Genomic DNA, 57,671 nt, shown 5'->3' with positions numbered 1-57,671 from the left:
ATGAAAGAACTGGCGGAACGCGGTGTGGGTATCATCATGGTATCCAGTGATCTGCCTGAAATAATCGGGATCAGTGACCGGGTCATTGTTGTTCATGAAGGACACATTGCCGGCGAAGTAGAGAAAGAAGAGCTATCAGAAGAAAAAATTATGACCTTAGCGACAGGAGGATACAAATGAGTGCAGAAGTGAGTAATGTATCAAAGAAAAAAGAAAACAGAAGTGAAATGATACGGAAGTTAGGTCCGTTCTTCGCCCTGATCGTATTGATGATTTTTGTAACGATCATGAACCCGAATTTCATTCAAATCGGTAATATTTTGAATTTGTTGCGTCAGGTATCCATTAACGGGCTCATTGCTTTTGGGATGACTTTCGTTATTATTACAGGTGGGATCGACTTGTCGGTCGGTTCGACACTGGCACTCAGTGGGGCTTTGGGAGCCGGAATGATTGCCGGAGGATGGAGCCCGGTCATCGCCACGCTTGCGGCATTAGTTATCGGAGCAGTCTTAGGCGCAGTAAACGGAGTGGTCATTACAAAAGGTAAAACGGCTCCATTTATAGCCACACTGGCAACGATGACGATATATCGCGGCTTGACATTAGTGTATACAGACGGAAATCCAATAACTGGAATTGGAGACAGCTTTTTCTTCCAGTTCATTGGTAAAGGGTATCTCTTCGGTATTCCTTTCCCAGTCGTATTAATGGCTATCGCATTCGGAATCCTCTTTGTTGTCCTTCATAAGATGACATTTGGGCGTAAAACATTCGCCATCGGTGGGAATGAAACGGCTGCTTATATCGCAGGGATCAAAAGCGATCGAATCAAGATAGCCGTTTATGCTATATCCGGATTTATGGCTTCATTATCAGGGCTGATCCTGGCTTCTAGACTGAATTCTGCACAACCGACCGCCGGGACGTCTTATGAGTTGGACGCCATTGCTGCTGTCGTATTAGGTGGAACAAGTCTATCAGGCGGACGTGGCAGACTGTTTGGAACACTTGTCGGTGCGCTCATTATCGGGACATTGAATAATGGCCTGAACCTGATCGGTGTATCCAGTTTTTACCAGCAGGTCGTTAAAGGTATCGTCATCATCATCGCTGTATTATTAGATCGAAAAAATGATTAAAAATCATAAAAACTATTAGGAGGAAATAAAGATGAAAAAATTAGTCGCATTGTTCAGCGCATCAGCATTACTATTGGGAGCTTGCGGAACGACAGGATTAGAAGGAAGCAACACGGAAGATAATGGTGAAGAAGGCATTGAAAGTGTAGAACCTGACGAAATGGTTGTCGGTCTATCTGTCTCAACCCTGAATAACCCGTTCTTTGTCTCTTTGGAAGAAGGAGTCGTGAATACAGCTGAAGCAGAAGGCACAGAAGTCCGAACGGTAGATGCCCAGGACGATACAGCTAAACAGCTGAACGATATCAATGACCTTATCCAGCAGGAAGTCAATGTATTGCTTATTAATCCAGTCGATTCAGCAGCCATCGAACCAGCCATCGAATCTGCCAACAGTGCCGGAATTCCTGTTATCACAATCGACCGTTCAACTGAAGGCGGAGAAGTCGTTACACTAGTTGCTTCGGATAACGTTGAAGGTGGCGAAATGGCCGCACAGTATATTATTGATTTAGTAGGAGAAGGTGCAGTTACCGTTCAGTTGGAAGGAGTTCCTGGAGCATCCGCAACTCGTGAAAGAGGCGAAGGATTTATGAATGTTGCTGAAGAAGGACTGGATGTCGTTGACAGTCAGACTGCCAATTTCAACCGTTCAGAAGGTCTGACAGTTATGGAAAACATGCTGCAGAGCAACTCAGATGTCGAAGCTGTCTTTGCTCAGAATGATGAAATGGCACTAGGGGCTTTAGAAGCTATCGAAGCCGCAGGTCTTGCAGATGATATCATCGTAGTTGGATTCGACGGTAACGATGATGCGTTAGAAGCCATCGAAGCAGGTCGTATGGATGCCACCATCGCCCAGCAGCCAGTAGAAATGGGTCGTATCGCAATGGAAACGGCCTTTGAGTACTTTGACGGAGAAGATATAGAAGAGTATATAGCTGCTCCGTTAGAACTTATTACAAATGAATAGGAAACAGTCAGTTATCTAATCAAATCGTAACGTTTAATAGATCTCAGGAAAAATCCTGAGATCTATTTTTGCGAATCAAGGTTTAACCAGATGATCATCGAACCTGAACTGAATCACTCTTGACCTAAGTCGTATTTCATGACGTGCTTCTCATCATTTGCTATCCTATATGTGTAATCAGCAGCAGTGAAAGGTGGAGAGCGTATGCTGCCTAAAAAACCGATCAAACCAGAAAAACCACAAGTAGAAAAGAAAGAGCATAAACTGGATCCTGGAAAAGATGAGGATATTGTTGTAAAAGCGGGAGGGTATCGTGTATATTTTCAGAATTACTATACGATCGTGTCGCTGGCCAACGATCTGCTAACGGGCGGACTGTATTTAGCAGGGAGTCTCGTTCAGACCTTTACAGAGATGAGTCGTCTGGGTATGTATTTATATATTTTTGCCAGTTTCTTTCTCTTGATGCGACCGATCCTGAAAATAATCCAGTATGTTTATCTGTATGATAAAAATGAATACGAAGAAAAAGTTCTAGGCGGTCCTGAGGAGAAATTTGAGCCGAGAAAAGAACTGACCAGTTTGTATAAGGACTCAAATGACGGAGAGAAAAAAGAAAAGACCGATACGAAAGTGGAAGCGTATAGTGATGACGATGATAGCAAAGAAAAAAAGGAGTAGATAATCTACTCCTTTTTTCTATGCGGAATCTTCGATAGCTAATTGACGATGAATTTCAGCCAGTTCGATTTCTCTTACTTTGCGTGGAAGGAAGCAGCGGATCTCTTCCTCGTTATAGCCGATCTGAAGTCGTCTGTCATCCATAATGATGGGACGGCGGATCAGGCTAGGCTGCTCAGTGAATAATTCCAGCAGTTCGTTCATTGACAGATCTTCTATGTCTAGCGTCAGTGACATATAAGCCTGCGAGCGATAAGAGATGAGTTCGCTTGTCCCTTCTTCAGTTAGACTAAGTATCTGCTTGATCTCCTGTTTTGTTAAGGGTTCGTGGAATATATTCTTTTCATTGAAGGGTAACTCCTGTTCCTCTAACCAGGCCTTTGCCTTTCGACACGATGTACAGCTCGGAGAGACGTATAATGTGATCATTGGTTATGACTCCTTTCAAAAGTCCAAGTGTGAGTATATGTACTCGATTTAAGATTTCAGAAAAGTGTGAACATTTTGTTACAATTTCTATTTTAGAGTATTTGAAAATAAATGCAATACTATTTGACACTTTTCTGTCACAAATAAGCTAATTTAATATAAGTAACCGTTTTGACACATTTCTGTCACATTATTTTTTTAGATTAATTTAACTGATTTGTGTAAGTTTAGCAATTGACTTATAAAGAGAGTACAATGTAAGTATCATATATATGGAGGGTTCAATGTGAAAAAAATCAAGTTAGGCAAATCGGATCTAGATGTTTCTGAAATCGCTTTAGGCTGCATGCGAATGGATAAACTGGATCCAGATAATGCCGCAGAAGTTATCGAGACAGCTTATGAAGAAGGCATCAATTTTTATGACCATGCAGATATATATGGCAAAGGAGAATCTGAACAGAGGTTCTCAGAGGCCTTGAAGAAAACATCCATCAAACGAGAGGATATCCTTCTCCAGTCAAAAGCAGGCATCCGTTCAGGATTCTTTGACTTTTCTAAGGAACATATCGTTTCTACGGTAGAAGGCTCACTAAAGCGTCTTGACACAGATTACTTAGATGTGCTGCTGCTTCATCGCCCGGATGCACTTGTAGAACCGGAAGAAGTTGCGGAAGCATTCAATGCCTTGCATTCTTCAGGGAAAGTGAAACATTTCGGTGTGAGCAACCATAGCCCGCTGCAGATCGAACTGCTGAAAAAATATATCGACCAGGAACTGATTACTAATCAGCTGCAGTTCAGTGTCATGCATACAGGCATGGTCGATGCCGGGATCCATGTCAATACAAAAAATGAGAACTCGATCGATCACGACCGTGCTATTCTGGATTATAGTCGAGTCAATGATATGACTGTCCAGCCATGGTCACCGGTTCATGCTGAAAAAGGCGTATTCTTGAATAATCCTGAATACAAAGAAGTGAATGACAAACTATCAGAAATCGGCAAGATTTATGACCTGGATAATGAAGCAATGGCTATTGCCTGGATATTAAGACTCCCGGCTAAGATGCAGGTCATCCTTGGAACGATGACACCTGAGCGCATAAGAAACTACGCTAAAGCATCGGGCGTTAAGATGACTCGGGAAGAATGGTACAGCATTTATCGCGCTGCTGGAAATATTGTCCCATAATTTCACCTGAGCGCCTCAGTTATTATCTGACATAAGAATAAATGAATGTTATAATGAATATGTAAATCATGGAAAGGGGTTATTTTATGTTGGAAGATATTAAAAAAGCATTATTGATCGGCGTTGGATCTACTGCCATTGCAGCCGAAAAAGCAGTGGAACAGGTAGATAAGTTAGTCAGTCGTGGTAAATTGACCGTATCTGAAGGTAAAAAGCTGACAGAAGAATTGCTGCAGAAGAAAAACAATACTCTCACTTCGGAAGATAAAGAGACTCTGGAAGCTGTACTGCTTGAAATGAATGTGGCACAGAGACAGGATATCGATGATTTGGAAGAAAAAGTTAAAGAACTGGAAAGAAAGCTGGATAATAAATCTACTGATGCATAAGGTGGGTGGTGTTGATCATTTCCTTGGTCAGCACCTCTTTTCAGCTTAAAGAAAGGAGGCAGACACTTGAAGAGCAACCGCGAACGTTTAAGAGAAATTGCCAGTGTTCTGGCATCGTATGGCTTCGGGCATATCTACCGGACCCGACTGAGGACCAAGCATAAGGAACAGGATGCTAGAAACCTCCGTTTGGCTTTTGAGGAGCTGGGACCGAGTTTTATTAAGATCGGTCAAATCATATCGACACGACAGGATCTGCTGCCTCCAAGTTACATAAACGAAATGTCCAAGCTGAGAGATGACGCACCGCCGTTTCCTTACTCGGATATCAAGCGAATATTTCGCGAGGAATTCAAAGAGTCGCTCGATGATGTGTTCGAGTGGGTCGATGAAAAGCCGATCGCCAGCGCATCCGTTGCGCAGGTACACCGGGCAAGATTTGTAACGGGCGAAGAAGTCGTTGTAAAAGTACAGCGTCCTGAAATCGAAGAAAATCTTTTAAGGGATATCAAACTGTTCTCTCGTATCGTATCTATGGCGCCGGAGACAGTGAAAGAAATGCTGGTCGATGTGGAAGCGGCATTCAAGGAAATCGAAGAAACGACCCGGAGAGAGCTTGATTTCAGAAATGAGGGTCAGGCACTGATAAAATTCAAGCATTTGAATAAAGACAACGATGCAGTGACCGTGCCCACACCGTATCTCCCTTATACATCCAAGCGTGTCCTGGTCGAGGATTACGTCAGCGGGATCAGGAGCCTGAATCTTCAGCAGATCAGAGAAGAGGGCTATGTCAAAAAAGACATTGCTGAAAAACTTGTCTTTTCGATCCTGTCACAGGTATTTAAAGACGGTTACTTCCATGGTGATCCGCATCCCGGCAACATCATCTTAAGCAATAACAAAATTGTTTTCATTGACTTTGGTATCGTCGGCGAGCTGTCGGAAGCAGTGAAAAAAGACTTGATCAAAATGATGCGGGCAATCGTGTTCGAAGATATCGATCAGCTGATGAACCTGCTCTTACAGATGGCGATTACAAAAGAAAAGGTTGACCGGTTCGAATTTTCAGAAGATCTGGATGATTTCTATCAAACGTATATTTCAAAAAGTTTTGGTCAGATCAACTTGAGTACATTCTTCTCAGATGTCCTTCATGTCACACGTAAATATAAAATGGTCATGCCCAATGACTTTATTCTGCTGGCGAAGACTTTGACTATCGTAGAGGGTGTCGTTACGGATCTTCACCCTGATATCAATATAATGGAGATCGCATCAGACTATATCAAAACGAGTGACGATATTGAAATATTTGAAGCCTTCTCTGCTTCAAAAGTGAAAATGGGGGCCTATAAGCTGGCGGCGGACTCGCTTAAGTTTCCGTCTGCACTGAAACGGGCTCTGGATACAGTAAATAATGGGCGGCTGATGGTGCATATCGACCTTGTGCATTTTGAAGAGAAATGGCGTGAGGTCAATAAAATGGTCAACCGTTTGGTCTTTGCGGTCATTATCGCAGCTTTGATACTTGCTTCAGCTATAATTTTCGTAATGGCAGAAGCAGCCGGCGTGTCGATTTTTGCTATCATCATCTTTATCGGTGCGGGCATTATGGGACTTTGGCTGTTGATATCGATCATCAAATCGGGAACGTTATGACCCAGGTCACGCCGAATCATAAGCGTGATCTGAACTGCTGAGGGAGGACGAACTGGATGACCATTAAGCTCAAAACGATAAAAATAGTCCTCGCTACGCTGATATCGATAGTGATCGCTCAACTGCTCAGTCTAGAGTATCCGCTGGCAGCAGGGATCATTGCGATACTTAGTGTTCTGGACACAAAAAAAGAATCGATCACTACGGCATTCCAACGACTGGCGTCAACTTTAGTCGCTTTTTTTATTGCCTCTGTTATTTTTTATCTGTTTGGCTTCTCTGTGCTGACATTCAGCCTCTATTTGTTATTCTATGTCCCCGTTGCATACAGGTACAATCTGCAGTCGGGAATCGCACCTTGTTCCGTTTTAGTCACGCATTTCGTTACGGCAGGAAGTATCGCTGTCTACTGGCAGATAAACGGATTGCTTCTGATGGGTATCGGAGCAGCTGTTGCGATCCTTTTCAATTTGTGGATGCCTTCTTACGAAGAAGATTTGAATCAGAAGGTCGAACTGATCGAGGAGGAACTGCGTCAGTTCTTAAGTCTGTTCTACAGTTATCTCCTGGGCGAAGCCGCCCATCGTGCTCTCAATAATAAAGCGCGTAGTCTAGCGAGTCTTATTGACGAAACAGAAACGATCGCTTTGATGGATTTTGAAAATCAGCTGGTTAACAATAGTGATTACTATATCAAATACGTTCAGATGAGGGAGAGACAGCTGGACCTATTGAAAGTTATGATCGAGAATATAACAGCCGTCCGGCTTGAAACGGATCAGAATACCGCGCTGGCTGAACTTTTCGACGAGATCTCCAAGCAGCTGCACGAAAAGAACACGGGACTGTCTCTGCTGGAACGCATCTCAGTGCTTTATCGTCATTTCAGACAGTCAAAACTGCCTGAAACGCGAGAAGAATTTGAAAGTCGGGCAATCCTTTTTCAAATACTTAGAGACATCGAACGTTTTATTGAAATCAAGAGAGATTTTTTTATCGCTCATTCAGATGAATAAAAAAGCTTCAAACGAGAAAAGACTGAAAAATGTCTTTTCTGTTTGAAGCTTTTATTTGTTTTGCTTAATCGTCACGCATCGATACGGGTTTGTCTAATATTTCTTTATAGACGATCGCTTCCTTAAGCCTGTCTCGATTGAAAGAGGTGGATACTTTCTTCTCTTTCGTTCGGTAAGGGTCTTTTATAGTCACGACGTCTTTGATCATAGGTTTATGGGTCTCTCGTACCGTGTCTCTGGCTCTTGGTGTTCGTGTGTATTTTTCTTCCCGAACTGGACGATTGCTTTTTTGCTTCGTCCTTTTTTCATTTCGTCGGGGGGGTTCAGCCGAATCAATAGGCGCTTTTACTTCACCTTGATAATCAGTGCGCTTCTGATTCGAAGCATTTTTAGTGAGCCTAGTGAAGAAACCAGCGACTGATGAAACGATAGCGAAAAAGATGAGCAGCTGGATGATCCATGCAAATACGAAAGGCATATCGATCACTCTTCTTCTTCAGATGACTGTCCGGATATAGCTGTTCTCATTTCAGTATCAGCATTCACATTTTTCATTTTATAGTAATCCATCACACCAAGATTTCCGCTGCGCAAGGCTTCAGACATTGCAAGAGGGACTTCAGCTTCTGCTTCAACCACTTTGGCACGCATTTTCTGAGTTTCTGCACGCATTTCCTGTTCTTGTGCGATAGCCATCGAGCGGCGTTCTTCAGCTTTAGCCTGCGCGATATTCTTGTCAGCTTCTGCCTGTTCGGTCTGAAGTTTTGCACCGATATTTCGACCGACGTCCACATCTGCGATATCAATGGACAGGATCTCGAAAGCTGTACCGGCATCCAGGCCTTTGCCCAAGACTGTCTGTGAGATCATATCCGGATTTTCCAATACATCAGAGTGCTTTTCGGCGGAACCAACGGTCGTAACGACACCTTCACCCACACGGGCGATGATCGTGTCTTCACCCGCACCACCGACCAAGCGTTCGATGTTTGCGCGTACGGTGACTTTAGCTTTTGCAATGATTTCGATCCCGTCTTTAGCTACTGCAGCGATATCCGGAGTCACGATGACTTTTGGATTGACTGAGACTTGAACAGCTTCAAAAACGTTACGTCCTGCTAAGTCGATCGCAGCGGCTTTTTCGAATTCCAGATCGATTTCAGCTCGGTGAGAAGCAATCAAAGCATCGATCACTGCGTTGACATTCCCTCCGGCCAGATAATGAGCTTCCAGTTCGTCTGTTGACAAATTAAGCCCTGCTTTAGTGGCTTTGATCAGAGGGCGAATGATCGAATGAGGGCTGACTTGACGAAGCCTCATCCCGACCAAAGTGCCGATTCCTACTTTTACTCCTGAGAAGTACGCAGTGACCCATAAGCCGACTGGGACAAAACGAAGGAAAATACTGATCAGCACTAATATGATTACTGCGGTTATGATGATACCAATGTACCCGTTACCTAATAAATCCATAGTCATTTCTCCTATCTATTTTTTTCTGACGGTTATCTTTGTTCCTTTGACTTTATCTACGATTACTGCTGTTCCTTTTGATATGTGTCCCTCAGTGCTTAATACATCATATAGAGTGGGGTCGTCACCAAAAGTTACTTTACCAGACGGGCGGAGCGGCGTTACAGCAACACCTTCGTCTTCAACATGAACCTTTGCTTTTTCGGCTGCATTGTTATTATTTGAACTTTGCATGTTGGTCTGCAGCACAAGTTTATTGACGTTCGACAATGAGTAACCATTTTTAATGAGATAGATGATGACTCCGGCGGTTATGACTACGGATAAACTCAAATCCCTTATCGTCTGACCCAAATCTCCAATGGTCAAATAGAGGCCTGAGATCAGAAGTATGATCCCGATGATACCAGCTGCGCCGAATTCCGGCACGAAAATCTCAAAGACAATGAGCAGAAGTCCTGCTGTAAACAGCACGAGCGGCAGCCATGTCTCGGTTCCGATAAAGTAAAAATAAGCAGAAATGCTTATAAGTGCGAGGCCGGCACCGCTTTTGAAGAATGGCGTGAGGATGGCGACAGCGACTCCTATAAACCCTAAACCTAGTAGTAATCCTTCCATTAGTTTGAATCCTCCTTCCTTCATTTTCGCTAACTATCTTACAACGTCATCATACCATTTTAAGAAAGGGTTGTCATCGGTCGGAAGGCCGATTAAAGATTCGTTAAAATCTTTCGATTGATAACTATTCACAAGATTAAAAGTTTGGTATAGTATAGGTGTTACGTTACAATGGTAATATAATAGGAATCGTCAAAGCCTTTCTTTTACACGGTTTAGGGGGATACTTTTCACAAAGGGGGATATTAATGAGTGAGGAAAAAGAAACATTAGAGTACGATAATAATGATCTGGCATCTTATTATCTATTTAATGAGGGGACACAGTTTGACAGCTATACCACTATGGGGTGTAAAAAAGTGGAGGATGGCTATGTTTTTACCGTCTGGGCACCGAATGCACAGGCAGTGTATCTCGTGGGAGACTTTAATCACTGGTCTGAATTAGATGAGATGCAGAAAGTCGAAGAAACTGGCATGTTCAGACTTAAGGATTCAAGACCTGAAAAGGGTCAATGCTATAAATACAAAGTCATCCAGGCAGATGGAACCGTCGCCTATAAGATAGATCCGTATGCCTATGAGTTTGAGGTCAGACCTAATGACGCATCTGTGGTTAGAGATTTGCCAGCCAAACAGTGGAAAGACGGCTTATGGATGGCTAATCGCAGAAGACTGGAAATCTACAACCGTCCTTTGAATATATATGAAGTTCATTTGAGTTCATGGAAACACCATAAAGATGGTTCATGGTATACGATCGAAGAATTGAAACAGGAATTGATCCCTTATGTAAAAAAACTGGGATATACACATATTGAGTTTATGCCATTGATGGAACACCCACTCGATGCAAGCTGGGGTTATCAGGCCACAGGGTTTTTCGGACTATCGTCCAAGTACGGTACGATCGAAGAGTTACAGGATTTTGTGGAGACGGCTCACCAGGAAAACATCGGTGTCATAATGGACTGGGTACCGGGTCATTTTAATAGAAATGATTATGGACTGGCTTATTTTGATGGGACGCCTCAGTTTGAGTATAGTGACCCGAACCAGGCGAACAACAACCGATGGGGAACACTGAATTTTGATTTAGGTAAAAGTCAGGTGCGCAGTTATTTGATATCGAATGCCTTATTCTGGCTGGAACAGTTCCATCTGGATGGGTTGCGCGTCGACGCGGTCAGCAATATGCTATACCTGGACTATGACCTGGGACCTTGGAAACCGAACGATGAAGGCACGAATGTCAATAAGGCAGGGGTCGCGTTCATTCAGACCTTAAACAAAAAAATATTTGAAAGACATCCGGATGTTCTGATGATGGCCGAAGAAAGTACAGCCTGGCCAAAGGTGACCCATCCCGTACATGAAGGCGGACTGGGCTTCAACTACAAGTGGAACATGGGATGGATGAATGATACGCTTCGCTTCTTTGAAATGGATCCCTTGTTCAGGAAAGATCATTTCAATCTGATCACTTTTTCATTTATGTATACATTCAACGAAAATTATGTCCTGCCGTTTTCGCACGATGAAGTGGTTCACGGCAAGAAATCGATGATGCACAAAATGTTCGGGGACCGCTACAATCAGTTTGCAGGACTGAGAACGATCGAATCTTACCGTATGATGCATCCCGGCAAGAAACTTCAGTTCATGGGAGCTGAATTCGGACAGTTCCTCGAGTGGCGCTTTCAAGAAGGTCTTGAGTGGAACAGTCTGGAAGACCCTATGAACAGGAAGCATTTAGCGTTCACAGAACAGCTCAATGCCTTTTACAAAGAGCATCGCGCGCTTTGGGAAGTGGATCATCAGCCTGACGGTACAGAGATCCTTGATGCAGACAATGCTGATGAGACGATGCTGTTCTTTATGCGTAAAGGCAAGAAGCCAAGAGATTTCCTTATTGTCCTATGCAACTTTGTTCCTGTAGAAAGACAGAGCGTTAAAGTCGGCGTACCTTTCAAGGGACAGTACGAAGAGGTCTGGAATACGGAATGGGAATCACTTGGAGGGACTTGGACGACGTCTCAAGGCGTTTTTAAAACGACTGAAGAAACCGTTCATAACAAAGACTATGCACTTGAAGTCGTACTGCCGGCGCTCAGCGTCGTGGTCCTGAAACCGAAACGTGTTTACGGTGTGCCGAAAAAATAAAAAATTCAGTTAAAGGAGGGAAGGAAGGTCATTTGACACTTCCGAAATAGAATGAAAACTGAAACAGTCGCAATGATATTAGCCGGAGGACAGGGGTCGCGATTAGGAAAATTGACAAAGCAGATCGCTAAACCTGCTGTTCCTTTTGGGGGGAACTATCGCATTATCGACTTTGCACTTTCAAATTGTGCAAATTCTGGAATCGACAATGTAGGGGTCGTTACGCAGTACCAGCCGCTGATCTTGAACAATCACGTAGGCAACGGGGCAAGCTGGGGGCTTAACCGACATAACGGAGAAGCGACGATTCTGCAGCCTTACTCAAGTATGGAAGGTGAGAAGTTCTTTAAAGGAACGGCTCACGCGGTATACCAGAATATTGACTTTATCGACAGGAAAGATCCGGAGTATGTGGTCATTCTTTCAGGCGATCATATTTACAAAATGGATTACCAGAAAATGCTGGACTATCATAAAGAACAGGAGGCTACACTGACAGTAGGAGTCATGCCTGTTCCCTGGGAAGATGCTTCACGGTTCGGCGTTATGAATACAGATAAGACGGATCGTATCATCGAATTCCAGGAAAAACCTGAGAATCCTAAATCGAACTTGGCGTCCATGGGGATCTATATATTTGACTGGCCGGTTCTTAAGAAATATCTCGTTGATAATCAGGCTAAAAACAGACAGCTCACAGACTTCGGTCATCATGTGATACCGGCTTACTTAAGAAACAACGAAGCGATCTATGCTTATTCCTTCGAAGGATACTGGAAAGACGTTGGAACCATTGAAAGTTTATGGAGCGCCAATATGGAGTTCCTTGATCCAAAACACGAACTTGACATCAGAGATAGAAGCTGGCGTGTCTATTCCAACAATCCCAATACAACGCCGCAGTTTCTGACAGAAAGGGCAAAAGCGACCGATTCGATGATCACTGACGGCTGTTATATCGCAGGAGAAGTGGAACATTCCATCCTTTCTCACAGCGTAAAGCTTGGTGAAAACTCACTTGTCAAAGATTCATTCGTTATGCCGAATGCAGTGATCGGCAAGAATGTCAAAATCGAAAAAGCGATCATCGGCGAAGGTGCGCATATCCATGATGGCACTGAAATAATCGGAACGGATGATAATATTGAAGTTGTGGGCTATGATGAAGAAGTGGGAGGCTATTCAGATGAGAACTAAAATCGCGCCAATATTAAATCTAGTGGAAAATAGTGAGAAACTCATGCCGCTGACTAAGAGAAGACCGCTGGCATCTTTGCCGTTCGGCTGCCGCTACCGTCTGATCGATTTCCCCTTTTCCAGTCTGTCGAGCATAGAAGCTTCTTCAGCCGCCCTTTTCATAGGAGGTTCGGGACACTCTCTGTACGACCATATCAGATCTGGAGCGACTTGGGGGCTTGAATCCTCTGTCGGAGGCGGTGTGTTCACGCATTCTCATATCAATCTGAAAGCAGAACTTGAGGATAATGATGGTTATATCGGTAATTATTACGAAGACCACTACCACTATGTCTCTCGTTCGAATGCAGAGTATGTGATCCTCATGGGGTCAAGTATGCTTTCAAACATTCGTCTGGATTCGCTTCTTCAGTTCCACGAAAAGAAAAAAAGCGACGTAACCGTGATTTATAAGAAAATCAAGCGCAGTGAAGTTCGGGAAGATTCGATCTATTCGTCGCTCATCATGAGTAAAAATGACGATGACTGTGTCGAAGGCTCACGTCCAGTGACAGAAATATCTGACCAGGACGCAGACCTTCTTATAAACATGGAAATGATGATCATGAGCAAAGACAAGTTCTTGACCTATCTGTTTGAAGCCAAGAATCAGCATGTGGATATCACGACAGACAATTTGATCAAATTCAGCAGAGAGGCCGATGACGAGATATACGGTTTCGAGTATACAGGTTATCTGAAAGTTATCGAAGACATCAGAAGCTACTACCAGGCAAATATGGATATGCTGAATGAAGACAACTTCAATGCTTTGTTCTATCGGGCCAATCCGGTACTTACCAAGCCTAAAAATTCAGCACCGACTTATTACGGAAAACAGTCGGAAATCAATAATGCACAGTTTGCCAATGACTGTGAGATCTACGGCAGCGTTAAAAATTCGATGATCTTCCGTAAAGTGTCGATTGCCGAAGGCGCGAATGTCGAGGACTCGATCATCATGCAGGACTGCTGCATCGAGGAAGATGTCCATTTGAAACATGTCATTCTTGATAAGCACGTTTATGTCAAGAAGGGTGCCAGACTGGAAGGAACAGCCGAAGAGCCGATAGTTGTATCTAAAGACAGTATCATTCATGCAGAAGGAGATATAGAGGAAGGTGAATAAAAAAATGAAACTATTATTTGCCGCCTCGGAGTGCGCGCCCTTTTTCAAAACAGGCGGCCTCGGTGATGTGATGGGAGCCTTACCCAAAGAGCTAGCAGAGAATGGACATGACGTCCGCGTCGTGCTGCCGTACTTTGTACAGAAATTGGATGAAGAAACCAAGGCTCAGCTGGAAGACGTCACCGATTTCACAGTAGAAGTTGGCTGGCGCCATCAGTACTGTGGGATAAAAAAACTGGAAAAAGATTCAGTAACCTATTATTTTATCGATAACCTCTTTTATTTCGACCGTTCAGGACTGTATGATTACGGTGACGACGGCGAGCGCTTTGCTTTCTTTCAGCAGGCTGCTATCGAAATGCTTGAGAAGATCGATTTTATTCCCGATGTTTTCCATGTCAATGACTGGCAGACCGCGATGATTCCTGTGCTGCTTAAAGATAAGTATGCCTGGATCAATGCACTGAAAGACATCAAGACAGTGATCACGATCCATAACATCCTCTATCAGGGAGTATATGATCAGTATATTCTGTCTGATCTCTACAATATCGGTTATGCTGCTTTCCATGAAGAAGGCTTGAAGTACGGGGATAAAGTCTGCTGGCTGAAAGGTGCCTTGTATTATTCTGACTTGGTCACGACAGTCAGTCCGACCTATGCAGAAGAGATCAAAACACCCGAGTTCGGCTACGGTCTGGATAATGATTTGCGAAAGATCAGCCATAAACTGGTCGGGATTTTGAACGGTATCGATTACGATACCTATGATCCCGAGACAGATGAAACGGTCCCTTACAACTTTTCTACAGAAGATCTAAGCGGCAAGGCTAAAAACAAGCAGGCCCTGCAGGAGAAGGTGGGGCTGCCTGAAGACGACGATATAGCTCTTATCGGCGTCGTCACACGTCTTGACGAACAAAAAGGCGTGCAGCTCATCGTCGATGCCATGGAAGAACTGCTCACCTACCGGAATGTGCAGTTCGTACTGCTTGGCACAGGCAAGCCGTACTTTGAAGATGCTTTCAGATATTTCACTGACAAGTATCCGGATACTTGTCAGGCGATCATCCACTTTGACAGTAAACTGGCTCAGTGGATCTATGCCGGTGTGGATTTCTTCCTCATGCCTTCAGAATTCGAGCCTTGCGGTTTGTCTCAGCTTAACTCTTTAAGATACGGCACGCTGCCTATCGTTCATGAAGTAGGCGGTCTAGTCGATACGATCGATCCTTATAATCCGGTAACGGATGAAGGGAACGGGTTTAGTTTTTATGACTTCAATACACAGACGATGCTGGACACGATCGACCGTGCGTTGACTTTGTATTACGATAAACCCGAAAGTTTCAAAAAGCTTCAGATAAGAGCTATGAAGCAAGATAACAGCTGGGAAAAATCGGCACAGGAGTATATTGAAAAATATAAATATCTCGTTTATTAAAAGGGAGAGCTCGTATGACCGGGAAGATACTGGTCGTACGAGCTTTTCATTGAAATAGTAGAAGATTCGACATATGTTACACGATTAACATATCTGATCAAAAGAATGGATAATACACGTTATTATATGCAGATTGGTCTAGCAGCTTGAAACAAGAGCCTTACAAGTATCTTTTCTTATTTTTACCTTTGGGGTATACTTGTTATCAACACATGGAGGTATGCTTATGACACTAACAGTTAAAGAGTTCATAAAAGATTTTAAAGTACAGTTTCAAAGTATGTACGCTTATTCTTATGAAGAAGGATCTACCGAGCAGTTATACAATGCTCTTGGCATGTACGTGAAAAATTATTTGTCAGGCAACTGGAAAGAAACACGAGAGAAATACGTGAAGAACAGCGTCAAGCAGGTCTTTTATTTTTCAATGGAATTTCTTCCCGGACGGCAGCTGGAAAGCAATGCCTATAATTTAGGTTTGCTTGATACGATTAGAGAAGGGCTGCAGGAGATGGGACTTTCCTTTGATGAATTAGAAGAGGCCGAAGCAGATCCAGCACTTGGAAACGGCGGACTGGGACGCCTGGCTTCCTGCTTTATGGATTCCTTAGCCTCTCTGGGCATCCCCGGCAACGGCAACGGCATCCGTTATCAATATGGACTTTTCAGACAGAAATTTGTGGACGGCTATCAGGTCGAACTGCCTGAAAACTGGCTGCGACACAGAAACATCTGGGAAACACGGAACGACAAATCCACCTGTATGGTAAGGTTCGGCGGCAATGTCTGGCTAGAAGAAAACCATCTAGGATTCATGGAAGCCAAGTACGAGAATACTTTGAATGTCCTGGCCGTTCCTTATGATACGCCAATGGTCGGGTACCGAAATGATATAGTAAACAACTTAAGACTTTGGTCAGCAGAGATCCCGATCGATGAGGAAGAGAATTATCATACGCTGGAAGCGACTGAACCGATCAAAGAGATCACGCAAGTCCTGTATCCGGATGATTCTAATTATGAAGGCCGTCTTTTAAGACTGAAACAGGAATATTTCATGGTTTCTGCAGGTGTCCAGTCGATCCTGCGTCATTTCAGAAAGTACAATCTTCCAAGAAAAAATATACCAGATAAAGTAGCTATTCATATCAATGATACACATCCAGCGCTAGTGATTCCGGAAATGATGCGCATCCTTCTTGATGAAGAGCACTTGACTTGGGAGCAGGCGTGGGAGATCACTTTCAAGACATGCAGCTATACTAACCATACTATTTTAAGAGAAGCACTTGAAAAGTGGCCGATCGATATGATGAAGGATCTGCTTCCTCGTATCTACATGATCATTGAGGAAATCAATCGTCGCTTCGTGGAAACCACGATGCCGATCTACGGTGAACGTATCACGTGGCAGACAGCTATATTGCAGAACGGGGTCGTCAACATGGCTCATCTGGCTGTTATCGGCAGTCACAGTGTCAACGGTGTAGCTAAGCTGCATACAGAGATCTTGATGAACGATGTATTGAAAGATTTCTTTGAACTCTACCCTGAACGTTTCAACAACAAAACGAATGGGATCACTCAAAGACGATGGGTGCATTTGTCTAATCCAGGCCTGACTCAGCTTATTGACAAAAAGATCGGTGAAGAGTGGAAGACGAATCCATCAGAGCTGAAGGTATTCAAGAGTTTTGAAAAAGACAAGAAAACTCTTCAGAAGCTGGCAGACATAAAACTTGAAAACAAACAGCGTTTAGCTGATTATATCGAAGAAGTCAAAGGGGTCAAGGTCGATCCGAAAGCTATCTTTGATGTTCAGATCAAGCGTCTGCATGCTTACAAGCGTCAGCATCTGAATCTGCTCCACATTCTTCATCGCTACCTTGAAATCAAAGAGAACCCGACAGCAGACTATGTCCCGCGCGTCTTTATTTTTGGGGCGAAGGCGGCACCAAGTTATATTTATGCCAAACAGATCATCAAAGTCATCAACTCCTTAGCAAATCTGGTCAATAACGATCCGGATGTCGGCGACAAGCTGAAGATCGTCTTCTTCGAGAACTACGGCGTATCGCTTGCAGAGAAGATCATCCCTGCGGCAGACGTCAGCGAACAGATTTCTCTAGCCAGTATGGAGGCTTCAGGAACAAGCAATATGAAACTGATGGCTAACGGTGCGTTGACGCTGGCGACGCTTGACGGTGCTAATATCGAGATCAAAGATTTTGTAGGTCAGGAGAATATGTTCATTTTCGGCCTTTCAAGCAATGAAGTATATGATTTGAAGGCAGCAGGGGACTATAATGCCCGAGGCATATACGAGTCGAACGAAAAACTGCGCCGTACACTTGATGCTTTGACAGACGGGACGATCCCAGGTCTGCAGGACGAGGGTTACGCGATATTCGATTCACTGGTCAATTATAATGACGAGTATTTTGTGCTGAAAGATTTTGACTCGTATATCGAAGCACAGAGAAAAGTGGATGAACTTTACAAGGATCAAAAAGAGTGGACACGCAAGTCTCTTATAAATATTGCGTCGTCTGCACCATTTTCAGCTGACTATACGATCAAACGTTATGCAGATGATATCTGGAAAGCAAAACAATGCAGCGAGCAATCGACGGGTGTCGAACCTTTAGATGGACCGATAGCTTAATTACAAAGAGTAGCTTGTCTCCTTTCTGGGGGCAAGTTTTTCTTTTCATTTGAGTTGAATCTTGTTAAACTGAAATGTGCTGTCAAATAAATAGAAAGAGGCTATTATTCAATGTTTAAACGATTTGATTTAACTCAGAACAATACGACGGTCAGACAGGAAGTCTTGGCTGGTTTAGTGACATTTTTCTCCATTTCCTATGTCCTGTTCGTCAATCCGATGATCTTGGGACAGGCTGGCGTACCCAGCGAATACAGTGTTTTTTCTACTATTTTCATCTCGGCTATAGGCAGTTTTTTGATGGGATGGTTTGCAAACGTTCCCTTGGCCATGGCTCCGGGCATGGGGGAGAATGCGTTCTTCACCTTTACTTTAGTGGCCGCTATCGGTCTGACCTGGCAGTCGAGTCTGGGGGTCGTCGTTGTTTCAGGGGCGATCTTCACCTTGCTCGCTTTGAGCGGCGTGATGAGTAAACTGAGCCAGTCTATACCAACGATGCTGAAACAGGCGATCACTGTCGGTATCGGACTGTTTCTGATGCTGATCGGATTTGAAAATATGGGTGTTTTAACTGAAGGCGCCCTTCAGTGGAATACGGTGGGTATCCTCGGACTGATTTTTGTGATTTTGATCAAACGCTTTGAAGTCAAAGGCGGGTTCCTCTATACGATCCTGTTTACGACACTGCTTTACTGGGTGATTTATTTTGATTCCTTTGAACCGGTTTCTTTTGATCTGGGATCGCTCTTTAGTTTCGGAGAACTCGTTACCGCTATCGATTTCAGCCAGCTGCTGACCGTCGAATTTCTACTTGGTGTTTTTTCACTCACGATGCTTTTAATGTTTGAAACGATCGGAATGATCGAAGCCCTTCTGTCAGACAAAGAAAGAAGTTTAAAAGCTTATAAGATGGGGGCTATTGCAGGTTTTCTCTCAGGTCTTTTAGGAACCAGCCCGGCCATCCCGGTTGCAGAAAACGGAGCCGGTATCGCTGAAGGTGGGCGAACTGGCTTAACCGCTATGACTACTGGTGTTATGTTCCTTCTGGCATTGGTCCTTACGCCTTTTTTATCTTATATTCCTTCAGAAGCGGTGGGGCCTGTGATCGTTGCGACGGGAGCGTCAATGGCATTGACAGTCAGATCGATCCAGGTAGAAAAAAACCTGGAGTGGCTTCCGCTCGCTGCGATCATTGCCTTGATCCCGCTTACCGGCAGTATCGTGGACGGCATGGCTTATGGTTTCATCGCCTATCCCTTTGTACAGATTATTATAGGAAAAAAAGTGAAACTGAGCCTTGTTCAGTGGACCGTGAGCGGTCTGTTCCTGCTCACGCTTCTTGCGACCTATTTCTTAATATAATAGGGTAAAAGTCTTTGGACTTGGCTATGTTGTGAATCGAATGATCAAAAGAGACGGTGGGAAGGGAGTTGATGGCGTTAGAGACCGCTACTTCTCCTTTATGGTACGGAACTTCTTCTTGAAAAGAGTTAGGAATATGTTTATGGAAAGAGCGAGCTCAGAACATGTTCCAAAAGCTATAATAGAACACACTGACGTAATAATTAACCGGAAACGTGTCTTGAAGCATTCAAGCAGATCAGAAGGCCTTATAAAGTCTAAAAATAAAAATGAAAGAAGAGGATGGGTCGCAGTACGACCCCATCCTCTTCTTCATTATCTAGATTAACCTAGCACTGCAAAATACCCGATGACGACCAGTCCGATAACGATCCGGTACCAGCCGAATGAACTGAAATCGTTCTTTCTGATGTAATTCATTAAGAACTTGATGGCAAAGATCGAGACCACGAAAGAAAAAAGACAGCCGACGAGAAGTATCACAAGTTCTGCCGGTGTGAAACTGAAACCGAAACCGATTAGTTTGAGTAGGCTGGCGCCTAACATGACCGGGATCGACAGGAAGAACGAATATTCTGCCGCGATTGGTCTGGCGGTTCCGATCAGGATGGCTCCGACGATCGTCGCCCCGGACCGTGATGTCCCGGGTATTAGAGCCAGGACCTGGAAGAAACCGATCATCAAGGCGACTTTGTAGGTCAGTTGTTCCCAAGTTGCTATTTTCGGTGCTTTCCCTTCGTTCATCTTCTCAATGACGATGAACGCAATACCGTAGACGATAAGCGCCACAGAAACGGTCTGCCAGTTATAGAAGACATCATTGATCATATCCTCGAACAGCAAGCCGAATACGCCGGCAGGAATCACCCCGATGACGACTTTCAGCCAGATATGCCACGTTTCCTTTTTCTGAGTCTCCGTCTTATCCCCGTCGAAAGGATTGAGCTTCTTGAAAAAGATGATGATGACAGCCAGTATCGATGCGAGCTGGATGACGACAAAAAACATTTCTTTAAACGCCTCGCTCGTATTCAAGACAAGAAACTCATCGAACAGGATCATATGTCCTGTACTTGAGATGGGGAGCCATTCAGTGATCCCCTGAACGATGCCGAGAATGATTGATTTAATTATTTCAATAAACACGTAATTATCTCCTTCAAAAAATTTATTCGCTTAATCATAATATCGAACTTAAGCATAAAATGCCAGATGAATCGCCTTTTTTAATGTAAAAATCATTTTGGTTCAAGATTCCTTTAGAGTGTGCTATTATTAATACTAAGGTAGTAGTGAATAAAACTATAATACGTAACTAAAGAAAGTAGGGAGAAATATGGGCGTTTTTGATTTTCTGAAAGGTAAAGGTAATGAATCAAAAAATCCAAAAGTAACTTTGACCAGTCCGGTTAACGGTAAGGTGATTCCAATAGAAGAAGTGGAAGATCCAGTCTTTTCTCAAAAAATGATGGGTGATGGCTTTGGCATTGTACCTAGTGACGGTGATGTGTTTGCACCGGGGCCCGGGAAAGTTGTCAGCGTTTTTCCTACCCAGCATGCCGTAGGTCTTGAACTGGATAACGGTGTCGAAGTGCTTGTTCACATAGGTATCGATACAGTTGAACTTGAAGGCGGCCCGTTTGATACATTAGTTAAAGAGGGCGATACCGTCACTTCTGAAACGAAAATATCTACTGTTGATCTTAGCGGACTGAAAGAAGCCGGCAAAAAAGAAACAGTGATCGTCGTCTTTACGAATATGGATCAGGTCGATGATTATTCTTTAAATACTACAGGAGAAACGACCAAAGGCACCGAAATCGGTACAGTGACTTCTAAATAATTTTAAACTAAAAAGCGTATCTGGGTAACTTGTCCAGATACGCTTTTTGAATTTTTTAACTTGTCGGACGAATGATAGAGATGATATCGCCTAAAGCAGAATAATCCATTCCAGATAAACGGGCCATAGGTTCCAGCTTGTCAGCCAGAATGTAATCTCTGTCTGCATCGAAGACCTCTTCATTGAAGTGGAAATCTGTCACTTTCAGGAGAAAGTGATCCGTAACGATTTCATCTGCCTCGTTTTTTATGGGAACGTACTGATACAGCACGGTTTCAAAACGAATCAGGGCTTCCTCGACGCCGGGGACGCTGACCGTACTGCTTTCCGTTAAATGAAGGTCTGTCCGGTCAAGTTCGCTTTCGTCAGAAGCAAGCGGTGCAGAGGTTTCGTTCATATCTTCAGTCAACGGTCTGCTGACGATATGAATCACGGCTTCTTTCTGATTTAAAATATTTTCCGCTGTGTCTTTTGATTTTTCATTGGTCCTTAAAATCGAAACAGAAAGCAGCGGGATCTGATTGGAAGCCACACTGAAAAAACTGAAGGGGGCTAAATTAACGATGCCTGCTGATTGATTAAGTGACGTGATCCAGGCGATAGGTCGCGGGATCACACTTCCTGTCAGAAATTTATATTGCTGCTTTAATGATAAATCATCTGTTTTAAAATGATGCATAGGCTCTCCTTTGATACGTAGTGATGATAATAGTGGAAAGTTAATGATTTAAGACTGGAACTTCACGCAGATTACTTCAGGTGCAAAGATGTCTTTCTGCAGAAGAGAAAGTGTCCCGTCCTGTTCATTTCTTTCAAATAAAGTCAGATTATCTGAATCCTGGTGGCCGACGACCACAAAGCGTTCAGTAGGGTCAAGATTGAAGTCACGAGGCGTTTCCCCTTCAGTCGGCGTATAATTGATCAAAGATAAGGTCCCATCTTCAGCCACTGCATAAATAACAATGGAATCATGTCCGCGATTGGATGCATAGACAAACTTGCCATCTGAAGAAACCCGAATAGCAGCTCCGCCGTTAAATGATTCATGTTCTTTTGGTATGGATGAGATAGTCTGGATCGGACTCAACGTGCCATTTTGATTATTGTAGCTAAAGACGATGACGTCACTGCTCAACTCTCCGAAAACATAGGCAAAGCGGTTGTTTGGATGAAAAACCACATGTCGAGGTCCGGTTCCAGGTGAGACAGAAATCACATCACTGACAGTCAGTTTGTTCTCTTCGTCTAACGTGTACATAACGACTTCATCGGTCCCCAGATCACAGGCAACCAGGAACTGACCGTCTGGCGTCAAATCAAAATAATGGGCATGAGGCGACTGCTGATTTTCATGAACGGATTTTCCAGAGTGAGTATGTTTGTCTGCTAATGACAAGTCACCTTCATCAGAAGTTGTGTAAACACAAACCTCCCCTTTATGATAGTTGGCTGTATAGACAAGGTTCCGAGACTGATCGTAAGCAATATAGCAGGGCGGTGCGCCTTCTTCAAAGACACTGTCTGCTTCTATATATGAGTCTGTCTCATTACTGCGTTTATATGATGTGATGCCGCCTTTGCCATCAGATGACTTAGCTATGGAAAAAAGCAGGCTGTAGTCATCGTTACCTGCAAGATAAGTAGGGCTTTCGACGTTCACTTCTTCTTTCAACCCTGTCAGCTGTTTGTTCTGTTCATCTAATTCTATACTGTAGATCCCGTTGCTTTTCCTTTTCGTATATGTGCCCAGCATAATTTTCTGAGTCATAATGCATTCCTCCTGAAATCGATTGTATTCACTTAAATAGTATAACAGATTTCAGAAGACGGGTACAAAAAGAGAAAGACTTTGCATGTGTAAATGTATATGTGTACCTGTTGATCAAAGGTGTATGCTAAAATATAAGTAACGAGCAGGGAGTGGGTGAAAATTTTGAACAAGGAAGAAAAGAACGACCATTCAAAAAAATGGAATGATACCTGGTTCTGGAAGCAGATCATAGACAATAAACTTGTGACGGTACTTCTGATAATATTTCTTCTGGCATTGAATATTTTTATGGTCGCCCGTATTTCCTATATATTTGAACCGATCGAAATAGCTTTCAGCATCATCGGTCCGCCGATTATTTTTGCGGTTATTTTTTACTACCTTCTTACCCCGCTGGTCGACTGGCTGGAGGAGAGAAGGTTCTCGAGGAACACGGCGATCGCCTTCGTGTTCAGCGTCGTCATGTTGCTTATTGTAGGAGGAATGAATTATATCGTTCCCATAATACAGAGACAGGTGGCATCACTCATTGATATATGGCCGGAGTATTGGAGTAACTTTATCGGTCAAGTCGAGAGTCTTTTAAATATAGAAGTTCTGTCTAACTTTATGAATCAGACAGAAGATACCTCTTTTGTTGAAACCTTGACAGAACAGACGACCTCGGTTTTAAATGCCACAGTTGGCGGGATCGGCAGTGTTATCGGGACGATCACCCGGATATTCATCACTTTGTTTACTATGCCGTTTGTACTCTTTTACTTACTCAAGGATGGAAAAAAGATTCCTTACAGACTCTCCCGGTTTATTCCTACAAAGGCACGACCGACGGTAAATAAGCTGCTGACGGATATTAACAGACAGATCAGTTATTATGTCAGAGGACAACTGATTGTTGCTATCTTTGTCGGTTTCATGTTTTATATCGGCTTCTCGATCATAGGGCTGGATTTTGCTTTGACCTTAGGTATATTTGCAGGATTTTTAAATCTCATTCCGTATTTGGGTTCATTCATTGCAACTATTCCCGCACTCATCATTGCAGTCGTTGATTCACCGTTCATGCTCTTTAAAGTACTCATTGTTTTCGGTGTCGAACAGCTGCTGGAGGGGCGTGTGGTTTCGCCACAGGTGTTAGGGAATTCTTTAAAGATACATCCGGTGAATATAATTTTTCTTCTGCTGATTGCCGGACGCTTATTTGGTCTCATGGGAGTCGTTTTTGGGATCCCGGGATACGCCATAATAAAGATAGTTGTATCGATGCTTTTCCAATGGTATAAGAAGTATTCAAATCTTTATGAAGAGGAAACAACACCGGAAATATCCGATGAAGTCGTTGAAACAACTGAATAAACACTGCATCTTAGTTCTGTTTTATGCGAACTAAGATGTAATTTTTTGAAATTTATCTCTTGCATTATGACAAGCTGTCACATATATTAACATAATATGACATCTTGTCATTTTTTTATTTTGTCTTAGGAGGTTATAAATTGCCGACACAAACATTTTTTAATTTACCAGAAGAAAAGAAGAAACGACTGGTCGCAGGAGCAATGAAAGAATTTTCAGCAAAACCACTGAATGAAGCATCGATTTCTAATATTGTGAAAAATTCAAAAATATCCAGAGGAAGTTTCTATCAGTATTTTGAAGATAAAAAGGACTTATATTTCTTCCTGATCGGAAAGTTCCGATACAACTATCGTAACTTGATGCTTAAAAGTTTTCAGGAAAAAGACGGAGATTTTCATGAAGGGTATAAACTTTTCAGCGAGAAATACATTAAATACATCATGGAATCTGAAAAGTTTGGTTTTTTTGAGAATATGTATCTGCACATGAATTATCAGATCAATCAGGAAGCACGTGTCGATTTTAAAGAAACTAAATCTCACAAACTGCCCAACGGCAAACGTATTGTTGATGTTGTCAGTAGAGATAATTTGAAGATGACGTCTGATACCGAGCTGATCGATGTCCTGAGATACATTTTGAGTATGCTGAATGATACGATTATGGAAGGATTCTGGAAAGAACTTTCCGTCAAAGAAACCCAGGATTTATTTTTAAAACGATTGGAATGGATCACTTATGGTATAGCCATTCCTGCAGAGAAAGAGGAGAAAGAATGATTAGATTAGGAAAATGGATGAACCCATGGCGCATATTTTTAAGCCTGCTGTTTCTGGCTGTCCAGGTCGTAGGTATGCTGGCCATGCCGACTTTCACGGCCAATATCATCGACTACGGAGTTGCGGAGGGTGATATCGGTTATATTATACAGACTGGGCTTATCATGCTGGCATTTACGCTGGTTACGATCGGCTCTGCACTTGTAAATGTTTACTATGCCGCGCAGGAATCACAAGGTCTTGGTGATAAGATCCGCAGAAAAATCTACACGATGGTTGCTTATTTTACCAATGAGGAAATCGATAAGTTCGGGACGTCTACACTTATCACACGAACGACCAATGATGTCATGCAGATCCAATTTGTTATGATGATGGTCCTGCGTACGATGATACTCGCACCATTTCTAATGATTGGTGCAGGCATCATGGCTTTCACAAGAGAACCTCAGCTGGCTTTTGTCTTCTTGATATCTATGCCGATACTGGGTTTGCTGCTGTTTGCGATATTAAAATCAACAAGTCCGATATTCAAATCGATGCAGCTGAAAACAGACCGATTGAACAAAGTTTTTCGTGAAGGATTGACAGGTATCCGCGTCATTCGTGCCTTCAACAAAGATGATTATGAAAAAGAACGCTTCGATGATGCAAACTGGGATTTTGCATCCACTTCGATAAAAGCTTACACACGTATGGCTTTTATGATGCCGTCAATGACCTTTGCTATAAGTGTGACCAACATCATGATCATCTGGTTCGGTGCACAGCTGATCAGTGTCGGCGACATGCAGGTAGGGAACCTGGTCGCCTTCATGACTTACGCGATGCAGATACTTATCGGCGTCATGATGGTCTCCATGGTCCTGTTTTTCCTACCCAGAGGTCAGGTTGCCGCTTCACGTATCATAGAAGTACTGGATACTCCGAACATCATTAAAGATCCAGAAGAACCTAAAAAACTGACTGCAGGAAATAAGGCCTCATTAAGCTTCAAAAATGTTGATTACCGCTACTCGGGTGCGGAGAAACCTGCCTTGAAGGATATTTCTTTCGATCTCAAGAAAGGCGAACGACTGGCTGTCATCGGTGGAACGGGTTCTGGGAAAACGACGCTAGCCAATCTCATTCCACGTCTTTACGATGTAGAAAAAGGATCAGTTCAAGTGAATGGTATTGATATTAGAGAAGTCAGACAGGGTGAGCTGAGGCAGCTGATCGGCTTTGCTCCTCAAAAGGCCATCCTCTTTTCCGGGACCATAAGAGATAATCTGAAATACGGTAAACCAGAAGCTACAGATGAAGATATCTGGCACGCTTTAGATATTGCTCAGGGAAAAGATTTTGTTTCCAGCCTTCCTGAAGGCTTGGATGCCCATGTCGAACAAGGCGGCGGCAACTTCTCCGGTGGACAGAGACAGCGACTGAGTATTGCAAGAGCCTTGGTCACCGATGCAGATATCCTAGTCTTTGACGATTCATTTTCAGCTTTGGACTTCAAGACAGATGCCAAGCTGCGTGAAGCACTTGCGCCGGCAGCTAAGGATGCTGCTGTTGTGATCATCGCTCAGCGTATCAGTACGGTCGTTGACGCAGATGAAATCATCGTCCTTGATAAAGGCGAAATAGCCGGTAAAGGAACACATGAAGAGCTTAAAGAAACAAATAAAGTTTATCAGGAAATTATGGAATCTCAGTTGAAAGGAGAGGACATTTAATGCCCAAAGGTACAAGTAATGCTGCTCATTTAAAAGCAAAAAAGGCAGAAGATTTCTGGGGGACGACAAAGAGACTGATCCGCTATATGTCCACTCGTTTCTGGGGACTGGTCGTTACATTAGTCCTGGTCATTGCTTCGACTATCATGGCAACTTTGGCACCGTATATTCTCGGTCGAGCGACGACTGAAATCTACCGTGGGATCCAGGAAGGTCAGGCATTGAGAGAAGCGGGAGAGGCGATAGAAACCTATCCGATCGACTTTGAACTCATTCGCAATATCCTCCTGATCGTCGCAGTCGTTTACATCACTCAGGCAGTGTTCCGTTATTTCCAACAGTATATCACGGCACGCATTGCCCAAAAGACTGTTTACGATATGCGTAAAGATCTAAAAGAAAAGATGTCCACATTACCGATCCGTTACTACGATACTCACTCGAACGGCGATATCATGTCGCGTGCTGTCAATGACATGGACCAGATAGCCAACACGCTCCAACAGTCGCTGACCCAGTTCATCATGAGTGTGGTCCAGTTCGTTACTGTACTTGTCATCATGTTCGCCATCGATATAAGACTGACGCTTGTGACCATCGTTACGGTGCCGATAAGCTTTCTTCTTATCGCATTTGTAGCCCCTAAGTCACAGAAACAGTTCGCCCTTCAGCAGAAAGAGCTGGGGATTTTGAATGATCAGGTCGAGGAAACATTTTCCGGCCATACGATAGTTAAAACGTATAATAGAGAAGAAGAAGAAATCGAGAAGTTCATGAAACAGAGTGCAAGATTGAATGATGCTTCATGGAAAGCCCAGTTCCTGACTGGTATCATGATGCCTTTGGTCAGTTTTTCAAGAGACCTAGGATATTTTGGTGTCGCCATTGTGGGTGGTATCGGTGTTGCCAACGGCGCTGTTTCTTTAGGTAACGTTCAGGCCTTTATTCAATATGTCAACCAATTCTCACAGCCGGTCAGACAGATCGCCAATCTGGCGAATACGATCCAGGTCACGATCGCTTCATGTGAACGTGTTTTTGAAGTGCTGGATGAAGAACCGATGGAAGAAACTCAATCGGGACTGGAGCCAAAGAAACAAACGCCTTATAAAGTTGAATTTGAAAATGTCGAATTTGGTTATAATGATGATGCGCTGCTTATGACAGACTTCAATCTTACAGTTAAAGAGGGTGAAATGGTTGCAGTCGTTGGACCGACTGGAGCCGGAAAATCGACGCTGATCAATCTGCTGGAACGTTTCTATGATGTGAAAGGCGGAAGTATTCGTTATGAAGGAGTCGATACGAGAGATATAGACCGTGCTGAACTGCGCAGTAAGTTTTCCATGGTTCTACAGGACACATGGCTATTCAATGGGACGATTTGGGAAAACCTGAAGTATGGAAGCCACGATGATGAACCGAGTGAAGAAACGATACTGGAAGCTGCTAAAGCTGCTCACGTAGATGAATTTGTCAGACGCTTGCCAGACGGCTATAATACGATGCTTAACGAAGAAGGAACGAACATTTCACAGGGTCAAAGACAACTGATCACTATTGCCCGTGCCTTTCTAGCTGATCCGGAGATCCTGATACTGGATGAAGCGACCTCTTCAGTAGATACCCGTACGGAAATACTGATCCAGCGTGCAATGGGTAAACTGCTTGAGAGCCGAACAAGTTTTGTTGTCGCTCACCGACTGTCAACGATCAGAGATGCCGACAAGATCATTGTAATGAACCACGGTGATGTTATTGAAACTGGGAATCATGATGATTTGATGTACCAGGATGGCTTTTATGCTGATTTGTACAACTCACAGTTTCAGACACCTGACGACCAGCTTCAAGCTGTATAAAGAAAGAGCTGCCTCCCCTCGGGCAGCTCTTTTTACTGTCTAAACCTTGATTAGGTATGATTTCGTTCATTGCAACACCATTGGCATCACTGGAGCTAGAAGTGGGGCCGAGTACGTTCAATGAAGGCCACATTGGGGTTGCCCAAATTTAAATGTCCGTGAGTACGTTCAATGAAGGCGACAATGAGTTTACCCAAACCAGAATGTCCGTGAGTACGTTCAATGTGAGCACCATTGGCATCACCCAAACTAGAAGTGGGGCCGGGTACGTCCAATGAAGGCGACAATGGGTTTACCCAAACCAGAATGTCCGTGAGTACGTCCAATGCAGTGATTGTTGGCATTACCCAAACAAGGATCACTAAGAATAAGGAGCATTCACTCCCAGTAATGAAGCGCAATAGTAATTGGTTTTTTCACTAAAATACAGAACACCCGAATGCTCGGTACCACCTAACCGAGTATTCGGGTGTTTTTTTCTTTACTGCCCCGGATGTGAAGCGATCATGTGAAGGGAACCATCGAAGCTCCATGATTCAACCGCAGATGGGAGGATGAAATGATCCCCTTTTGAACAAGAGTAGGTTGTTCCATCAACGATCAGTTCGCCTTGTCCATCCAGTACACTGACCAGTGTGTAAGGCGCTTCCTTTTCAAAAGAAGCCTTGCCGTCTATTTGCCATTCTTTGACCGTGAAGAATGAGTTGGAAACCAGTGTCGTTTCTGTATAGCCGTCTTTTTCAGCCGTCGTCATCTCAAGGTTCGGATCGATGTGTGGAACAGTGGTCACTGCAACAGAGTCTTCGATATGCAGGTCGCGTTTCTCGCCATCATCCTGGATGCGGTCATAATCATACACACGATAAGTGGTATCACTCGACTGCTGTGTTTCAAGAATGACTATACCTCCGCCGATAGCATGGATCGTTCCGCTTGGGACATAGAAGAAGTCGCCTGCCTTCACTTCTTTTTTTCTGAGAAGTTCATCCCATTGACCCTTCTCGATCATGTTTTCCAGTTCTTCCTTAGTCTCTGCATGGTGACCATAAATGATTTCTGACCCTTCTTCAGCATCGACGATGTACCAGCATTCTGTCTTGCCCAGTTCACCTTCGTGTTCTTTCCCGTAAGCATCGTCAGGATGGACCTGAACGGATAGTTCTGTTTGTGCATCAATGATTTTAGTCAGCAGCGGGAAAACGTCTCCTTCTGCATAGTCGAATAATTCTTTATGATCAGACCATAGCTCGTCGAGTTGTTTACCTTTAAAAAGACCGTTCAACACAGTACTCGGTCCATTTTTATGGGCACTGATCGCCCATAGTTCGCCTGTGTGGTCATTTGGTATAGCGTAGTCAAAAAGCTGCTTCAGTTTTTCGCCACCCCATATTTTTTCTTTAAAGACACCACTTAAAAATAAAGGTTCAGTCATACAAAAATCTCCTATCACTTTTTTCTATAGTTTAGCATATAACCGGAGGAAATGCAGAAAAAAGCGGCAGACCTTATTGTAGACTTGTACTTTTCCGCTTCATCACTTATAATTTATAAGGATTGGAGTCTATCAGAAATAGACGAAGGACGCGTAGATAGAGTATACTAAGGAAAGTAGGTAATCAGTCATGGCACAACTGTTTTTTCGATATGGAGCAATGAACAGTGGAAAATCGATCGAAATTTTAAAAGTCGCACATAATTACGAGGAGCAGGAGAAACCGGTGGTCTTGTTTACAAGTGCTCTGGATGACCGCGATGGCGTAGGTTATATATCCAGCAGGATCGGTTTGAAGCGAAAAGCGATCCCCGTCACGAACGATATGGATATTTTTTCAGTCGTTCAAGGTGTGGATAAGTCGATTGCCTGTGTGCTGATCGATGAAGCACAATTTTTAAACAAAACACATGTCAGACAGCTGGCTAAGATAGTCGATGACCTGAAAATACCGGTCATGGCTTTTGGGCTGAAAAATGATTTTAGAAATGAACTGTTTGAAGGCTCAAAGGAACTGCTGCTTTTGGCTGATAAGATCGAAGAAATGAAAACCATCTGCTGGTTCTGTCATAAAAAAGCCATTATGAACTTGCGTGTCCACGAGGGCAAACCTGTATATACGGGCGAACAGATCGCCATAGGTGGCAATGAATCATACTATCCTGTATGCAGAAAACACTACCATAACCCTTTGATAAACAGTGACCAAGAGAGAGGAAATAAAAAATGAGTATGTTTGATCGCTTAGAAGATGTAGAAAATCGTTATGATGAATTGAATGAGCTGCTCAGCGATCCTCAGGTGATCAGCGACACTGAGCGTTTAATGAATTTGAGTAAAGAAGAAGCGAGTTTGAGAGAAACGGTTGCGACATTCAGAAAATACAAAGAAGTCGTATCTGAACTGGAAGACACGGAAGAAATGCTGAATGATTCCCTTGATAAAGAGATGGAGGAGCTGGCTAAAGAAGAACGTAATGAGCTTTCAGAGCAAAAAGAAAAGATGGAAGAAGAGCTGAAAATCATGCTGCTTCCTAAAGATGAGAATGATGAACGTAACGTTATCATGGAGATCCGCGGTGCAGCAGGCGGAGATGAAGCTCAGCTCTTTGCCAGTGATCTGTTTGAAATGTATCAGAAATATTCAGACAATCAGGGCTGGAAAACAGAAGTATTGGATGCCAGTGCGGGTAATGCCGGCGGTTTCAAAGAACTCACTCTCATGATCAATGGAACGAATGTTTATTCGAAACTGAAATACGAAAACGGTGCCCACCGTGTGCAGCGTGTGCCTCAGACAGAGTCTCAGGGACGTATCCATACGTCTACGGCAACAGTAGTAGTCATGCCGGAAGCAGAAGATGTCGAAATAGATATCGATGAGAATGACATCCGAGTCGATATTTATCATGCAAGTGGAGCCGGCGGACAGCACGTAAACAAGACCGCCTCTGCTGTCAGACTGACCCATGAACCGACCGGTATCGTGGTCGCCATGCAGGACGAACGTTCTCAGTTGAAGAACAGAGAAAAAGCGATGAAAATCCTTCGTTCACGCATCTATGATAAAATCACGCAGGAAGCACAAGCTGAAGTGGATGCAGAAAGAAAATCGGCTGTAGGTACGGGAGACCGTTCTGAACGTATCCGCACCTACAACTTTCCTCAAAGCCGCGTGACGGATCACCGCATCAACCTGACTATCCAGAAACTGGACCAGATTTTATCAGGCAAGCTGGACGAGATCATCGAACCGCTGCTGATGTGGGAACAGTCCCGCAAGATGGAACAGTTGAAGAATGACTACTAAATCACTGAGCGAAGCCTCAACATATGCAGAAGTCCTTTCCTGGGCTTCTTCTTTTTTAGAACAGAAACATCGAGATACCCAAATCGCTAAATGGCTGATGAAAGAGCGGTTCGCGTTATCTCTGACGGATTTTATCCGTCTTCAGAAAAAAGTGATGGACCAACGGGATAAGGATATTTACGTTAAAGATATCACTGAGGCAGGCAAAGGCAGACCGCCTCAGCAGATCGTGGGTCATGAGTGGTTCTATGACCGTCAGTTTAAGGTGACGGAAGCTACACTTATTCCCCGGCCGGAAACAGAAGAATGGTTCCACGAATATATCAGACAGCTTCCTGACAGACCGTTGCGTGTCATCGATATAGGGACCGGGTCGGGCGTCCTCGCTGTCAGCCATAAACTCGAACGGCCACAGGATGAGGTCGTTGCTGTCGATATCAGTCAGGCAGCGCTGGATGTCGCCAGACTGAATGCTGAAAATCTGGGTGCTGAGGTCACTTTTTATCTAAGTGATATGATGACGGATGTTGAAGGAAAGTTTGATTTGATCCTCTCCAATCCACCTTATATCAGTCAGTCCGAACGTAGTGTCATGGATGAATCGGTCATTGAATATGAACCGCATATCGCCTTATTTGCAGAAGAAGAGGGGCTTTACTTTTACAGGAAGATAGCCGCTGATGCAGTCGATCGGTTGAATCCCGGTGGTTATATGATCTTTGAATTTGGTTACAGACAAGGAGACCAGATCAGACGATTATGTCAAAGCTATTTTCCAGAGGCAAAAATAACCCTAGAAAAAGATTTTAACCATCATGACCGGACGATCCATATTAGAAACGAGATACAGAAAGAGAAAGAAGGAGAATAGTATGCAGACAGCCTTTCTTGATTCCAGTAATATAGACGAAGCTGCAGAGTATTTGAAAAGCGGTGAAGTCGTGGCTTTCCCGACTGAAACGGTGTATGGCTTAGGGGCAGATGCAACGAATGAAGAGGCAGTCAGAAAGATATTTGAAGCAAAAGGCCGTCCCAGCGACAATCCGCTGATCATCCATGTGGCTTCCATAAAACAGATGGAGCGTTATGTTGAATCCGTTCCCGATGTCGCCAGGAAAGTCATCAGTCATTTCTGGCCAGGTCCCTGTACGCTGGTACTGAATAAAAAGGGGCCCATAGCCTCCTCGGTAACAGGCGGTATGGAAACGATAGGGGTAAGAATGCCCAGTCACCCTGTCGCCCTTGCACTCATCGACAAAGTCGGTGTTCCGCTGGCTGCACCCAGTGCCAACTCTTCCGGCAAGCCAAGTCCAACGACGGCTTTGCATGTCAAAAGAGATTTAGAGGGAAAAATCAAAGCGATCCTTGATGGCGGAGCAACAGGAGTAGGCCTGGAATCCACTGTTCTTGATTTAACGGATCCCCAAAAACCGACGATTCTACGTCCGGGAGGGGTCACTCGTGAAGAGCTGGAAGCTGTGCTGGGCCATGTGTGGCTGGATGCTCATTTAAGCGATGACTCGGCTGCCCCTAAATCCCCTGGAATGAAATACAAGCACTATTCTCCTGAAAAGCCAGTCTGGGTCTTGCCGGAATCTTTAGCCGAAGCAAAAGAAATCCTGGATCAGCTTGAGGTAGAGGGAGAAAACGTCGGTTTGCTGGCAAGTGAGGACTGGCTTAAACATTTAAAGACTGACTGGAGAAAGAACTGTTCTTTAGGTGATAAAAATAGACCACAGCAGGCTGCCGCTCGACTGTTCTCTGCCTTGAGAGAGCTTGATGATGAAGACATATCAGTCATTCTGGTCGAACCATATCAGAAAACAGGTATCGGCACCGCTTATATGAACCGGCTGGAAAAAGCAGCGAGTCGGATTCTATAAACATCAAGATAAATCCTGATTTTTCTGGAAACTTCTTCAGACTTTCTGTACAATAATAAAAGAAATAGAATAGCATAAAAAAGGAGCCGGATCATGGGAAACGTTCAAGTTATAGATCATCCGCTAATTCAGCATAAGTTGACAATCATCAGAGACAAAAATACAGGGACAAAGTATTTCAGAGAAGTTGTTAATGAAATCGCACGATTATTAGCGTATGAAGTGTCAAGAGAAATGCCACTTCAGGATGTCGAAATCGAAACACCGCTCGTAAAAACTGTTCAGAAACAGCTGGCAGGTAAAAAAGTAGTGATCGTTCCTATTTTAAGAGCAGGTCTAGGTATGGTCGATGGTATGCTGGATCTCATTCCGGCAGCTAAAGTTGGTCATGTGGGGATGTATCGTGACCACGATACGATGGAACCCGTTGAATACTTCATTAAAATGCCTTCCGACTTATCAGAGCGTCAGCTACTTGTTGTTGATCCGATGCTGGCGACCGGTGGGTCAGCAGTAGCTGCCATCGATGCATTGAAAAAACGTGGCGCATCGAACATTAAATTCGTGTGTTTGGTTGCAGCTCCTGAAGGTGTTAAAGTTCTGCAGGATGCCCACCCGGATGTGGACATCTACACTGCCTCATTAGATGAGAAACTGAATGAAAAAGGATATATCCTGCCTGGGTTAGGTGACGCAGGAGACCGATTATTCGGAACATTATAATCGTTATAAAAAAATGAAAGAATCCCGATAAGAGTTTCCGCTCTTATCGGGATTTTTCCGATATGACAGGCTTGAAAACGTGTAATGTTGGTGTAATATGCATAACAAATGAAATATATGAAGGTTTATGCTAGTATTATAACGAAAGGATGAATCATATGCCACTTGTCATGCTGCAGTCACTAGTCAATCTAGTCTCACATGTGTTCTTCGTACTTGTTGTATTCTGGGCAATGCAGGCGCTAAAGACTGATGTACTCATCAAAAAGCATCACATTCCTCAAGCACGGACATTATATATAGTGATCTCGATCGCAGTCGGTTACACGGTAAGCAATTTTTTTATCGACTTTATTCTTTCGATTCAGAACTTATTTTTTCTATTTTAACCCATTACAAAGGGTTGACAAACTAGTTCTTATTGTCACAAAGATGTCACGAAGGAAGGGATTACATACTGTTCCCCTTCAACAGGCTTTCTGATATACTATATCAAGTATGTTTTAAAATACAACTACTGTTATTTTTATAAATCGATAACGTATCAATAAATCAGACACGAGATGAAGAATCACTGGAACAGAAAAAATGGAGGACATAGAATGGAGAAAATTATAGTAGGCGGAGGGAAACAGCTGAGAGGTTCTGTCGATATCGGCGGAGCGAAAAACGCTGCACTTCCTATATTAGCTGCCACAGTATTAGCGAGTAAAGGTACAAATGTTATAGACAACATACCCCTTCTTTCAGATATTTATATTATGAATGAAGTATTGAACCATTTAAACATAAATGTTGAGTTCGATGAAGAAAATCAGGTGATTCGAACCAATGCTGAAACAGAAGTGAATAATGAAACACCATTTGATTTTATGAGCAAGATGCGTGCATCGATCGTTGTCATGGGTCCTTTGCTTGCCCGTACCGGCTATGCTAAAGTTGCGCTGCCAGGCGGTTGTGCTATTGGCTCCCGACCTATCGATCTTCATTTAAAAGGCTTTGAGGCTATGGGCGTCGATGTGAATGTGGGGAATGGACATATCGAAGCTTCCGTAGACAAACTGAAAGCTGCTCATATTTATCTAGATTTTCCAAGTGTTGGAGCGACTCAGAATATTATGATGGCGGCCACTTTAGCCGAAGGGACCAGTGTCATAGAAAACGTGGCAAGAGAACCTGAAATCGTTGATCTGGCCAACTTTCTGAATAAGATGGGAGCTAAGATCATTGGTGCCGGGACAGATTCTCTTCGCATAACTGGAGTCGAATCGCTCGAAGCCACAACTCATTCCGTGATCCCAGACCGCATAGAAAGTGGGACCTTTATGATTGCCGCTGCGATCACTCAGGGAGAAGTGCTGATCAAAGATGCTGTCAGTGAACATAATAAACCATTGATTTCAAAATTAGGAGAAATGGGAACGACATTCATCGAAACAAGTGAGGGACTAAAAGTCATTGGCCCTGAAAAGCTTCTGCCGACAGATGTCAAGACTCAGCCCTATCCCGGCTATCCTACTGATCTCCAGGCGCCGATGACGATCGCGCAGCTCGTTGCCGAAGGGACAAGTATCATGAGGGAAACAGTCTTTGAGAATCGTTATATGCATATGGAAGAACTGCGAAAAATGAATGCCTCGTTTAAAATCGACGGTCAAAGTCTTATTATCCAAGGTGGAAATACACTGCAGGGTGCAGAAGTCGCTTCCACAGACTTGCGTGCATCAGCTTCTCTGATCCTCGCTGGATTAGTATCAAAAGGCCACACACAAGTGTCACAGCTCCATCATCTGGATAGAGGTTATTCTAAGTTCCACCTTAAAATGAAACAATTAGGTGCAGATATTGAACGCATCAATGAAGAGGTCAAAGAGACAAGTGATTCTGAGATCGTCTCTGCATAAACAGAAAAAGAGAGAGAAAGGAAGGAAGCACGGCTTCTTTCCTTATCCCTCTCTTTTTCTGTTTATCGACCAAATAGTAGTTAATAAATACTTAAGATTGCCAAATAGGTGTTGCTCTTTTTTATCATCTTAAGTATCATAGATAAAGTGAAACCATTTTTAGAATCATGCATCCCGATACAGTTATTTTTTAATGAAATGAATAGGTGAGAGGAGAAACACGATGGCTAGAGATATTGGCATCGACTTGGGTACAGCAAATGTACTTGTACATGTAAAAGGCAAAGGTATTGTGCTGAACGAGCCTTCTGTCGTAGCTTTGGATACAAAAACGAATGAGGTTCTAGCAGTTGGTGAAGATGCCTACATGATGGTGGGTCGTACACCGGGAAACATTAAAGCGATCCGTCCCCTGCAGGGAGGCGTTATTGCTGACTTTGACATCACTGAAGCAATGTTGACTTACTTTATCGATAAGTTGAATGTAAAAGGATTTTTATCCAAACCAAATATTCTTATCTGCTGTCCGACTAATATTACGGCGATCGAGCAGAAGGCAATTATAGAAGTAGCAGAAAAAAGCGGAGGAAAGAATGTCTATCTTGAAGAAGAACCGAAAGTAGCAGCGATCGGTGCCGGTATGGACATTTTTCAGCCAAGCGGTAACATGGTCATAGATATTGGGGGAGGAACCAGTGATATTGCCGTACTGTCTATGGGAGGGATCGTCACAAGCCGTTCCATCAAGATAGCCGGAGATACACTGGATAATGATATCACTCAATATGTCAAGAAAAAGCATAAGCTGCTCATCGGGGAGCGAACTGCTGAAACGATCAAAAAAGAAATAGGTGTCATGTACGATCATGGAAGAAATGATGAAATGGATGTCAGAGGCCGCGACATGGTCACAGGTCTTCCGCGTACGATCACCATCTCTTCATTGGAAGTGCTGGAAGCAACACGTGAGTCTATGGTTATCGTTGTCGAACAGGCCAAAGCTGTTTTAGAACAGACACCGCCGGAATTGTCTGCAGATATCATCGATCGTGGAGTCATTCTGACAGGTGGAGGAGCTATGCTTGACGGCATCGAGCTCTTATTCGCTGAAGAGTTGAAAGTTCCGGTATTTAAAGCAGAAAACCCATTGGATTCTGTTGCATTGGGAACCGGGATTCTTCTTGAAAATTTAAAAAACAGAAAAAAATAAAGACAAAAAAGTTAAGAAAAAATGATTGAGGTGTAAGCTGATGACATGGAAAACAGTAGTTAAAGACATACTTATATATATATTAAAGGTCTTGATTGTTATTCTTCTGATTGCTGCGGCTTTTATAGTAGGAACTATGATCGGTTACAGTGTCATTGGTGGAGCCGGCGAGCCAATGGATGTATTTAACCCTGAAATCTGGCAGAACATCCTAAATTATATATTTTAAGTAAACTGTACAAAGCCGTACAAAAAAGGGCTCCCTTTTTTGTACGGCTTTATTTTTTTTGAATTTTTTTCATGAGATATTTTTTCTTTTCACAATATTATTATATAGAGGAAAGAGAATCTTCTTTCCTACTACTATACGAAAAGAGGAAGAACATGAATACAGTGTCACTGATAGGACGAATGGTCAAAGAGGTCGATTTAAGGAGTGTGGGGGACAGCCGCATGGTCACTAACAATGTATTAGCGGTAAGGAAATCGTTTAAAAAGGACGGAAGTACGGACGCAGATTTCATTCCCTTTGTGGCTTGGGGAAAGAAAGCAGAGATCCTTGAAAAACACTGTGGTAAAGGAGATCTCATTGCACTTAATGGGAAGATGCAGTCCCGCTCTTACCAGACGAACGAGGATGAAACGAAATATGTCGTTGAGATGCTCGTGGATGATATAGAGTTTATTCAGAAAAAAGCGAAAGGTTAAAGATAAACCTTAATAGCGTAGGAAAACTTTGCACGGTATGCGGCTATACGTTCTGTTTAGAATGTGGGCTGCATCCCGTGCTTTTCAATTTACTGTCACAAATACTGTGTATTCTAGGTTTCATGCATTGATTTACACAAAAAATTCAACTATGGTATGTATAATAAGGTAGAATGAAAAAAGAAAGAAGGTAAATCATGCATATTTTAATGATTGAAGACAATGAATCTGTATGTGAAATGATTGAAATGTTTTTCTTGAAAGAAGAATGGGAAGCCACCTTTGTTCATAACGGTAAAGAAGGCCTGAACGTATATCGTGCGGCTCCTGACCAGTTTGACTTGATCATATTGGATATCATGCTGCCTGAAATGGACGGCATAGCTATCTGTAAAGAAATCAGAAAAGAATCCCAGTCCGTGCCCGTCATCATGTTAACGGCTAAAGACTCGGAAAGCGATGAAGTGATCGGTCTGGAAATCGGTGCTGATGACTATGTTACTAAACCGTTCAGTCCACTGACGCTTGTCGCACGGATAAAATCACTGCTGAGACGAGTAAATAATAAGGAATCCGCTCATTCAGAAGAAATAACCTATGATATCGAAACAGAACATTTGAAAATGGATCGTACGACACGAGAAGTCAGTCTTTATAATCAGCCGCTGGACAATCTGACTCCGAAAGAGTTTGACTTGCTCTTTACTCTGGCTAACAGTCCAAGACGTGTATTCTCAAGAGAACAACTGCTTCAGCTGGTCTGGGACTATGAGTATTTCGGAGATGAGCGAACGGTCGATGCACACATAAAAAAACTGCGCCAGAAGGTTTCTGCTAATGGACCGCAGGTGATCAAAACAGTTTGGGGAGTAGGGTACAAGTTCGATGATACCGAAAAAATTGACTAAAATGAAACTTCCTTATTTTTTTCAGCAGTTTCTAGGTTTTTTAGCCGTGATTATTTTGCTGATGGCGGTAACAGTCTTTTCACTGGTCCTTTTTGGCAGAAGAACAGCCTTGAATGCTACCGAGAACAGATTATTCAGTTATGCGGAATCCATTGTCGATGAAGATTTGGATCCGACACAGCTTAATACCATCCGCCGTGTGCTGACTGCTCAGGAAGTGTCATTTTTTGTCTTCAGTGATGAAGGCAACATCGTGTATCCTGATCTTCCCCGAAATTTCCGGGCGAATATAAGTGATGACCAGCTGGACCAGCTGGAATCAGGAGAGCGGATCGCCTTAACGACACATCACGAGGATCTGCTGGGTAATCCCAGGGAAACAACCCTGGTATATCTCCCATATTTCAACGAAAACTCTGAGGAATTTGCAGGTTTTATCACTGTCAGCGCACCGATCAGCCACATCAACCGCCAAATGGAAGAGTTGAAAGGGAATCTCTTTAGTGCCTTTCTGATCTCTGCGATCGTTGCGATCCTAATGAGTTTAGTCTTTGCTCATTACCAGGTCAAACGTGTCAATCGTCTTCGGAAGGCTGCTCATAAAGTGGCCGAAGGGGAGTATACGATCCAGCTTGAGCATAATGAACGGGACGAGATCGATTATCTGACACGAGATTTCAACCGAATGGTGATCGCATTGAAAGAATCACAGGATGAAGTGATCAATCAGGAAGAGCGGAGAAAGAGTTTCATGCAGGACGCTGCTCATGAGATGCGGACGCCGTTAACGACTATTAATGGACTACTTGAAGGTCTGGAGCATAATGTCATCCCTGAAAACCAGCGACTCAGAAGTATACAATTGATGAGAAAAGAAACGAGACGGCTTATTCGCCTGGTCAATGAAAATATGGACTATGAAAATATCCGTTCCAATCGGATCATGTTGACTAAGCACACGATTCCACTTTCCGAAATCGTTGAAGAAATCAGTGAACAGATGAAAGATATCGTTAAAGAATCTTCGAATAAACTGATCATTGGCGAAATGGATGATATTCATGTTTACGCAGATTATGACCGGCTGAAACAAATTCTGGTCAATTTGATAAAAAATGCCCTTCAGTTCACAAATAATGGCACAATTAAAATAGCCAGTCAGTTCACATCTGAAGGAACCGAGATAACGGTCAGCGATACAGGTATCGGAATGACAGATGTTCAGATGGAAAATATTTTTGAACGCTATTATAAAGCAGACTTATCCCGTACCAAAACAAAATTTGGGGAATCTGGACTAGGTCTAGCGATCGTTCAGCAGCTCGTAAATTTACATGGTGCAAAAATTTCTGTTGAAAGTGAAATCGATGAAGGTACAACGTTCAGGATACTTTTCCCAGAAAAAAAGTAAATGAATGAATAAACCCGATAAATGAGCATACACTCATTTATCGGGTTTATTATGAGAGGTTTTTAATTGATTAAACCATCTCGTTTGCCTTATAATTAGGTTTCGTTTAAAATGTTCGAGAGGATACAAATGATATAAAAACGAATAATCATTTAAAAATAAAATAAAAAGGAGGGCTATTTATGTTTAAAATCAAACAGCTTATAAATAAACGGAATGCATTGTTCGGTTTAGTGAGCGTGTTATTTTGGATAAAGACATACTTGGCCTATTGGATCGAATTTGATTTAGGTGTGACTGGAATCATCCAGCATTTCCTGTTATTTATCAATCCATTAGCTATAACACTCGTATTATTTTCACTATCACTCTATTTCAAGAAACCAAAGACGTCCTGTTTTGTTTTATTTGGACTTCTACTGGCGGCGACACTTCTACTCTACACGAATATCCTGTATTACAGAGAGTTCTCAGATTTTCTGACAACGAATATTCTGGTAGGGTCCAATAATGTATCGACAGGATTGGTTGCTTCGACTTTTGCCATGATGCGACCTTGGGATTTGATCTACTGGTTTGATATTGCGCTATTGATCTTCATTTATTTACGCAGACGAGATCTGTTTGCCAACTATTATAGAAAACCGGCTAAAAAGCGGGACATTTTTGCTGTGACTGCTTTAGGTCTATCACTTTTTGTAGGGAATTTGACATTAGCTGAAATCGACCGGCCACAATTACTGACGCGGACATTTGACAGAAATTATATCGTCAAATACCTGGGGTTGAATTTCTTTGCCGGATATGACCTCTTCCAGACCGCTCAGAACAGTCAGATCCGTGCCAGTGCCGACGAAACACAGTTGAATGATATTATTGATTTCTCCAGAGAGAACTATAGAGAACCTGATGAAGAATATTTCGGTGCTGCAGAAGGCCGCAATGTCATCGTTATTGCTCTGGAAAGCGTTCAGCAGTTTCTGATCGACTCGGAACTGGAAGATGAAAATGGTGTGAAACATGAAGTCATGCCTTTTGTGAACAGCTTATACCATAGTAACGATTCATACAGCTTTAATAATTTCTTCCATCAGACTGGTCAGGGAAAATCGAGCGATGCAGAAGTCCTTGGTGAAACGTCGCTTTATGGTTTACCGGAAGGGAGTGCATTCCAGACTCTCGGTTCGACAAATACTTTTCACGCAGCACCAGCTATTTTGGGAGAAAAGGCGGGGTATACTTCTGCTGCTTTTCATGGAAATGTCGGATCATTCTGGAACAGAACAGATACCTATCGTAACTTCGGCTATGACTACTTCTTTGACTCCGCCTTCTATAATGTGTCGGGTGACCGTTCATTAGAATATGGCTTAAAAGACAAATTGTTTTTCAAGGACTCAGTGAAATACATTGAACAGTTGCCGCAGCCATTCTATACGAAGTTTGTTACCGTAACGAACCATTTCCCATATCCGCTGGATGAAAAAAATCAGGGATTCCCGGAAGCACAGACGTCTGATGAGACGATCAATCAGTACTTTGCGACTGCAAACTATCTGGATCAGGCTGTAGAAGAATTTTTCAATTACCTGAAAGCAAGTGGTCTTTATGAAGATTCGATCATTATGCTTTATGGTGATCATTATGGGATCTCCAACATGCGTAATCCGCGTCTTGCCGAGTTAGTCGGTAAGGAGAGAGAAGAATGGAACGATTTCGATGATGCTCAGATGCAGCGCGTGCCATTGATCATGCACGTACCTGGTGTGGACAACGGTGAAGTGTTTGAAACGTACAGTGGACAAGTCGACATGCTGCCGACACTCATGCACCTACTGGGAATTGAAACGGATGAGTTCCTGTTTATGGGTCAAGACCTCTTATCCGGAGAACATGACAATACAGTACCACTTAGAAACGGCCGCGTTATGACAGAAGACTATGCATTCCTTGGCCAATCGATTTATGACCAGGAAGGCAATGACATAACTGAAGAGTTTACTGAAGATGAGCTGAAAGACCTGTATAAGACACGAGATGACGCAAGGGAAGAATTGACGCATAGTGATAACGTTATGGCGATGGATCTGCTGCGTTTTTACTCACCATCATCTATTCAGGGCTTTGAACCTAATGATTATATTTATACCGATCAGCTGGATTACCTTGAAAGTCGTTCAGAAAATAGTTCGAGTCTGTTGAGTGAAAGAGAAGGTCACTCGAGTGAATTGCTTTATGAATCCGATGCACCTGAATTGATCGATGAAATGAATTTTAGTGATTTCATTCAGACACTCGATCCTGACATAAAACCGAATATCGAGAAGTTGAATTAAACGTTAAAGCGGGTGTTGATCTATATAGCACCTGCTTTTTCATTTGATTGATCCTGTGGATACTAGCTATCTATGGTATACTGTTTGTGAAAAGTAAAAAAGATGATCACAAAAAAGGAGCACGTTATGAACGTATTAAAAATCAAAGAATTAGCAACGAATCGCATAAAAAACGGTTTTCCTGTTTTAGAAGAACTGGATTTTGTCAACAAGGACTATCTGGTGGAAGGTGACTTCGTCAAACTGGTCGATAAGCACAATAAGTTCGTTGCTTACGGCTATATCGGAAACGAAAGAAAAACAGCGGGGTATGTCTTGTCACTGGACGAATCAGATGACTTGGATTACGCTTTCTTCGACAGACGCTTCAGAATTGCACGAGATAAACGAACAGCATTTTACGCTGATGATAAAACGACCGCTTTCCGTTTCTTCAATGGGGATGGCGACGGTATCGGTGGACTGACGATCGATTATTATGAAGGGTATTATGTTTTCTCATGGTACAGTGCCGGAATATACATGCACCGTGATATGATCATAAAAGCATTCAAAGTAGCCGTTCCCGACTTTAAAGGGATCTATGAGAAGTGCCGTTATCCTGACTCTCCGCACAAAAGCCGTTTCGTTGAAGGAAAGATGGCAGAAGAACCTCTGGTCATCTCTGAAAATGGGATCCACTATAATGTCTATCTCAATGAAGGCTGGATGACAGGGCTGTTCCTTGATCAGCGTAACGTCAGAAATAAGATCATGGAAGAGTGGGGACTGGGCAGAACAGTCTTGAATGCGTTCAGTTATACAGGCGCATTTTCTGTAGCAGCCGCTATGGGTGGTGCAGTCAAAACAGTGAATGTGGACGTCGCTAACAGAAGTAAGGAACGTACAATAGAGCAGTTTGAAGTGAATGGACTGGACAGTGACCAGCACGAGATCCGTGTGATGGATGTCTTTTCATATCTGGACTATGCTAAGAAACACAAACTTCAATTTGATCTGATCGTTCTGGATCCTCCGACATTTGCCCGCACGAAGAAAAGAACATTCAGTGTCGATAAAGACTACACAGAACTAGTGAAGGATGCCGTTCAGGTTCTGGCACCCGGTGGCTTGATCATTACATCGACCAATGCATGGAACGTCTCAAGAGATGATTTCTTTAACAGCGTCAACTTGGCCTTTGAAGAAATGGATGTTGATGCGTATCTTGTGGATGAATTCCGTTTACCTGAAGATTTCGCTGTGAATAAGCAGCATCCAGAATCGGATTATCTTAAAGTCTTTGTACTTGAAAGAGCGAAAAGCTAATAAGAATGAAGAAGCAGGATAGCCTGCTTCTTTTTTTATGCTGTTGATAAAACTTTGGAGAAAGCTCATAGACGATTCATGAAGTTAAGATTAATAATTATGTGCCCTTCACGAGCGGGAAGCTTCCTCAAAGGTCACAAAACCAGTGGATATGTGCCCTTCACGAGCGGAAAGCTTCCACAAAGGGCAAAATACAGATGTTAACCGTCTTGCGATTTAGTGATTAAGAGGTAGTTTGCTTTTATCAGTTATCCTAGAAAATATTATAAAGATGAAAACCGCCAGACGACCGTCTTCTTAAGTAAAATGTGATTTATTAGTGAAGATTTTCTGAATCAGCCAAAAAAACGCAGAGGGCCCTGTTTAATATGATAAAATATAGAGATAGGTACACGAGTAGAAAGGACGAAACAAAATGCCAGCATATATATCTGTTAAGAATGAAGTGAAACGATATCAGTCAGGCGAAACGGTGGTTGTGGCCAATGACGGGATAACGTTTGATATTGAAAAAAATGAATTTGCCGTGATCGTCGGACCAAGTGGAGCAGGAAAAACAACGGTCTTAAATATCCTGGGCGGAATGGATTCTGCTGATGAAGGTGACGTGATCATTGACGGGACCAATATCGTCGGCTTTAAAGAAAAACAGCTGACAGAATACCGTCGCAATGATGTCGGCTTTATTTTTCAGAATTACAATCTGATACCCAATCTGACTGCTAAAGAGAATGTGGAACTGGCTGCCGAGATTTCACCAAACGCCCTGGATGCTGAAGAAATACTTATCAGTGTCGGTTTGCAAGATCGGATGGATAATTTTCCGGCTCAGTTGTCAGGTGGCGAACAGCAGCGTGTGGCTATTGCCCGGGCACTGGCCAAGCAACCTAAACTTCTGTTGTGCGATGAGCCTACAGGAGCACTGGATTTTGAAACAGGTAAAAAAGTGCTGGATCTGTTAAGTCGGTCCAAAGATGAATTTGGCGCGACCGTCGTAGTTATCACGCACAATCGCGCGATCGCTCCAATGGCTGATCGAGTCATTGATATCAATAATGCAAAAGTCAGAAAGATAACGTTGAATGATCATCCACAGCCGGTCGAGTCGATCGAGTGGTAAAAGGGATGCGAAATGAGGGTTTAAAGTGAAAAAAGGTGCATTATGGAAGGATACATTCAGGGAAATCGGACGAAGCAAGACCCGCTTCCTGTCTATTTTTGCGATCATTCTGATCGGTGTCGCATTCTTTGCGGGCTTGAGTGCCACAGGACCAGTCATGATCGATACGGCGGATTCATACTTTGATGAACAGGATCTAAGCGATCTGCATGTATTCTCGACGATGGGGCTGGAAGATGAAGATCGTGAACTGCTCGAATCGATTGAAAAGGCAGAAGTGAATTATCTTTACAGTCAGGATATCATCTTCGATGATTCCGGACTGACATCAAAAGTCTTTGGCTGGGATGAAGAGCAGCATACCATTAATGAATTTGAGATCATTGAAGGTCGATTACCGGAAGATGCAAATGAGATAGCGTTAGATCAGACGAACAGTTACGCTGATGAGTATGCCATTGGTGATACGATCCAGATCAGCGAAGAACGGTCAGAAAATCAGGATGACGTATTTACAGAACAAACTTTTGAAGTTGTAGGGTTCCTGAAGAGTCCCCTATATATCGAACGGGCAAATAGAGGAAACACGACAATCGGCAGTGGTAATCTAGACGGCTTTTCTGTGGTGTCTCCGGAAGTGTTCGATCTGGATGTCTATACGGATGCCTTTGTATTATTTGATCGCTCAAATCAGTATGTGTCATATTCAGACGATTATCAAACATTCATCGACGAACAGACGACAGACATTGAAGAACTCGTCGCTCATCGGCCTGAGGAAAGATATGAAGAACTGTATGCTGAAATTGAAAGTGACATCGAAGAAGGCTATGCAGAAATAGAAGATGCGAGACAAGAGCTGGAGGAGGGAAGACAGGATCTCGAAGACGCTCGAAGTGAAATAGACGAAGGCTATGCTGACTATGAAGCCGGCTTGGAAGAACTTGAAACGGAAGAGGCGAATGCCCGTGCTGAGATCGAAGATGAACGGGCACAGCTGAATCAGGCACTGAATGAAATCGAAGCGAACAAAGATCAGCTGGAAGTGGCTCAAATGCAGGACACTCCTGCTTATGAAGAAGTGCTTGCTCAGGAAGAACAGGTATTGGCAGGTCTGCAGGAACTTGAGAATGCCGAAAGTGAACTGAACGCTGAACTTGCCGGTTCAAGGGAAGAGCTCGAACAAGCACGTAGAGAGCTGGAAGAAGCTGAAGCAGATTATGAAGAAGGGCTAGCCGAATTCGAAGCAGAGGAGGCCGATGCAGAAGAGGAAATCGATGAAGCCTTAGCTGATCTTGGAGAGGCTGAGGAAGAATTAGCGGATCTGGAAGAACCGGAATACTTTGTCTATGACCGTTCCTCTTACCCGGGTTATGAAGAGTTTGATGAAAATGCTGAAAGGATCAGTGCGATCGCAAGGATTTTCCCGGTCTTCTTCTTCATGCTGGCTGCACTTATCTCTTTGACCACCATGACTCGAATGGTGGATGAAGGAAGAAATCAGATCGGTACATTGAAAGCTCTTGGTTACGGCAACATGGCCATTGCGGCAAAATACTTTGTCTATGCCTTTATTGCGACGTCGTTTGGTAGTATACTGGGCTTATTCTTAGGGTATTGGCTCTTTCCTAATGTGATTCTGGATGCTTACAGTTCGCTGTATAATTTGCCGTCAGCACAGACACAGTTTTATTGGGACTATGCCATCATCTCCATCGTTGCCTCATTACTGGCAACAGGTTTATCCACGCTGGTTTCTGTACGCTTATCTTTACGCAGCAATGCCGCGACATTACTGCGTCCGAAAGCACCGAAGAAAGGCAAGCGGATCTTCCTGGAGTATATCCCATTCATATGGAAACGATTTTCGTTTACTCAGAAAGTGGCTTCGCGTAATTTATTCAGATATAAACGCCGCATGCTGATGACATTATTTGGTGTCGCCGGCGGGACGGCACTTCTCCTGACCGGTTATGGTCTTTCAGATTCGATAGCAGATATTGCAGACATACAATTTGGGGAAATCAATCTTTACCAGGCAATTGTAACAGAAGACCTTGAGGCAACAGAAAGTGAACAGGATTCACTCGTATCAGTACTTGAAGAAGTGGATGGTTTTGAAGCACAGCTTCAGTCGCTGCAGGAGAGCGTCACTGCGACGGATTCAGGTGAGACCCGTGATGCGACTCTCCTTGTCCCGGAAGACAAAGAGCTGTTTGAAGAGTTTGTGGTATTAAGAGATAGAGAGGATCAGGCCATACATTATGAGCTTCCTGAAGAGGGTGTGATCATAACCGATAAACTGGCTGATCTGCTGGATGTCACAGTTGGAGACAGTATGAAAGTGGAATGGGATGAAGGTGAAACGGTAGATGTCGATATTGCCGGGATCTCCGAACAGTACGTTCAGCACTATATGTATATGTCTGAAGATTACTATCAGCAAGTCGTTAATCAAGAGATCGATTATAATACACGACTACTGAAATATGAAGACTCTGTCAGTAATGACGAGTTGGGTGAAGCATTGACGGAAGAGGATGCTGTACTGGGTGTGACGTTTGTCACTTCCATCAAAGAAGGGTTTCAGGATTCAATGGACAGCTTGGATGTCGTTACTATCGTTTTAATCCTTTCGGCTGCCTCGCTGGCTTTCGTTGTCCTTTATAATCTGACGAACATCAATGTATCGGAACGGATCAGGGAATTATCGACGATAAAAGTACTGGGATTTTTTGACAAGGAAGTCACGATGTATGTATATCGAGAGAACCTCGTCTTAACCATTATGGGGATCCTAGTCGGCTTCGTGCTGGGAATCGTTATGCACCGATTCGTACTGCAGACAGCCGAACTTGATATCATGCGTTTCCTGCACCAGATATCGTGGTCGAGCTATCTTTATTCCTTCCTGCTGATGTTTTTCTTCAGTAGTCTGGTCATGGTGGTCATGCACTTCAAACTGAAGCATGTCGATATGGTCGAAGCACTGAAGACGCAGGACTGAGTATGAATCTGGAGATCAAAGGATATAACTTAGTGTAAGGAGGTAATGAATATGGATGGATTTAAAGAAGCACAGTCACTTGAAGAACTGCAGGATCATGTCAAAGAGAATGAGTTAGCCTTATTATACCTGTATGGCGAGAACTGTTCTGTCTGTCATGCGGTTCTGCCGCAGATCAAACCGATAGTGGAGAGTTATCCGGAAATCAGTTCCCTGCAGGCTGATGTCCAGAATCTTCCTGAAATAGCGGGAGAATATACGGTGTTTACCATTCCTGTGGTCCTGCTTTTTGTAGATGGACGAGAAGTCATGCGATTTGCCCGGTTCATTGAAAAAAATAAACTGAACGAACAACTTGAAAAAATAACCAGCGCGTTAAAAGGCTGATAAAAAAAGCTCCCTCTAAAGCGAACCTCTTTAAAGAAAATCTTGTCCGATCTTTTTAAGGGTTTCGTTTGAAAGGGAGTTTTATCTGTTATTTGTTGGTGGGATTTAGTCGAGAAATAGCCCACTCTTTGGCCGCCCAGTCGATCAGTTTATTGACATCCGGGGTGAGAGAGTGAGGTGAAATCATTCTCAAACAAGAGCGTATGCGTGAGGGTGTTAATTTCATAAACAAGTGTTATTGAACGGTCATAGTCCTGCCCTGTTTCGATTTCTTGCTTCAGTTCGTTATAAAGAGGCATGTGGTGGATCGTCAAGGCATCTACTGCAAGCAGATGCTTTTTTCGGGCTAGGGTCAGCACCTCATTGAGCTGCTGACTATTCAAAGCAATCGAATTTTCGTAAAAGGCATGTTTGCCGGCATTCAATGCCATAAGAATGTTTTTATAAAGAGTGTGATTCGGCGTCGCCATGTAGAGTATGTCTATCTCTGGGTCAAAAGCCAGTTCTTCATAAGTGCCATAAGCTTTTTTTATATTAAAGCGAGTCGAGAATTCAAAAGCTTTTTGAAGCGTCTGTGAAGCGATACCGGTAAGCTTTGCCTGATCATCTTTAAACTGAGAAGCAAACTGGTCAGCGATCTTACCTGACCCTATGATTCCCCAATTGATTATTCTCATAAAAGGCCTTCTTTCCTATAGTTAGAATCGTGGTAACGAATGAGATTATATCAAAAACATATATTTTTATTATAGTCTATTTACATCCACCTGAGTATGATAAAATAAAAATACGTTAGACTGTAAACATGAGATAGTCAACACAAATAGAAAAAGCAGTGTAACTCAAGTATAAACGATTAAGTAACATAATAGGAGGATGAATTCTGAGTTATAAAAAAAGAAAGACATCTTTCCCCATCTTTAAGCTGTTCGCTATCCTGGTGCTTACCTTTACAGGTGCTTTGGCAGTGATCAGTCAGGCAGTGGAAAATGAGCCGGCAAACCAGAAAGACTGGACAAAAGATGCGTTTATAAATGAAGTCGCCAGTCATGCCGTTCCCTTACAAGCCTCCCATGGAATCAGACCAAGTGTCACGATTGCGCAGGCGATTCTGGAATCAAACTGGGGAAAGAGCAGTTTGTCCCAACAGGAAAATAATTATTTTGGTATAAAAGGCGGTTCTGATGGCCGTAAATATGCCACGTTAGAATATGAAGAGAAATGGAAAGAGATCCATGCGTCCTTTAGAAGTTATCCGTCACTAGAGGCTTCGGTCACTGACTATGCCGATCTGATCAATGGCGGAACAGAATGGAATCCTGAATTGTACAGAGGCGTACAGGAGGCATCCAGCTATCAGGAAGCCGCTCAGGCACTATATTCAGCTGGTTATGCCACAGATCCGACATACCCTGAAAAAATAATCGAGATCATAGAGCTCTATGAGTTAGATCGTTTTGATAAATAAATTTTTAAGATAAAGAGGCTAAGATATGGAAAAAAGAAAATACCCGTCAGTAAAATCTGATCTATATAATGGATACGTTGAAGTCCCTGCAGTCATCAGAAAAGCCAGCGGCATACTGATCAACGGAAAACGTTTCAAAGCATTTATGTTTACCACAGATATCGCGCTGATCATGAACAATGATGCCGATGCGATCATGGCTGTCTACCCCTTTACTCCACATCCGGCGATTCTTGAAGCCATTACATCGGTCTCAACGATTCCTGTCCTGGCCGGCATCGCTGGCGGCAAGACCCAAGGTGTCCGGTCGGCTAATATGGCTCTGTTTGCAGAAGCACATGGATGTAAGGCGGTGGTCGTCAATGCCCCTACGCCGATCGCAACCATTGAAAAAATCAATGAAGTGATCGATATCCCCATCATCTTAACGGTGGTATCGGAATATACATCGATAGATAAACGCCTGAAAGCTGGTGTGGACATCATCAATGTATCTGGGGCGGGAAGGACGAGCACGATCGTGAGAGAGTTGAGAGAGAAATACCCGGACCTGCCCATCATCGCGACAGGCGGACCGACTGAGGAAAGCATCCTGGAAACGATCGAAGCGGGAGCCAATGCGATCACTTATACACCACCGTCAAATGGCGAACTCTTCAGCAGAAAAATGATGGACTATAGAGAAAAAGAAAAGGACCGGTATGAAGACGACTAACTAATGATAAGGAGTCGATGACGTGAAAAACAACAAACAGCAGCGGAAGGCATCAAACAAGAAAGTATTCGGAATAGCAGCGGGTATCGCTGTGCTCATTCTTATAAGTGTCTCAGGTTATTTTTACTATCGAAACTGGAAGGAAGAGCAGCTGGCTATCGAGCGGCGTGAAGAGGTCGAAGCTCTGGTGGATGAATACCTTGATGCCAAGTCCTCCACGCGTTTTGAAGAGTATGTGGACACCCTTGAAGAAGAATCGATCTCAGCAGAAGGCTATACCAGTCAGGAGCTAGCTGAAAGATACGAAACGGTTTTTCAGGCCATTGGTGTTGATGCACTCGATATAGCAAATCGTGAGATCCTGTACGATGAAGAAGCAGATACTTACGCATTCCGATATACCGCTTTAATGACGACTGTCCTGGGTGAGACAGAAACAATGGCTTACCAGGCAGAAATCAGTGAAACGGAGGAAGCTAAAGCCGTTCAATGGGACCATTCACTTTTCTTTCCCGATATGGAGGAAGGCGATACTGTGAGTCTTTCCTACACTGAGCCGAAGCGCGGGTCGATCTATGACCGAGACGGAAATATGCTGGCTGGTGAGGGAGAGGCCTATGAAGCGGGCTTATATCCCGCTGTCCTGGGCGAAGGAGACCAGCGAGAGGAGCGTTTAGCTGAAATAAGTGAAACATTTGACGTTTCTGTCGATACACTTGAACGTTTACTTAGTCAGAATTGGGTGACGGAAGAGAGCCTTGTTCCGTTTAAAGTCGTCGATACTGGCGAGACACCAGAAGTTCCAGGGGTATTGTATCAACAGACGACCGATCGGCTTTATCCTTTAGGGGAGGCAGCTGCTCATTTGATTGGCTATGTGGGTGATGTTTCAGCTGAAGACATCGAAAACGATCCAAAGCTGCAGTCGGGGCAGGTCATCGGTAAAGGCGGTCTGGAATACCGCTTCGATCAGGAACTGCGTGGGAAAATGGGGGGGCAGATAGCCCTTGTCGACAGTGACGGAGAAGTGAAAGAGGTCATTGTCGAGAGAGAAAAACAAGACGGCGAGTCACTGACTCTGACGATCAGCAGTGCGATCCAGTCAGAGCTCTTTGCCGCCTTTGACTCAGAGCCTGGAGCCGCATCTCTGATGGATCCGGCAAGCGGAGAACTCCTGGCACTGGCAAGCTCACCTTCCTATGATCCGCAGCTCTTTGCACGGGGGATCTCTGTTGAAGAATATAATGCTTATGTTGAAGATGAAGGTCAGCCTTTCCTGAATCGTTTCACAGCTCGGTATGCACCAGGATCCACGTTTAAAATCTTGTCATCTCTAGTGCTCCTGGAATCAGGGACGACAACGCCTGATGAAGTGAATACGATCGAAGGCCTCAACTGGTCTCCTGAAATAGAAGCCTTTGGAAACAGAGAAATCACCAGAGTCAATGACTCGGTAACGGAAGTGGATCTAACTGATGCTCTGGTGTATTCGGACAATATCTACTTCGCTATGGAAGCCCTTGAAATGGGCACTGAAGATTTTGTCGAAAGGCTGTCACAGTTTCCGTTTGGTGAATCCTTCGATCTGCCGTTGACCATGGAACCGGCTCAACTGGCTAACGATAATGAGATAAATGATGTCACCCTGCTGGCTGATACTGCTTATGGTCAGGGAGAGATACTCATGAGTACCCTTCATCAGCAGACCTTCTATTCACCAGTTCTCAACGAAGGGACGCTGATCTATCCCAAACTGCTTCAGGAAGAGGCAGAGGTGGAAACTGAACAGATAGTTTCTTCTGAAAATGCTGAGCTGGTGAGAGACCTGCTTGTCCAAACAGTGACTGATCCGAACGGGACGTCGCATGCGCTGGACCAGCTGGACTATACTGTCGGAGCCAAGACGGGAACAGCTGAAATCGCCGGTGAAGAAGAAAATGAAACCAATGGCTTTTTATATGTATTCGATGAAGAAAACACTTCTTACTCATTTGTCGGGTATCTGGAAGGACAGAAAAGCGGGGATGTCATCGACCGTTTTGTTCCGTTCTTTTCATCCGTACCAACACTGATGGAGTAAGGTTATCGAACCGACTGAAAAAAGCATTGTAAGGACTAGATTTATATGATATAGTGACTGTGTTTTTATATGATCGGAATTTTAAAAGGAGACAAGTTATGAACAGCGACCCTTGGAGTATACAGCCCTTTATTGGGCCACTAGTAGTTATTATCGGTTTAATTATATTACACGGATTTTTTTCAGCCGCAGAAATGGCTATGATATCTATTAATCCAAACAGAATGATGGAAGAATCCCTTGATGGGAGCAAGAAAGCTAAACGGATCCTGCGTATTTTAGACAATGCAGACGAGTTTTTAACCACGATTCAAGTGGGGATGTCACTTTCCGCTTTATTTACAAGTGGTATGACTGCCATAGTGATTTTACGTCTAGTCGAATCACTTGAAAGTCCGATCCTTTCTTCTCAAGTATTATTTTTGACCGTCGGTGCGATCGTACTGACTTACTTGCTTCTGTCATTTGGAGAAAAACTGCCTAAGGCTATAGCGAAGCAGAACCCGGACGAGATCGCAATGAAACTCTCGGGTATGGTTTTAGGATTGAGATATTTATCGCTTCCGATCGTATGGTTAGTGAATATCACGGTCAGAGGAATGAAACGCCTTCTTCCTATTGACTTTACGGCGAATGATGAAACCATCACGCGTGATGAATTCCGTTCGTTCATTGAACACAGTCACCAGCACGAGGTTATCGATATCGATGAATTCTCTATGCTGAAAGGTGTTCTGTCTCTGGACAATAAAATCGCTCGTGAAGTCATGGTACCGCGAACGGATGCGTTCATGCTTGATTATGACGATCCTAATGAAGAAAATATTGAGGAAATGCTCGAAACGCCTCATTCACGTGTTCCTTTATATTTTGAAGATAAAGACAACATCCTTGGTATCGTTCACGTTAAAAACTTGCTACAGGCCTCAAAACACAAACCCCTGTATTCGATCGATCTAAAAGAAATCAGCAATCGTCCTTTATTTGTTCCTGAAACGATTTTCATCGATGATCTTATTTTTCAGATGAAAAAGACCCAGAACCAGATGGCTATTTTGAACGATGAATACGGGGGAGTCGTGGGGATCGTTACCCTTGAAGACCTGCTTGAAGAAATCGTTGGAGAAATCGACGATGAATATGATGAATCAAACAACTTGATTGAACAAATCGACGAGTTTCTATATAGTGTAGATGGAGCCACACCGCTAGACAAATTTAATGATTATTTTGACATGTCGATCGATTCGGAAGATGTGGACACGATCGCCGGTTACTTTATCACTGAATTTGGCAGCATACCTGGTGAATCAGAGAATGCCTATATACGTGTCGGTGATTTGTGTCTGACGGTCGATAAGATGGAAGGGTCGAGGATCTCTACACTTATCGTCAAGAGGCACCAGGAAGCAGATTCGAAAGTGACAATTGAAAACGAGCAAGAGTAAACAGCGGATCGACCTGTACTCTTATTGACGAAGGCTGAGACAGGTTTTAATTGTCTCAGCCCTCGTTTCATATTTATATAGATTCAATTTTTAAATTTAGGAGAGATAAAGTGGAGTTTAACTGGGGAATAATCGTAACGATATTTTTGATCAATGTTGTTTATGTCACGCTGAATACACTTAGAATGATGCTGACGATGAAAGGCTATCAGTTAGTGGCCCCCTTCATCGCTATGATCGAAGTGGCCATCTATGTTGTTGGCCTGGGTCTGGTGCTGGATAATCTGGATAACGTAATGAATATTATTGCTTATGCCGTCGGTTTTGGTACGGGTATTTATGCGGGAATGAAAATCGAGGATAAACTTGCTCTGGGACATATCCTTGTCACGACGATCGTTCCTGAGAATGGCTGGGAAGTGGCAGAAGAACTTCGAGGAGAAGGTTTTGGTGTGACGATCACTCAAGCCCACGGAAGAGAAGGCAGTCGTTATGTGCTGGAGATCCTGACCCCACGTTCGAACGAACGATCCTTGTACAAGCTGATCCATGAAATAGAACCCAAAGCATTCATGATTTCCTATGAACCGAGATATATCAATGGTGGTTTTTGGACAAAACGAATGAAGAAGAATAAAAAACAAGTCAAAAACAATCCGCAGGAGAATCCGTTTACCGAACTATAAGATGGAGTGACGAATGATGACAAATTGGATAAAACCCGGCAGTACAATAGGGATAATCGGTGGGGGGAGTGTGGCGCGACTGCTTGCCCTTTCCGCGAAACAACTGGGCTACCACGTAGGCGTGTTCGATCCGAACGCACACTGTTTGTCTGCATGTGTTGCTGACTGGCAAATAGTGGCGGAACTGTCAGATGAACCAGCCAGTCTGGACCTGGCAATGAAAAGTGATGTGGTTGTCTATGAATCTGATGCTTTTCCTTCACGACTCATTGAGGGAATCAAACGCACAGTGCCAGTACCGCAGGGAGAGGAACTGCTTGCGGTTTCCCAGGATCGGATGCTGCAAAAAGCATTCCTGGAATCAGTACGCGTGAATATCGCACCGTTTGCCACGATCGTCTCACTGGATGATATCAAAGAAGCGGTAAACAGTATCGGGTACCCTTGTGTCCTGAAATCTAACAGTACCGATGAACGATTTAAGGAACACCATGTCCTGTTCAATGAAGAGGATATTGGCGCTTCTGAACCTTTTCTCTCTCAGGGTACGTGTGTACTGGAAGCCTGGATCCCTTCCGAAAAGGAAGTTTGTCTAGCCCTGGTCAAAAATAGTGAGGGTGAAATCTCGTCATTAGCTATAACGGAAATGAAATATAAAGACGATGTGTTTCATCAGTCGATCGCCCCTGCACAGCTGGAAGCTGAAGTGGAACAGGAAATCAAGCGTATCGGACATGTGATTGCAGAAAAGCTCGATTTTGTCGGCGTTATGGCTATCGAAATCTTCTCAACGGGAAGTGGCGCACTATATGTCAATGAAATCGTCGCGCACCCACACCGGGCTTTTCACTACACATTCAATTATCCTCATTTTTCACAGTTTGAAGCTTTGATAAAGGCCGTGACCGGCTGGCCAGTCCGTGTGACAGACAGGCTGCACGATACAATGGTCATGAAACTGATCCGAAAGGACGAAGAAGATCTGACCTATACTCAGGCACAAATCAAGCCTGACTGGCTGTTTACATTTTACGATAACGTGACGGGTCAAGAGTCAAGTGAATTCGGTCATATCGTTGTCCCGACAAAGCAGCTGAAAAAGACATTAGAACAGCTGTCAGATATCTTTGACTAAGTAAAGGGTGTCCCAATGAAAAAGATGAACAAGATGGAAGCGAAAGCTTACACCTTTATGACCGATCAGATAAAAGGAGCACACTGGGCTAAAGGCAAGCAGCTGAAAGAACTGGATATTTCCAGGCAGCTGGATATCAGCCGGACACCTGTCAGGCATGCGATGGAACGTCTGATCGAAGATGGCTATGTCTATCGGGTACCGAATAAAGGGGTGTTTGTCGGAGATGTTTCTCTCGATCTGCATCAGCGTAAGGAACGGATCTATTTTCTGGAAGCCCTGCTTCAGCACATTTTTTATACGCTTCAGCTTGATGAAATAATCGTTGATACTGTACCTCTGGCAGATATGATAGATGACTTGGAAAAGGCAGTGCCTCTGGAATCAGATGAATTCGAGACTTTGGAAATCAAATTCTGGCGACTGCTGCTCAGTTATCACTCGAATACATATATGAACGAACGAGTAATCGAGACGATGGTGAATCTGTACCAGGATGCCAGTCAGACCCCGCTTATTTTCAAAAAAAGTCGCGCGATGAAGATCACACATTATCGAAAGCTGATCGAATGGCTCAACGCTAATAATTATACCTATGCCAGACGGGAGATCCGGATCCTGCTCAACCAGATCCTTATCAATCTCATTCAAGGCGTAGATGACTAAGTCGACCTTGCGTCGACTTTTTTTACTGTAAAGATCCTCAGGAAGGTTCTCAAAAAATGATGGCTGCTCTTTGCTGAGCATGCTAGAGCAGCTTCATTTCGAGCCCTTACGAACAGAAAATAAATGGGGTTGAGATCATCTCCTGGATGATCTCTTCCTTTTTTCTCTGTACTGGATTAGTTTATATTATCTTTTCAAAAAGGTAATAAGGATTAGTAAGTGGTTTCCATTATGAAATGTCGTTCTCAAGTTGCCCCAAGAGTTTGAGTGAGCACTTTTTATGGCAGCTTGTCGTTCTCGGGAGTCTCCGAATGTTCGAGTGAACACTTATGAAGGTGAAATGTCTTGCTCAGACA

General features: G+C 43.4%; 52 protein-coding genes (1 of these 52 running past the window's edge). 43 read left to right on the top strand and 9 right to left on the bottom strand.

Annotated features, from left to right (window positions below; translation table 11 throughout):
• The 4 genes from BMX84_RS03235 to BMX84_RS03220 form a co-directional block, all read left to right on the top strand.
• Positions 1-180, top strand: partial view of a sugar ABC transporter ATP-binding protein gene (locus BMX84_RS03235; RefSeq protein WP_091487168.1) — the 3' end only. It extends 1,305 nt beyond the left edge of the window; only the last 180 of its 1,485 coding nucleotides appear in the window; its start codon lies off the left edge, out of view; the stop codon is at positions 178-180.
• Positions 177-1,142 carry an ABC transporter permease subunit gene (locus BMX84_RS03230; protein ID WP_091487166.1) on the top strand — a complete coding sequence of 322 codons (966 nt, stop codon included), beginning with the start codon at positions 177-179 and terminating at the stop codon, positions 1,140-1,142. The genes BMX84_RS03235 and BMX84_RS03230 overlap by 4 nt, the downstream gene beginning before the upstream one ends.
• A 31-nt stretch (positions 1,143-1,173) precedes the next feature.
• Positions 1,174-2,115: a D-ribose ABC transporter substrate-binding protein gene (locus BMX84_RS03225; protein WP_091487164.1), complete on the top strand. Its 942-nt coding sequence runs from the start codon at positions 1,174-1,176 to the stop codon at positions 2,113-2,115.
• A gap of 204 nt (positions 2,116-2,319) precedes the next feature.
• Positions 2,320-2,796, top strand: a complete 477-nt coding sequence (locus BMX84_RS03220) for a YrhK family protein (RefSeq protein WP_091487163.1) — start codon at positions 2,320-2,322, stop codon at positions 2,794-2,796.
• A gap of 18 nt (positions 2,797-2,814) precedes the next feature.
• Here the strand turns inward: BMX84_RS03220 and spx are convergent, their stop codons facing one another.
• Positions 2,815-3,225: a transcriptional regulator Spx gene (gene spx / locus BMX84_RS03215; RefSeq protein ID WP_091487161.1), complete on the bottom strand. Its 411-nt coding sequence runs from the start codon at positions 3,223-3,225 to the stop codon at positions 2,815-2,817.
• Between the two features lie 286 nt (positions 3,226-3,511).
• Here spx and BMX84_RS03210 point away from each other — a divergent pair, with 286 nt between their 5' ends.
• The 4 genes from BMX84_RS03210 to BMX84_RS03195 all read left to right on the top strand — a co-directional run bounded on the left by BMX84_RS03210 (position 3,512) and on the right by BMX84_RS03195 (position 7,490).
• Positions 3,512-4,423, top strand: a complete 912-nt coding sequence (locus tag BMX84_RS03210; RefSeq protein ID WP_091487159.1) for an aldo/keto reductase — start codon at positions 3,512-3,514, stop codon at positions 4,421-4,423.
• Between the two features lie 86 nt (positions 4,424-4,509).
• Positions 4,510-4,812, top strand: a complete 303-nt coding sequence (locus BMX84_RS03205) for a phasin family protein (protein WP_091487158.1) — start codon at positions 4,510-4,512, stop codon at positions 4,810-4,812.
• Between the two features lie 66 nt (positions 4,813-4,878).
• Positions 4,879-6,474, top strand: a complete 1,596-nt coding sequence (locus BMX84_RS03200) for an ABC1 kinase family protein (RefSeq protein WP_091487156.1) — start codon at positions 4,879-4,881, stop codon at positions 6,472-6,474.
• A 56-nt stretch (positions 6,475-6,530) separates the two neighbouring features.
• Positions 6,531-7,490 carry an aromatic acid exporter family protein gene (locus BMX84_RS03195; protein WP_091487155.1) on the top strand — a complete coding sequence of 320 codons (960 nt, stop codon included), beginning with the start codon at positions 6,531-6,533 and terminating at the stop codon, positions 7,488-7,490.
• Positions 7,491-7,554: 64 nt separating this feature from the next.
• Here BMX84_RS03195 and BMX84_RS03190 read toward each other — a convergent pair whose 3' ends face one another.
• The 3 genes from BMX84_RS03190 to BMX84_RS03180 are packed head-to-tail and all read right to left on the bottom strand — an operon-like array spanning position 7,555 to position 9,581.
• Positions 7,555-7,968, bottom strand: coding sequence for a hypothetical protein (locus BMX84_RS03190; RefSeq protein WP_091487153.1), 414 nt, complete (start codon positions 7,966-7,968; stop codon positions 7,555-7,557).
• 5 nt (positions 7,969-7,973) lie between these two features.
• Positions 7,974-8,963, bottom strand: a complete 990-nt coding sequence (gene floA, locus BMX84_RS03185; RefSeq protein WP_091487151.1) for a flotillin-like protein FloA — start codon at positions 8,961-8,963, stop codon at positions 7,974-7,976.
• Between the two features lie 15 nt (positions 8,964-8,978).
• On the bottom strand, positions 8,979-9,581 hold the full coding sequence (locus BMX84_RS03180) for an NfeD family protein (protein WP_091487150.1): 603 nt from the start codon (positions 9,579-9,581) through the stop codon (positions 8,979-8,981).
• Between the two features lie 248 nt (positions 9,582-9,829).
• Between BMX84_RS03180 and glgB the strand changes: the two genes are divergently transcribed.
• The 6 genes from glgB to BMX84_RS03150 all read left to right on the top strand — a co-directional run bounded on the left by glgB (position 9,830) and on the right by BMX84_RS03150 (position 19,579).
• Positions 9,830-11,743, top strand: a complete 1,914-nt coding sequence (gene glgB / locus BMX84_RS03175) for a 1,4-alpha-glucan branching protein GlgB (RefSeq protein ID WP_091487148.1) — start codon at positions 9,830-9,832, stop codon at positions 11,741-11,743.
• Positions 11,744-11,794: 51 nt separating this feature from the next.
• Positions 11,795-12,940 (top strand): glucose-1-phosphate adenylyltransferase, encoded by a 1,146-nt coding sequence (locus BMX84_RS03170; RefSeq protein WP_091487147.1) that lies wholly within the window; start codon positions 11,795-11,797, stop codon positions 12,938-12,940.
• Positions 12,930-14,108 carry a glucose-1-phosphate adenylyltransferase subunit GlgD gene (gene glgD / locus BMX84_RS03165; RefSeq protein ID WP_177165445.1) on the top strand — a complete coding sequence of 393 codons (1,179 nt, stop codon included), beginning with the start codon at positions 12,930-12,932 and terminating at the stop codon, positions 14,106-14,108. The genes BMX84_RS03170 and glgD overlap by 11 nt, the downstream gene beginning before the upstream one ends.
• Positions 14,109-14,112: 4 nt before the next feature.
• On the top strand, positions 14,113-15,552 hold the full coding sequence (glgA, locus tag BMX84_RS03160) for a glycogen synthase GlgA (protein WP_091487225.1): 1,440 nt from the start codon (positions 14,113-14,115) through the stop codon (positions 15,550-15,552).
• A gap of 226 nt (positions 15,553-15,778) precedes the next feature.
• A complete protein-coding gene (locus BMX84_RS03155; protein ID WP_091487144.1) occupies positions 15,779-18,217 on the top strand; it encodes a glycogen/starch/alpha-glucan phosphorylase in 2,439 nt (812 codons plus the stop codon).
• Positions 18,218-18,328: 111 nt separating this feature from the next.
• Positions 18,329-19,579 (top strand): NCS2 family permease, encoded by a 1,251-nt coding sequence (locus BMX84_RS03150; RefSeq protein ID WP_091487142.1) that lies wholly within the window; start codon positions 18,329-18,331, stop codon positions 19,577-19,579.
• A gap of 324 nt (positions 19,580-19,903) precedes the next feature.
• On the opposite strand, the gene BMX84_RS03140 is transcribed toward BMX84_RS03150, so the two are convergent.
• The gene (locus BMX84_RS03140) at positions 19,904-20,725 is read right to left on the bottom strand and encodes an undecaprenyl-diphosphate phosphatase (RefSeq protein WP_091487139.1); all 822 of its coding nucleotides are present in this window, start codon (positions 20,723-20,725) and stop codon (positions 19,904-19,906) included.
• 190 nt (positions 20,726-20,915) lie between these two features.
• Here BMX84_RS03140 and BMX84_RS03135 point away from each other — a divergent pair, with 190 nt between their 5' ends.
• Entirely contained in the window at positions 20,916-21,422 is a 507-nt protein-coding gene (locus tag BMX84_RS03135; protein ID WP_091487137.1) for a PTS sugar transporter subunit IIA, read from the top strand.
• A 55-nt stretch (positions 21,423-21,477) separates the two neighbouring features.
• Here the strand turns inward: BMX84_RS03135 and BMX84_RS03130 are convergent, their stop codons facing one another.
• Positions 21,478-22,101, bottom strand: a complete 624-nt coding sequence (locus BMX84_RS03130; protein ID WP_091487136.1) for a flavin reductase family protein — start codon at positions 22,099-22,101, stop codon at positions 21,478-21,480.
• A 48-nt stretch (positions 22,102-22,149) separates the two neighbouring features.
• A complete protein-coding gene (locus tag BMX84_RS03125) occupies positions 22,150-23,190 on the bottom strand; it encodes a lactonase family protein (RefSeq protein WP_091487134.1) in 1,041 nt (346 codons plus the stop codon).
• Positions 23,191-23,346: 156 nt separating this feature from the next.
• Between BMX84_RS03125 and BMX84_RS03120 the strand changes: the two genes are divergently transcribed.
• From BMX84_RS03120 to BMX84_RS03105, 4 genes are all read left to right on the top strand, one after another.
• Positions 23,347-24,549, top strand: a complete 1,203-nt coding sequence (locus BMX84_RS03120) for an AI-2E family transporter (protein ID WP_246119080.1) — start codon at positions 23,347-23,349, stop codon at positions 24,547-24,549.
• Positions 24,550-24,689: 140 nt separating this feature from the next.
• A complete protein-coding gene (locus BMX84_RS03115) occupies positions 24,690-25,331 on the top strand; it encodes a TetR/AcrR family transcriptional regulator (protein ID WP_091487132.1) in 642 nt (213 codons plus the stop codon).
• The gene (locus tag BMX84_RS03110; protein ID WP_091487131.1) at positions 25,328-27,049 is read left to right on the top strand and encodes an ABC transporter ATP-binding protein; all 1,722 of its coding nucleotides are present in this window, start codon (positions 25,328-25,330) and stop codon (positions 27,047-27,049) included. Before BMX84_RS03115 ends, BMX84_RS03110 begins: the two co-directional genes overlap by 4 nt.
• Positions 27,049-28,911 (top strand): ABC transporter ATP-binding protein, encoded by a 1,863-nt coding sequence (locus tag BMX84_RS03105; RefSeq protein ID WP_091487129.1) that lies wholly within the window; start codon positions 27,049-27,051, stop codon positions 28,909-28,911. Before BMX84_RS03110 ends, BMX84_RS03105 begins: the two co-directional genes overlap by 1 nt.
• A gap of 481 nt (positions 28,912-29,392) precedes the next feature.
• Here the strand turns inward: BMX84_RS03105 and manA are convergent, their stop codons facing one another.
• Positions 29,393-30,343, bottom strand: a complete 951-nt coding sequence (gene manA, locus BMX84_RS03100; RefSeq protein WP_091487127.1) for a mannose-6-phosphate isomerase, class I — start codon at positions 30,341-30,343, stop codon at positions 29,393-29,395.
• A gap of 190 nt (positions 30,344-30,533) precedes the next feature.
• On the opposite strand from manA, the gene BMX84_RS03095 reads away from it, so the two are divergent.
• The 17 genes from BMX84_RS03095 to BMX84_RS03015 all read left to right on the top strand — a co-directional run bounded on the left by BMX84_RS03095 (position 30,534) and on the right by BMX84_RS03015 (position 49,117).
• Positions 30,534-31,133: a thymidine kinase gene (locus BMX84_RS03095; RefSeq protein WP_091487126.1), complete on the top strand. Its 600-nt coding sequence runs from the start codon at positions 30,534-30,536 to the stop codon at positions 31,131-31,133.
• A 2-nt stretch (positions 31,134-31,135) separates the two neighbouring features.
• Positions 31,136-32,212 carry a peptide chain release factor 1 gene (prfA, locus tag BMX84_RS03090; RefSeq protein WP_091487222.1) on the top strand — a complete coding sequence of 359 codons (1,077 nt, stop codon included), beginning with the start codon at positions 31,136-31,138 and terminating at the stop codon, positions 32,210-32,212.
• Positions 32,202-33,083: a peptide chain release factor N(5)-glutamine methyltransferase gene (gene prmC, locus BMX84_RS03085; protein WP_091487124.1), complete on the top strand. Its 882-nt coding sequence runs from the start codon at positions 32,202-32,204 to the stop codon at positions 33,081-33,083. The genes prfA and prmC overlap by 11 nt, the downstream gene beginning before the upstream one ends.
• Before the next feature lies 1 nt (position 33,084).
• Positions 33,085-34,095 (top strand): L-threonylcarbamoyladenylate synthase, encoded by a 1,011-nt coding sequence (locus BMX84_RS03080; RefSeq protein WP_091487122.1) that lies wholly within the window; start codon positions 33,085-33,087, stop codon positions 34,093-34,095.
• Between the two features lie 93 nt (positions 34,096-34,188).
• Entirely contained in the window at positions 34,189-34,818 is a 630-nt protein-coding gene (upp, locus tag BMX84_RS03075) for a uracil phosphoribosyltransferase (RefSeq protein ID WP_091487121.1), read from the top strand.
• A gap of 158 nt (positions 34,819-34,976) precedes the next feature.
• Positions 34,977-35,207 carry a DUF1146 family protein gene (locus tag BMX84_RS03070; RefSeq protein ID WP_091487119.1) on the top strand — a complete coding sequence of 77 codons (231 nt, stop codon included), beginning with the start codon at positions 34,977-34,979 and terminating at the stop codon, positions 35,205-35,207.
• Positions 35,208-35,420: 213 nt separating this feature from the next.
• The gene (murA, locus tag BMX84_RS03065; RefSeq protein WP_091487117.1) at positions 35,421-36,722 is read left to right on the top strand and encodes a UDP-N-acetylglucosamine 1-carboxyvinyltransferase; all 1,302 of its coding nucleotides are present in this window, start codon (positions 35,421-35,423) and stop codon (positions 36,720-36,722) included.
• 223 nt (positions 36,723-36,945) lie between these two features.
• Positions 36,946-37,932: a rod shape-determining protein MreB gene (mreB, locus tag BMX84_RS03060; RefSeq protein WP_091487116.1), complete on the top strand. Its 987-nt coding sequence runs from the start codon at positions 36,946-36,948 to the stop codon at positions 37,930-37,932.
• Positions 37,933-37,972: 40 nt separating this feature from the next.
• Positions 37,973-38,161 carry a DNA-directed RNA polymerase subunit beta gene (locus BMX84_RS03055; RefSeq protein WP_091487114.1) on the top strand — a complete coding sequence of 63 codons (189 nt, stop codon included), beginning with the start codon at positions 37,973-37,975 and terminating at the stop codon, positions 38,159-38,161.
• A 155-nt stretch (positions 38,162-38,316) separates the two neighbouring features.
• Positions 38,317-38,640 (top strand): single-stranded DNA-binding protein, encoded by a 324-nt coding sequence (locus tag BMX84_RS03050; protein WP_091487112.1) that lies wholly within the window; start codon positions 38,317-38,319, stop codon positions 38,638-38,640.
• A 197-nt stretch (positions 38,641-38,837) separates the two neighbouring features.
• Positions 38,838-39,548 carry a response regulator transcription factor gene (locus BMX84_RS03045; RefSeq protein ID WP_091487111.1) on the top strand — a complete coding sequence of 237 codons (711 nt, stop codon included), beginning with the start codon at positions 38,838-38,840 and terminating at the stop codon, positions 39,546-39,548.
• Positions 39,526-40,959, top strand: a complete 1,434-nt coding sequence (locus BMX84_RS03040; protein ID WP_246119079.1) for a sensor histidine kinase — start codon at positions 39,526-39,528, stop codon at positions 40,957-40,959. The genes BMX84_RS03045 and BMX84_RS03040 overlap by 23 nt, the downstream gene beginning before the upstream one ends.
• Before the next feature lie 182 nt (positions 40,960-41,141).
• Positions 41,142-43,295 carry an LTA synthase family protein gene (locus tag BMX84_RS03035; RefSeq protein ID WP_091487109.1) on the top strand — a complete coding sequence of 718 codons (2,154 nt, stop codon included), beginning with the start codon at positions 41,142-41,144 and terminating at the stop codon, positions 43,293-43,295.
• A 126-nt stretch (positions 43,296-43,421) separates the two neighbouring features.
• Positions 43,422-44,603, top strand: a complete 1,182-nt coding sequence (locus tag BMX84_RS03030) for a class I SAM-dependent rRNA methyltransferase (protein ID WP_091487108.1) — start codon at positions 43,422-43,424, stop codon at positions 44,601-44,603.
• Between the two features lie 415 nt (positions 44,604-45,018).
• Complete coding sequence (locus BMX84_RS03025) at positions 45,019-45,723, top strand: ABC transporter ATP-binding protein (RefSeq protein WP_091487106.1); 705 nt, start codon at positions 45,019-45,021, stop codon at positions 45,721-45,723.
• Between the two features lie 25 nt (positions 45,724-45,748).
• Positions 45,749-48,730: an FtsX-like permease family protein gene (locus BMX84_RS03020; RefSeq protein ID WP_091487104.1), complete on the top strand. Its 2,982-nt coding sequence runs from the start codon at positions 45,749-45,751 to the stop codon at positions 48,728-48,730.
• A 51-nt stretch (positions 48,731-48,781) separates the two neighbouring features.
• Positions 48,782-49,117 (top strand): thioredoxin family protein, encoded by a 336-nt coding sequence (locus BMX84_RS03015; protein ID WP_177165444.1) that lies wholly within the window; start codon positions 48,782-48,784, stop codon positions 49,115-49,117.
• Between the two features lie 149 nt (positions 49,118-49,266).
• Here the strand turns inward: BMX84_RS03015 and BMX84_RS03010 are convergent, their stop codons facing one another.
• Complete coding sequence (locus BMX84_RS03010; protein WP_091487101.1) at positions 49,267-49,794, bottom strand: Gfo/Idh/MocA family protein; 528 nt, start codon at positions 49,792-49,794, stop codon at positions 49,267-49,269.
• A gap of 263 nt (positions 49,795-50,057) precedes the next feature.
• Between BMX84_RS03010 and BMX84_RS03005 the strand changes: the two genes are divergently transcribed.
• The 7 genes from BMX84_RS03005 to BMX84_RS02975 all read left to right on the top strand — a co-directional run bounded on the left by BMX84_RS03005 (position 50,058) and on the right by BMX84_RS02975 (position 57,315).
• Positions 50,058-50,585 (top strand): glycoside hydrolase family 73 protein, encoded by a 528-nt coding sequence (locus tag BMX84_RS03005; RefSeq protein WP_177165443.1) that lies wholly within the window; start codon positions 50,058-50,060, stop codon positions 50,583-50,585.
• 25 nt (positions 50,586-50,610) lie between these two features.
• On the top strand, positions 50,611-51,300 hold the full coding sequence (locus tag BMX84_RS03000) for a beta/alpha barrel domain-containing protein (RefSeq protein WP_091487098.1): 690 nt from the start codon (positions 50,611-50,613) through the stop codon (positions 51,298-51,300).
• A gap of 22 nt (positions 51,301-51,322) precedes the next feature.
• Complete coding sequence (gene pbp4 / locus BMX84_RS02995) at positions 51,323-53,380, top strand: penicillin-binding protein PBP4(5) (RefSeq protein ID WP_091487096.1); 2,058 nt, start codon at positions 51,323-51,325, stop codon at positions 53,378-53,380.
• 98 nt (positions 53,381-53,478) lie between these two features.
• Entirely contained in the window at positions 53,479-54,828 is a 1,350-nt protein-coding gene (locus BMX84_RS02990) for a hemolysin family protein (RefSeq protein ID WP_091487095.1), read from the top strand.
• A gap of 110 nt (positions 54,829-54,938) precedes the next feature.
• Positions 54,939-55,514, top strand: coding sequence for a DUF2179 domain-containing protein (locus tag BMX84_RS02985; RefSeq protein WP_091487093.1), 576 nt, complete (start codon positions 54,939-54,941; stop codon positions 55,512-55,514).
• Positions 55,515-55,530: 16 nt separating this feature from the next.
• Complete coding sequence (locus tag BMX84_RS02980; RefSeq protein WP_177165442.1) at positions 55,531-56,649, top strand: ATP-grasp domain-containing protein; 1,119 nt, start codon at positions 55,531-55,533, stop codon at positions 56,647-56,649.
• Positions 56,650-56,664: 15 nt separating this feature from the next.
• Entirely contained in the window at positions 56,665-57,315 is a 651-nt protein-coding gene (locus tag BMX84_RS02975) for a GntR family transcriptional regulator (RefSeq protein ID WP_091487090.1), read from the top strand.
• The last annotated feature ends 356 nt before the right edge of the window (positions 57,316-57,671 follow it).

It is taken from the genome of Alkalibacterium putridalgicola (genome assembly GCF_900109825.1).
Classification (GTDB): domain Bacteria; phylum Bacillota; class Bacilli; order Lactobacillales; family Carnobacteriaceae_A; genus Alkalibacterium; species Alkalibacterium putridalgicola.
Note: the sequence above shows the minus strand (reverse complement) of the source record. Positions and strands in the feature narration are given on the sequence as shown.

Coding starts and splice junctions, on each gene's coding strand:
- BMX84_RS03220 (WP_091487163.1), top strand. CDS start 2,320: ATGCTGCCTAAAAAACCGATCAAACCAGAAAAACCACAAGTAGAAAAG.
- BMX84_RS03050 (WP_091487112.1), top strand. CDS start 38,317: ATGAATACAGTGTCACTGATAGGACGAATGGTCAAAGAGGTCGATTTA.
- BMX84_RS03125 (WP_091487134.1), bottom strand. CDS start 23,190: ATGACTCAGAAAATTATGCTGGGCACATATACGAAAAGGAAAAGCAAC.
- glgD (WP_177165445.1), top strand. CDS start 12,930: ATGAGAACTAAAATCGCGCCAATATTAAATCTAGTGGAAAATAGTGAG.
- BMX84_RS03205 (WP_091487158.1), top strand. CDS start 4,510: ATGTTGGAAGATATTAAAAAAGCATTATTGATCGGCGTTGGATCTACT.
- BMX84_RS03150 (WP_091487142.1), top strand. CDS start 18,329: ATGTTTAAACGATTTGATTTAACTCAGAACAATACGACGGTCAGACAG.
- BMX84_RS03110 (WP_091487131.1), top strand. CDS start 25,328: ATGATTAGATTAGGAAAATGGATGAACCCATGGCGCATATTTTTAAGC.
- BMX84_RS03080 (WP_091487122.1), top strand. CDS start 33,085: ATGCAGACAGCCTTTCTTGATTCCAGTAATATAGACGAAGCTGCAGAG.
- BMX84_RS03040 (WP_246119079.1), top strand. CDS start 39,526: ATGATACCGAAAAAATTGACTAAAATGAAACTTCCTTATTTTTTTCAG.
- BMX84_RS03055 (WP_091487114.1), top strand. CDS start 37,973: ATGACATGGAAAACAGTAGTTAAAGACATACTTATATATATATTAAAG.
- BMX84_RS03225 (WP_091487164.1), top strand. CDS start 1,174: ATGAAAAAATTAGTCGCATTGTTCAGCGCATCAGCATTACTATTGGGA.
- glgB (WP_091487148.1), top strand. CDS start 9,830: ATGAGTGAGGAAAAAGAAACATTAGAGTACGATAATAATGATCTGGCA.
- BMX84_RS02975 (WP_091487090.1), top strand. CDS start 56,665: ATGAAAAAGATGAACAAGATGGAAGCGAAAGCTTACACCTTTATGACC.
- BMX84_RS03030 (WP_091487108.1), top strand. CDS start 43,422: ATGAACGTATTAAAAATCAAAGAATTAGCAACGAATCGCATAAAAAAC.
- BMX84_RS03105 (WP_091487129.1), top strand. CDS start 27,049: ATGCCCAAAGGTACAAGTAATGCTGCTCATTTAAAAGCAAAAAAGGCA.
- BMX84_RS03095 (WP_091487126.1), top strand. CDS start 30,534: ATGGCACAACTGTTTTTTCGATATGGAGCAATGAACAGTGGAAAATCG.
- BMX84_RS03170 (WP_091487147.1), top strand. CDS start 11,795: ATGAAAACTGAAACAGTCGCAATGATATTAGCCGGAGGACAGGGGTCG.
- BMX84_RS03035 (WP_091487109.1), top strand. CDS start 41,142: ATGTTTAAAATCAAACAGCTTATAAATAAACGGAATGCATTGTTCGGT.
- BMX84_RS03230 (WP_091487166.1), top strand. CDS start 177: ATGAGTGCAGAAGTGAGTAATGTATCAAAGAAAAAAGAAAACAGAAGT.
- BMX84_RS03015 (WP_177165444.1), top strand. CDS start 48,782: ATGGATGGATTTAAAGAAGCACAGTCACTTGAAGAACTGCAGGATCAT.
- BMX84_RS03180 (WP_091487150.1), bottom strand. CDS start 9,581: ATGGAAGGATTACTACTAGGTTTAGGGTTTATAGGAGTCGCTGTCGCC.
- BMX84_RS03045 (WP_091487111.1), top strand. CDS start 38,838: ATGCATATTTTAATGATTGAAGACAATGAATCTGTATGTGAAATGATT.
- BMX84_RS03070 (WP_091487119.1), top strand. CDS start 34,977: ATGCCACTTGTCATGCTGCAGTCACTAGTCAATCTAGTCTCACATGTG.
- upp (WP_091487121.1), top strand. CDS start 34,189: ATGGGAAACGTTCAAGTTATAGATCATCCGCTAATTCAGCATAAGTTG.
- BMX84_RS02990 (WP_091487095.1), top strand. CDS start 53,479: ATGAACAGCGACCCTTGGAGTATACAGCCCTTTATTGGGCCACTAGTA.
- BMX84_RS03010 (WP_091487101.1), bottom strand. CDS start 49,794: ATGAGAATAATCAATTGGGGAATCATAGGGTCAGGTAAGATCGCTGAC.
- mreB (WP_091487116.1), top strand. CDS start 36,946: ATGGCTAGAGATATTGGCATCGACTTGGGTACAGCAAATGTACTTGTA.
- floA (WP_091487151.1), bottom strand. CDS start 8,963: ATGGATTTATTAGGTAACGGGTACATTGGTATCATCATAACCGCAGTA.
- BMX84_RS03025 (WP_091487106.1), top strand. CDS start 45,019: ATGCCAGCATATATATCTGTTAAGAATGAAGTGAAACGATATCAGTCA.
- manA (WP_091487127.1), bottom strand. CDS start 30,343: ATGACTGAACCTTTATTTTTAAGTGGTGTCTTTAAAGAAAAAATATGG.
- murA (WP_091487117.1), top strand. CDS start 35,421: ATGGAGAAAATTATAGTAGGCGGAGGGAAACAGCTGAGAGGTTCTGTC.
- BMX84_RS03155 (WP_091487144.1), top strand. CDS start 15,779: ATGACACTAACAGTTAAAGAGTTCATAAAAGATTTTAAAGTACAGTTT.
- BMX84_RS03195 (WP_091487155.1), top strand. CDS start 6,531: ATGACCATTAAGCTCAAAACGATAAAAATAGTCCTCGCTACGCTGATA.
- BMX84_RS03135 (WP_091487137.1), top strand. CDS start 20,916: ATGGGCGTTTTTGATTTTCTGAAAGGTAAAGGTAATGAATCAAAAAAT.
- BMX84_RS03000 (WP_091487098.1), top strand. CDS start 50,611: ATGGAAAAAAGAAAATACCCGTCAGTAAAATCTGATCTATATAATGGA.
- BMX84_RS03130 (WP_091487136.1), bottom strand. CDS start 22,101: ATGCATCATTTTAAAACAGATGATTTATCATTAAAGCAGCAATATAAA.
- BMX84_RS02980 (WP_177165442.1), top strand. CDS start 55,531: ATGACAAATTGGATAAAACCCGGCAGTACAATAGGGATAATCGGTGGG.
- prfA (WP_091487222.1), top strand. CDS start 31,136: ATGTTTGATCGCTTAGAAGATGTAGAAAATCGTTATGATGAATTGAAT.
- spx (WP_091487161.1), bottom strand. CDS start 3,225: ATGATCACATTATACGTCTCTCCGAGCTGTACATCGTGTCGAAAGGCA.
- glgA (WP_091487225.1), top strand. CDS start 14,113: ATGAAACTATTATTTGCCGCCTCGGAGTGCGCGCCCTTTTTCAAAACA.
- prmC (WP_091487124.1), top strand. CDS start 32,202: ATGACTACTAAATCACTGAGCGAAGCCTCAACATATGCAGAAGTCCTT.
- BMX84_RS03190 (WP_091487153.1), bottom strand. CDS start 7,968: ATGCCTTTCGTATTTGCATGGATCATCCAGCTGCTCATCTTTTTCGCT.